Annotated in this window: 53 protein-coding genes, 1 tRNA gene, 2 other RNA genes and 1 riboswitch (2 of these 57 cut by a window edge); of the genes, 24 read left to right on the forward strand and 32 right to left on the reverse strand. The window is 57.8% G+C overall.

The genetic code is table 11. The features are described 5' to 3' along the window. The 10 genes from dppD to C1N84_RS18130 all read right to left on the reverse strand — a co-directional run. A protein-coding gene (dppD, locus tag C1N84_RS18085; RefSeq protein WP_021507019.1) for a dipeptide ABC transporter ATP-binding protein crosses the window boundary here: on the reverse strand, positions 1-842 show its 5' portion. 145 nt of this gene lie to the left of the window's left edge; 842 of the gene's 987 nt are visible here — the first part of the coding sequence; the start codon lies at positions 840-842; the stop codon falls past the left edge of the window. 12 nt (positions 843-854) lie between these two features. Further along, complete coding sequence (gene dppC, locus C1N84_RS18090; protein ID WP_021507020.1) at positions 855-1,757, reverse strand: dipeptide ABC transporter permease DppC; 903 nt, start codon at positions 1,755-1,757, stop codon at positions 855-857. A 9-nt stretch (positions 1,758-1,766) separates the two neighbouring features. Beyond that, positions 1,767-2,786: a dipeptide ABC transporter permease DppB gene (dppB, locus tag C1N84_RS18095; RefSeq protein ID WP_021507021.1), complete on the reverse strand. Its 1,020-nt coding sequence runs from the start codon at positions 2,784-2,786 to the stop codon at positions 1,767-1,769. Positions 2,787-3,031: 245 nt separating this feature from the next. Then, a complete protein-coding gene (gene dppA, locus C1N84_RS18100) occupies positions 3,032-4,642 on the reverse strand; it encodes a dipeptide ABC transporter periplasmic-binding protein DppA (protein ID WP_058758078.1) in 1,611 nt (536 codons plus the stop codon). 1,050 nt (positions 4,643-5,692) lie between these two features. Continuing rightward, a non-coding RNA gene (locus tag C1N84_RS18105) (RtT sRNA) lies at positions 5,693-5,822 on the reverse strand. A 35-nt stretch (positions 5,823-5,857) separates the two neighbouring features. Next, positions 5,858-5,987: non-coding RNA, RtT sRNA (locus C1N84_RS18110), on the reverse strand. Positions 5,988-6,022: 35 nt separating this feature from the next. After that, positions 6,023-6,099 (reverse strand) — tRNA-Pro (locus tag C1N84_RS18115). A gap of 124 nt (positions 6,100-6,223) precedes the next feature. Continuing rightward, the gene (gene eptB / locus C1N84_RS18120; protein ID WP_264441801.1) at positions 6,224-7,918 is read right to left on the reverse strand and encodes a kdo(2)-lipid A phosphoethanolamine 7''-transferase; all 1,695 of its coding nucleotides are present in this window, start codon (positions 7,916-7,918) and stop codon (positions 6,224-6,226) included. Positions 7,919-8,187: 269 nt separating this feature from the next. Then, entirely contained in the window at positions 8,188-8,616 is a 429-nt protein-coding gene (locus C1N84_RS18125) for an organic hydroperoxide resistance protein (protein WP_021507024.1), read from the reverse strand. Between the two features lie 96 nt (positions 8,617-8,712). Beyond that, positions 8,713-9,177, reverse strand: a complete 465-nt coding sequence (locus C1N84_RS18130) for a MarR family winged helix-turn-helix transcriptional regulator (RefSeq protein WP_010616544.1) — start codon at positions 9,175-9,177, stop codon at positions 8,713-8,715. Positions 9,178-9,237: 60 nt separating this feature from the next. Here C1N84_RS18130 and C1N84_RS18135 point away from each other — a divergent pair, with 60 nt between their 5' ends. Further along, positions 9,238-9,831 (forward strand): HD domain-containing protein, encoded by a 594-nt coding sequence (locus C1N84_RS18135; RefSeq protein ID WP_021507025.1) that lies wholly within the window; start codon positions 9,238-9,240, stop codon positions 9,829-9,831. Between the two features lie 46 nt (positions 9,832-9,877). On the opposite strand, the gene C1N84_RS18140 is transcribed toward C1N84_RS18135, so the two are convergent. From C1N84_RS18140 to C1N84_RS18170, 7 genes are all read right to left on the reverse strand, one after another. Next, on the reverse strand, positions 9,878-10,174 hold the full coding sequence (locus C1N84_RS18140; protein WP_058781651.1) for an HTH-type transcriptional regulator: 297 nt from the start codon (positions 10,172-10,174) through the stop codon (positions 9,878-9,880). 265 nt (positions 10,175-10,439) lie between these two features. Then, positions 10,440-14,039: an urea carboxylase gene (uca, locus tag C1N84_RS18145; protein WP_264441802.1), complete on the reverse strand. Its 3,600-nt coding sequence runs from the start codon at positions 14,037-14,039 to the stop codon at positions 10,440-10,442. Positions 14,040-14,119: 80 nt separating this feature from the next. Further along, positions 14,120-14,755 (reverse strand): urea amidolyase associated protein UAAP2, encoded by a 636-nt coding sequence (locus C1N84_RS18150; protein ID WP_132466083.1) that lies wholly within the window; start codon positions 14,753-14,755, stop codon positions 14,120-14,122. Further along, positions 14,755-15,462: an urea amidolyase associated protein UAAP1 gene (locus C1N84_RS18155; RefSeq protein ID WP_264441803.1), complete on the reverse strand. Its 708-nt coding sequence runs from the start codon at positions 15,460-15,462 to the stop codon at positions 14,755-14,757. The genes C1N84_RS18150 and C1N84_RS18155 overlap by 1 nt, the downstream gene beginning before the upstream one ends. Before the next feature lie 11 nt (positions 15,463-15,473). Further along, complete coding sequence (locus C1N84_RS18160) at positions 15,474-16,235, reverse strand: ABC transporter ATP-binding protein (RefSeq protein WP_058758072.1); 762 nt, start codon at positions 16,233-16,235, stop codon at positions 15,474-15,476. 10 nt (positions 16,236-16,245) lie between these two features. Continuing rightward, entirely contained in the window at positions 16,246-17,058 is an 813-nt protein-coding gene (locus tag C1N84_RS18165) for an ABC transporter permease (protein WP_264441804.1), read from the reverse strand. Positions 17,059-17,072: 14 nt separating this feature from the next. Beyond that, entirely contained in the window at positions 17,073-18,131 is a 1,059-nt protein-coding gene (locus C1N84_RS18170) for a putative urea ABC transporter substrate-binding protein (RefSeq protein WP_058758070.1), read from the reverse strand. Between the two features lie 63 nt (positions 18,132-18,194). Beyond that, positions 18,195-18,289: riboswitch (guanidine-I (ykkC/yxkD leader) on the reverse strand. Between the two features lie 270 nt (positions 18,290-18,559). Here C1N84_RS18170 and C1N84_RS18175 point away from each other — a divergent pair. The 5 genes from C1N84_RS18175 to rraA all read left to right on the forward strand — a co-directional run bounded on the left by C1N84_RS18175 (position 18,560) and on the right by rraA (position 24,147). Continuing rightward, entirely contained in the window at positions 18,560-19,276 is a 717-nt protein-coding gene (locus tag C1N84_RS18175; RefSeq protein ID WP_264441805.1) for a DUF3053 domain-containing protein, read from the forward strand. Between the two features lie 433 nt (positions 19,277-19,709). Beyond that, positions 19,710-21,644 (forward strand): PTS mannitol transporter subunit IICBA, encoded by a 1,935-nt coding sequence (locus C1N84_RS18180; protein ID WP_058771034.1) that lies wholly within the window; start codon positions 19,710-19,712, stop codon positions 21,642-21,644. 94 nt (positions 21,645-21,738) lie between these two features. Then, positions 21,739-22,887, forward strand: a complete 1,149-nt coding sequence (mtlD, locus tag C1N84_RS18185; protein ID WP_021507035.1) for a mannitol-1-phosphate 5-dehydrogenase — start codon at positions 21,739-21,741, stop codon at positions 22,885-22,887. Positions 22,888-22,947: 60 nt separating this feature from the next. Next, positions 22,948-23,496 carry a mannitol operon repressor MtlR gene (mtlR, locus tag C1N84_RS18190; protein WP_264441806.1) on the forward strand — a complete coding sequence of 183 codons (549 nt, stop codon included), beginning with the start codon at positions 22,948-22,950 and terminating at the stop codon, positions 23,494-23,496. A 165-nt stretch (positions 23,497-23,661) separates the two neighbouring features. Next, positions 23,662-24,147 carry a ribonuclease E activity regulator RraA gene (gene rraA, locus C1N84_RS18195; protein ID WP_021507037.1) on the forward strand — a complete coding sequence of 162 codons (486 nt, stop codon included), beginning with the start codon at positions 23,662-23,664 and terminating at the stop codon, positions 24,145-24,147. Positions 24,148-24,198: 51 nt separating this feature from the next. Here rraA and zapB read toward each other — a convergent pair whose 3' ends face one another. Then, positions 24,199-24,438: a cell division protein ZapB gene (gene zapB, locus C1N84_RS18200; RefSeq protein ID WP_021507038.1), complete on the reverse strand. Its 240-nt coding sequence runs from the start codon at positions 24,436-24,438 to the stop codon at positions 24,199-24,201. 416 nt (positions 24,439-24,854) lie between these two features. On the opposite strand from zapB, the gene C1N84_RS18205 reads away from it, so the two are divergent. The 3 genes from C1N84_RS18205 to glpX all read left to right on the forward strand — a co-directional run bounded on the left by C1N84_RS18205 (position 24,855) and on the right by glpX (position 28,350). Further along, positions 24,855-25,703, forward strand: a complete 849-nt coding sequence (locus C1N84_RS18205) for an MIP/aquaporin family protein (RefSeq protein ID WP_021507039.1) — start codon at positions 24,855-24,857, stop codon at positions 25,701-25,703. Positions 25,704-25,732: 29 nt separating this feature from the next. Further along, positions 25,733-27,244 carry a glycerol kinase GlpK gene (gene glpK / locus C1N84_RS18210; protein ID WP_021507040.1) on the forward strand — a complete coding sequence of 504 codons (1,512 nt, stop codon included), beginning with the start codon at positions 25,733-25,735 and terminating at the stop codon, positions 27,242-27,244. Positions 27,245-27,339: 95 nt separating this feature from the next. Next, on the forward strand, positions 27,340-28,350 hold the full coding sequence (glpX, locus tag C1N84_RS18215) for a class II fructose-bisphosphatase (protein ID WP_264441807.1): 1,011 nt from the start codon (positions 27,340-27,342) through the stop codon (positions 28,348-28,350). On the opposite strand, the gene emrD is transcribed toward glpX, so the two are convergent. Next, entirely contained in the window at positions 28,340-29,533 is a 1,194-nt protein-coding gene (emrD, locus tag C1N84_RS18220; protein WP_276557015.1) for a multidrug efflux MFS transporter EmrD, read from the reverse strand. The two genes, glpX and emrD, sit on opposite strands and share 11 nt — an antisense overlap. A gap of 291 nt (positions 29,534-29,824) precedes the next feature. On the opposite strand from emrD, the gene fpr reads away from it, so the two are divergent. The 3 genes from fpr (at position 29,825) to tpiA (ending at position 32,156) form a co-directional block, all read left to right on the forward strand. Next, the gene (gene fpr / locus C1N84_RS18225) at positions 29,825-30,571 is read left to right on the forward strand and encodes a ferredoxin--NADP(+) reductase (protein ID WP_136546184.1); all 747 of its coding nucleotides are present in this window, start codon (positions 29,825-29,827) and stop codon (positions 30,569-30,571) included. A 105-nt stretch (positions 30,572-30,676) separates the two neighbouring features. After that, positions 30,677-31,267 (forward strand): YiiQ family protein, encoded by a 591-nt coding sequence (locus C1N84_RS18230; RefSeq protein ID WP_058771031.1) that lies wholly within the window; start codon positions 30,677-30,679, stop codon positions 31,265-31,267. A gap of 121 nt (positions 31,268-31,388) precedes the next feature. Continuing rightward, the gene (tpiA, locus tag C1N84_RS18235; RefSeq protein WP_031279624.1) at positions 31,389-32,156 is read left to right on the forward strand and encodes a triose-phosphate isomerase; all 768 of its coding nucleotides are present in this window, start codon (positions 31,389-31,391) and stop codon (positions 32,154-32,156) included. Positions 32,157-32,223: 67 nt separating this feature from the next. Here the strand turns inward: tpiA and C1N84_RS18240 are convergent, their stop codons facing one another. The 5 genes from C1N84_RS18240 to cpxP form a co-directional block, all read right to left on the reverse strand. Further along, positions 32,224-32,979 carry a CDP-diacylglycerol diphosphatase gene (locus tag C1N84_RS18240; RefSeq protein WP_058775486.1) on the reverse strand — a complete coding sequence of 252 codons (756 nt, stop codon included), beginning with the start codon at positions 32,977-32,979 and terminating at the stop codon, positions 32,224-32,226. Between the two features lie 127 nt (positions 32,980-33,106). Continuing rightward, positions 33,107-34,096: a sulfate ABC transporter substrate-binding protein gene (locus tag C1N84_RS18245; protein ID WP_264441808.1), complete on the reverse strand. Its 990-nt coding sequence runs from the start codon at positions 34,094-34,096 to the stop codon at positions 33,107-33,109. Between the two features lie 147 nt (positions 34,097-34,243). Further along, positions 34,244-35,206 carry a 6-phosphofructokinase gene (pfkA, locus tag C1N84_RS18250; RefSeq protein ID WP_021507047.1) on the reverse strand — a complete coding sequence of 321 codons (963 nt, stop codon included), beginning with the start codon at positions 35,204-35,206 and terminating at the stop codon, positions 34,244-34,246. 207 nt (positions 35,207-35,413) lie between these two features. Then, a complete protein-coding gene (gene fieF / locus C1N84_RS18255; RefSeq protein ID WP_058775485.1) occupies positions 35,414-36,316 on the reverse strand; it encodes a CDF family cation-efflux transporter FieF in 903 nt (300 codons plus the stop codon). A gap of 194 nt (positions 36,317-36,510) precedes the next feature. Further along, the gene (gene cpxP, locus C1N84_RS18260; protein WP_021507049.1) at positions 36,511-37,023 is read right to left on the reverse strand and encodes a cell-envelope stress modulator CpxP; all 513 of its coding nucleotides are present in this window, start codon (positions 37,021-37,023) and stop codon (positions 36,511-36,513) included. Between the two features lie 150 nt (positions 37,024-37,173). On the opposite strand from cpxP, the gene cpxR reads away from it, so the two are divergent. The 3 genes from cpxR to trmL are packed head-to-tail and all read left to right on the forward strand — an operon-like array spanning position 37,174 to position 39,754. Further along, a complete protein-coding gene (gene cpxR, locus C1N84_RS18265) occupies positions 37,174-37,872 on the forward strand; it encodes an envelope stress response regulator transcription factor CpxR (RefSeq protein ID WP_007885339.1) in 699 nt (232 codons plus the stop codon). Then, positions 37,869-39,245 (forward strand): envelope stress sensor histidine kinase CpxA, encoded by a 1,377-nt coding sequence (gene cpxA / locus C1N84_RS18270; protein ID WP_031279625.1) that lies wholly within the window; start codon positions 37,869-37,871, stop codon positions 39,243-39,245. The genes cpxR and cpxA overlap by 4 nt, the downstream gene beginning before the upstream one ends. Positions 39,246-39,280: 35 nt before the next feature. Then, a complete protein-coding gene (gene trmL / locus C1N84_RS18275) occupies positions 39,281-39,754 on the forward strand; it encodes a tRNA (uridine(34)/cytosine(34)/5-carboxymethylaminomethyluridine(34)-2'-O)-methyltransferase TrmL (RefSeq protein WP_021507051.1) in 474 nt (157 codons plus the stop codon). Here trmL and cysE read toward each other — a convergent pair. The 5 genes from cysE to C1N84_RS18300 all read right to left on the reverse strand — a co-directional run bounded on the left by cysE (position 39,751) and on the right by C1N84_RS18300 (position 42,864). Beyond that, complete coding sequence (cysE, locus tag C1N84_RS18280) at positions 39,751-40,566, reverse strand: serine O-acetyltransferase (RefSeq protein ID WP_021507052.1); 816 nt, start codon at positions 40,564-40,566, stop codon at positions 39,751-39,753. The genes trmL and cysE overlap by 4 nt on opposite strands. Before the next feature lie 68 nt (positions 40,567-40,634). After that, positions 40,635-41,654 (reverse strand): NAD(P)H-dependent glycerol-3-phosphate dehydrogenase, encoded by a 1,020-nt coding sequence (gene gpsA / locus C1N84_RS18285; protein ID WP_264441809.1) that lies wholly within the window; start codon positions 41,652-41,654, stop codon positions 40,635-40,637. Next, positions 41,654-42,118, reverse strand: coding sequence for a protein-export chaperone SecB (gene secB / locus C1N84_RS18290; RefSeq protein WP_021507054.1), 465 nt, complete (start codon positions 42,116-42,118; stop codon positions 41,654-41,656). Before secB ends, gpsA begins: the two co-directional genes overlap by 1 nt. A 40-nt stretch (positions 42,119-42,158) precedes the next feature. After that, positions 42,159-42,413, reverse strand: a complete 255-nt coding sequence (gene grxC / locus C1N84_RS18295; protein WP_010616518.1) for a glutaredoxin 3 — start codon at positions 42,411-42,413, stop codon at positions 42,159-42,161. Between the two features lie 19 nt (positions 42,414-42,432). Continuing rightward, entirely contained in the window at positions 42,433-42,864 is a 432-nt protein-coding gene (locus C1N84_RS18300) for a rhodanese-like domain-containing protein (RefSeq protein ID WP_058759412.1), read from the reverse strand. A gap of 249 nt (positions 42,865-43,113) precedes the next feature. Here C1N84_RS18300 and envC point away from each other — a divergent pair, with 249 nt between their 5' ends. The 4 genes from envC (at position 43,114) to C1N84_RS18320 (ending at position 47,525) form a co-directional block, all read left to right on the forward strand. Beyond that, complete coding sequence (gene envC / locus C1N84_RS18305) at positions 43,114-44,415, forward strand: murein hydrolase activator EnvC (RefSeq protein ID WP_031279626.1); 1,302 nt, start codon at positions 43,114-43,116, stop codon at positions 44,413-44,415. Between the two features lie 3 nt (positions 44,416-44,418). Further along, positions 44,419-45,324, forward strand: coding sequence for a divergent polysaccharide deacetylase family protein (locus C1N84_RS18310; RefSeq protein WP_264443788.1), 906 nt, complete (start codon positions 44,419-44,421; stop codon positions 45,322-45,324). Positions 45,325-45,391: 67 nt separating this feature from the next. After that, entirely contained in the window at positions 45,392-46,621 is a 1,230-nt protein-coding gene (locus tag C1N84_RS18315) for a glycosyltransferase (protein ID WP_264441810.1), read from the forward strand. Next, on the forward strand, positions 46,614-47,525 hold the full coding sequence (locus C1N84_RS18320; protein WP_264441811.1) for a hypothetical protein: 912 nt from the start codon (positions 46,614-46,616) through the stop codon (positions 47,523-47,525). The genes C1N84_RS18315 and C1N84_RS18320 overlap by 8 nt, the downstream gene beginning before the upstream one ends. Positions 47,526-47,555: 30 nt before the next feature. Here C1N84_RS18320 and tdh read toward each other — a convergent pair whose 3' ends face one another. Both tdh and C1N84_RS18330 read right to left on the reverse strand, forming a co-directional pair. After that, the gene (gene tdh, locus C1N84_RS18325; RefSeq protein ID WP_058781667.1) at positions 47,556-48,584 is read right to left on the reverse strand and encodes an L-threonine 3-dehydrogenase; all 1,029 of its coding nucleotides are present in this window, start codon (positions 48,582-48,584) and stop codon (positions 47,556-47,558) included. Beyond that, positions 48,581-49,792, reverse strand: coding sequence for a glycine C-acetyltransferase (locus tag C1N84_RS18330; protein ID WP_058771026.1), 1,212 nt, complete (start codon positions 49,790-49,792; stop codon positions 48,581-48,583). Before C1N84_RS18330 ends, tdh begins: the two co-directional genes overlap by 4 nt. 231 nt (positions 49,793-50,023) lie before the next feature. On the opposite strand from C1N84_RS18330, the gene rfaD reads away from it, so the two are divergent. From rfaD to rfaC, 3 genes are read left to right on the forward strand one after another with little or no spacing between them, the layout of a single operon-like run. Continuing rightward, complete coding sequence (rfaD, locus tag C1N84_RS18335) at positions 50,024-50,956, forward strand: ADP-glyceromanno-heptose 6-epimerase (protein WP_021507062.1); 933 nt, start codon at positions 50,024-50,026, stop codon at positions 50,954-50,956. A gap of 17 nt (positions 50,957-50,973) precedes the next feature. Then, positions 50,974-52,017, forward strand: coding sequence for an ADP-heptose--LPS heptosyltransferase RfaF (rfaF, locus tag C1N84_RS18340; protein ID WP_264441812.1), 1,044 nt, complete (start codon positions 50,974-50,976; stop codon positions 52,015-52,017). Positions 52,018-52,019: 2 nt separating this feature from the next. Further along, on the forward strand, positions 52,020-52,991 hold the full coding sequence (gene rfaC, locus C1N84_RS18345) for a lipopolysaccharide heptosyltransferase RfaC (RefSeq protein ID WP_059010944.1): 972 nt from the start codon (positions 52,020-52,022) through the stop codon (positions 52,989-52,991). A 14-nt stretch (positions 52,992-53,005) separates the two neighbouring features. Here the strand turns inward: rfaC and C1N84_RS18350 are convergent, their stop codons facing one another. Then, entirely contained in the window at positions 53,006-53,971 is a 966-nt protein-coding gene (locus C1N84_RS18350) for a polysaccharide deacetylase family protein (RefSeq protein WP_127833500.1), read from the reverse strand. 314 nt (positions 53,972-54,285) lie between these two features. Here C1N84_RS18350 and C1N84_RS18355 point away from each other — a divergent pair, with 314 nt between their 5' ends. Beyond that, positions 54,286-55,410 (forward strand): glycosyltransferase, encoded by a 1,125-nt coding sequence (locus C1N84_RS18355; protein ID WP_021507066.1) that lies wholly within the window; start codon positions 54,286-54,288, stop codon positions 55,408-55,410. A 43-nt stretch (positions 55,411-55,453) separates the two neighbouring features. Further along, positions 55,454-56,212 carry the 5' portion of a glycosyltransferase family 9 protein gene (locus tag C1N84_RS18360; RefSeq protein WP_059010939.1) on the forward strand. Its footprint extends 363 nt past the window's final position, so only the first 759 of its 1,122 coding nucleotides appear in the window; its start codon is at positions 55,454-55,456; the stop codon falls past the right edge of the window.

Genomic DNA, 56,212 nt, shown 5'->3' on the forward strand with positions numbered 1-56,212 from the left:
GGGCGGTCATACTTGCCCGGCACCACGCCCGGCAGCGACGCCAGCCGCGCTTTGTCGGCGGCAAACTCCGGCAGCGCACGCAGCAGCGCCTGCGTATACGGGTGACGCGGCGCTTTGAAGATATCCACCGCTTTGCCGCTCTCCACCACCTGACCGGCGTACATCACGATGATGTGCTGCGCCGCTTCGGCCACCAGCGCCAGATCGTGCGTAATCAGGATCAGCGCCATGTTTTCCTGCTTCTGTAACTCCAGCAGCAGTTCGATGATTTGCGCCTGAATAGTTACGTCGAGCGCCGTGGTCGGCTCATCGGCAATCAGCAGCTTCGGCTTACAGGCGATGGCCATGGCGATCATCACGCGCTGGCTCATGCCGCCAGACAGCTGATGCGGATAGACATCAAGCCGCGACGCCGGATCGGGAATGCCCACCTGCTCCAGCAGGTCGATGGCACGCTGACGCCGCGTGCGCTTGCTGCCGCCCTGATGCACCTTCAGCGCTTCCATGATCTGGTAGCCCACGGTGTAACACGGGTTGAGGCTGGTCATCGGGTCCTGGAAGATCATCGCCACTTCTGCGCCCACCAGCTGGCGGCGCTCTTTTTCGGAGATGCGCTGCAGGTCGCGCTGATTGAACTCCAGCTTCTCCGCTTTCACGCGGCCGGGATAGTCAATCAGCCCCATGATCGCCAGCGAGCTGACCGATTTACCGGAGCCGGACTCGCCGACAATCCCGACGACCTGGCCCTGTTCTACCTGGTAGCTGATGCGGTCAACCGCACGGAACGGTGCCTTTTCGTCGCCGAAATGCACCGACAATTTTTCTACATTTAATAACGCCATCTCGGTGCCTCTTTACTGCTTGAGTTTCGGGTCGAGTGCATCACGCAAACCATCGCCCATGAGGTTAAAGGCCAGAACCGTCAGCAGGATGACCACTCCGGGGAAGGTCACGACCCACCAGGCACTCTGCGCATACTGCAACACGTCGGAGAGCATGGTGCCCCACTCCGGCGTCGGCGGCTGCGCCCCCATACCGAGAAAGCCCAACGCGGCCATATCCAGGATGGCGTTGGAGAAACCTAACGACGCCTGCACGATCAGCGGTGCCAGGCAGTTAGGCAGAATATTGATGAACATCTGGCGCAGCGTACCGGCACCGGCCACGCTGGAGGCGGTTACGTAGTCGCGATTGACTTCCACCAGCACCGCTGCGCGCGTCAGGCGAATGTAGTGCGGCAGCGCGACGAAGGTAATCGCCAGCGAGGCGTTGACAATCGACGGGCCAAAGATGGCCACCAGCACCAGCGCCAGCAGCAGGCTTGGCAGCGCCAGCATGATATCGACGAGGCGCATGATCACTGCATCCACCACGCCGCCGAGATAACCGGCCATCAGACCGAAAATCACCCCCAGAATCAGCGACAGCACCACCACCATGCAGCCCACCAGCAGCGACAGGCGCGCACCAAACATCAGGCGCGACAGGATGTCACGGCCGACGTCATCGGTGCCCAGAATAAACTTCCAGCTACCGCCCTCCTGCCACACCGGCGGGTGCAACAGCGCATCGCGGAACTGCTCAGCCGGAGCATGCGGCGCCAGCACATCGGCGAAGATGGCGATTAGCAGCATCAGAATGATGTAAACCAGGCCGATAACCGCGCCTTTGTTACGTTTAAAATAGTGCCAGAATTCCTGAATCGGGGTCATCGGCTTCGGTGCAGCGGTGACGCTTGCGGGATCAACAGCAGACATGATTCCCCCTTATTTCTTATGACGGATGCGCGGATTCACCACGCCGTACAACAGATCAACCAGCAGGTTGACCAGAATGATCAGGATTGCCACCAGCAGCACGCCGCCCTGCACCACCGGATAATCACGGCGCTGCAGTGCTTCGATCAGCCAGCGGCCGAGTCCCGGCCAGGAGAAGATGGTTTCGGTGAGGATGGCGCCCGCCAGCAGCGTGCCTACCTGTAGACCGATCACCGTGACCACCGGCAGCATGGCGTTACGCAGCGCATGCACCACGATCACGCGCATGCGCGTCAGGCCTTTGGCGCGTGCGGTGCGGATGTAATCTTCACCCAGCACTTCCAGCATCGAGGAGCGCGTCATACGCACAATCACCGCCAGCGGAATGGTGCCCAGCACGATGGCCGGCAGGATCATGTGCATCACCGCATCTTTGAAGTCGCCCTCTTCGCCCCACAGCAGCGTATCAATCAGCATAAAGCCGGTGAGCGGATGGCTGTCGTCAAGGAAGATGGTGTCGCTGACGCGACCGGAGACCGGCGTCAGGTTGAGCTGCACCGACACCAGCATGATCAGCATGATGCCCCACCAGAAGATCGGCATTGAGTAGCCGGTCAGCGAGATGCCCACGGCGGTGTGATCGAAAATTGAGCCGCGTTTCACCGCCGCCAGCACGCCGACCGGAATACCCACGGCAACGGCGAAGATCATGGCGCAAATGCCCAGCTCAAGCGTGGCTTTAAAGCGCGGCACGAACTCATCCCACACCGGGATGCGGCTTTTCAGCGAGATGCCGAGGTCGCCATGCAGCACGCCGTTGATGTAAGTGATGTACTGTTTCCACATCGGCTGATCGAGACCAAACTGGGCCATCAGCTGCGCATGACGTTCGGGGGAGATACCGCGTTCACCGGCCATGATCAGCACCGGGTCGCCGGGGATCAGGTGAACGAAGGCAAAGGTCAATAATGTAATACCGATGAACGTCGGGATGACAAGGCCCAGACGTCGGAGTATGAATTGCAGCATAAGCCGGATTCTCAGTCATTTTCCGTGGCGCTAACGCCATGGACTACATTGCTCACAATCCGCAGCCGGCATAGCCGGACGCGACGCAAGAAGCGCTTCAAAATCCCCGTCATACTTCACGCTGCATCAGCGCAAGGTATTGAGGGTTTATAAGAAATTAGCCGGAAATAAAGTGCGGAGCACGGGCGGCGAAGGTGCCGCCCGAGGGCCAGCCATGCTGGCCCTGACCGCGATAATCCGAAAGGTTATTCCTGGATGTCGACGTTTTCGAAGTGATGTTTACCTAATGGATCAACCACATAGCCACTCACTTTCTTGCTCACTGGCTCGTACACGGTTGAGTGCGCGATGATCAGTGCTGGCGCCTGGTCGTGCATCACCACCTGCGCCTGCTTGTAGAGCTCAATACGTTTGTTGTGATCGGCTTCAGCACGCGCTGGCTGAATCAGATCTTCAAACGGCTTGTAGCACCAGCGTGAGTAGTTAGAACCGTCTTTCGCTGCCGCGCAGCTGAACAGGGTGGCGAAGAAGTTATCCGGATCCCCGTTATCACCGGTCCAGCCCATCATCACGGTCTGGTGTTCACCGGCTTTAGCACGCTTCAGGTACTCGCCCCACTCGAAGGTAACGATTTTGGCTTTCACGCCGATTTTCGCCCAGTCAGCCTGAACCATTTCCGCCATACGACGGGCGTTCGGGTTGTACGGACGCTGTACCGGCATCGCCCACAGGTCAATGCTGAAGCCATCCGGCATGCCCGCTTCTTTCAGCAGCTCTTTGGCTTTGGCCGGATCGTAAGCGTAGTCTTTGACGTCATTGTTGTAGCCCCACATGGTTGGTGGGATCAGGTTTTTCGCTGCCTGACCGGCGCCCTGATAGACCGCATCAATGATCGCTTGCTTGTTCACCGCCATGGTCAGAGCCTGACGCACTTTGACGTTATCCAGCGGTTTTTTCTCGGTGTTGAAAGACAGGTAACCGACGTTCAGCCCTGGCTGTTCCATCAGGTTGATTTTGGTGTCTTTCTTCATGCTGGCGATATCAGCCGGGTTGGGATACGGCATCACCTGACACTCGCCTTTCTGCAGTTTGGCGTAGCGCACTGAAGCATCTGGCGTGATGGAGAACACCAGGCGATCGATTTTTGGCTTGGTGCCCCAGAAGTCCGGGTTGGCTTTGTACAGAATACGTGAGTCTTTCTGGTACTGCTGCAGCACGAACGGACCGGTACCCACCGGGTTAAGGTCCAGTTTTTCTGGCGTGCCGGCTTTCAGCATGTTGTCGGCGTACTCTTTCGACAGGATTGACGCGAAGTCCATGCCAAGGTCGGCGAGGAACGGCGCTTCCGGACGGGTCAGCGTGAAGCGTACGGTGTAGTCATCCACTTTTTCGATTTTGGCGATCAGCTTCGGCATGTCCATGCCTTCGAAGTATTCGTAGCTGCCGCCGGAGACACCGTGGTACTTGTTGTTTTTATCGAGCTGGCGCTCGAAGGAGAACACGACGTCATCAGCGTTGAAGGTGCGGGTCGGCTTGAAGTCTTTGGTGGTTTGCCACTTCACGCCCTGACGCAGATGGAAGGTATAGGTTTTACCATCTTCGCTGACGTCCCATTTTTCTGCCAGGCCCGGCTGCAGCTCAGTGGTACCGGTTTTGAACTCAACCAGACGGTTGTAGATCGGTACTGAGCTGGCATCGTAAGTGGTGCCGGATGTGAACAGCTGCGGGTTGAAGCCTTCCGGCGAACCTTCTGAACAGTAAACGAGGGTTTTCGCCTGAACGCCCGCGGCCACGGTCATAGCAATCAGGCTAAGACCGACCTTCAGCATCCTGGATTTGGCCAGGGAGTTGATCATGTTTTGCTCCATTGTGATGTGATGTTGTGTGCGTCGCCCGACCTCTGATTTTTTTATGCGGTTCGGGCAGGTCAGTTATGTAATGACCAAAATGCGAGCGGTTATTGTTGTAGCGCTGACGCCGTGGAACCTGCCAGCGCTGGCCGTCTCTGCATCTTATTGACGCATCAATTTGTCAACAGTTGCAATGAACGTCAATACAACGTGGGGTTATTTACACAGAGTGTGAGTAAGTGCAAGCAACGATAAAAAACAGTGTTTGCACGCTAAGCCAAAATTTAAAAAGGTGATAAAGCGCGCAATGCCGTGTGATTCTCTGGCAATAGCGCCTGATAACAGTGATTATCACCGTTAAAAAACGTCTTAAAGTTGTCGGTAAATGTTGAATATCTGAACGATTCCCCGTGCGTTATGACGTTCAGGCAGCGAAATATGCTGGCGTAATGGCATAAGAAATCAGCAAAAAGCAAAAGCCGGTCATAAGCAGAATGTGTCGCGAATTAAGAGAGGTGCTTTGATGCAGCAAGGGATGAAGAGCGGTGTTGAAGGATAATACGGTTTATCCCGGTGATGATTAATGGAACGCGTAAATTGATGACTTTGCTTGATCGCTGCCGGGATGTGAGTCTGGTTCAGGGAAGGTCATCAGATCGCCATGGATGATCGGCGTTTGTTCCGGCGCGGCCGTCCGGTCGCCATGAATGGTGCCCCTAAAGGGAATGTGCTGCTGAATGATGGACGTAAATTCCGGCGCGGCCGTCCGGTCGCCATGAATGGCGACCCTACAGGATTATGCACTTTTGTAGGATGCGTATTTATACGCACCTGGGGATGTGCACGGCAGCCAGTAAACCTTCAGCCATCGCCGAAGCCGGATAAAGGGTGGAAGGCGGGGCCGTGGAGTAAAGCGTCACACGCCATGGATGGCGTGTGCCGAGCGATCAGGGACGAGACAGCGTCTTTACGGAGCGGTCCCGTATTTCACCCTGAAACTGCAAAAACGACAGACGAAAAAAAACCTGCTTTTTGCAAAGCAGGTTTCTTAAATGATGGTCGGCGAGAGAGGATTACGCTTCTCTGCGAGAAGCGCCCTGCGGGCCGTTGCTGACGCAACGTTGTCTCGCTGCGCTCGGCTCAAACCTCCTTCGGAGGTTCTCATCCTCTTTTGCTACGAACGAAAAAAGCCCGCTTTTTGCAAAGCGGGCTTTTCGAATATGGTCGGCGAGAGAGGATTACGCTTCTCTGCGAGAAGCGCCCTGCGGGCCGTTGCTGACGCAACGTTGTCTCGCTGCGCTCGGCTCAAACCTCCTTCGGAGGTTCTCATCCTCTTTTGCTACGAACGAAAAAAGCCCGCTTTTTGCAAAGCGGGCTTTTCGAATATGGTCGGCGAGAGAGGATTCGAACCTCCGACCCACTGGTCCCAAACCAGTTGCGCTACCAAGCTGCGCTACTCGCCGATGGGGGCGAATATTACTGCCGTGACTTTAGAGCGTCAATCCCTTTTCCCGAAAATCCGCCTGATTGCCTGGAAAGCAAGCAGTGCCTTAAACACCTGCCTGCTCAATAAGATCCAGGCACGAATTACAGCGCTTTCGCACTGCTGGCAGTGGCAGGTGCCTGGCACCAGTTATTCGCTGCTTTAATACCGCCATCCGGCGAGGTATAGCCCAGACACCCTAAAATGGTGTCGAACAGCTCAACGTGACGATGGGTTTTGCCGACGCGCTGCTGCGCCTGTAAGCGCTCAAAGTTGCTGCGGTTAGTCGGGTCCTGCAAATACTTATCAGACGCCCAGACAATCATCGGCACGCGGAACTGCTCGGGCGGTGCCATTTCGCGCGGCGTACCGTGCAGGTGCATATTTTCGCTGATCGACTCACCGTGGTCCGCGGCATAGAACACAATCGCCTTCTTATCACGCAGCTGATCCAGCACGCTGTCCAGCATGGTATCAACATACAGAATCGAGTTGTCGTAGGCGTTAATCAGCTGGGCTTTACTGCACTTATCGTCCACGCCAATACACTCAGGCTGATAACGGGCAAACTCGCGCGGATAACGCTGTGAATAAAGATAGTGCGAACCTTTCGTGTGCAACACCACCAGATGCTTACCTTTCGGGAAGCGCTGCAGCGAAGCCTGCAGCTCCGGCACCAGCAGCATATCGTCCACCGCTTTGCCCTGATTGCGCTTCTCAGAACCAATCTGCTCGCGGAACGAGAAGTTATTCACATCGGCGTTGTCGTAGAACCACACTTCGCTCTGCATGGCGAACAGCTCGGAGGTGAAGCCCAGCTCTTTCATCACCGCAAAAATGTTCTGCTCTTTCAGCGTACGGCCAGGGTTATCCATGGTGCCGCCCTCGCGCACAAACATGCAGCGCAGCGACAGCTTGGTGGCGGTATCACAGGATTCACCGCGGAATGCCACCAGATTCTTCTCTTTCGACAGCTTCGGCGTGGTATCGCGGTTGTAGCCCAGCATGCCCATGTGATCCCAGCGCGTGGTCTCGCCAATCACAAACACCACATAGGTATCGTCAATGCCAGGCGGCGCTACATAGGTAAACTTCTTCGCCGGATCGAGCAACTCCTGGCTGTCCAGCTTCTCGTCCACCTTGGTCCAGGCGAACAGGCCCAGCGCCGCGATCCAGTTCGAAGGCAGATAAGAGTGCGCCACTACGCCGCCATAGCTTGGCAGGTCGATATTGGTGAGCTCTTCATTGGCTTTTTGCAGCTTGTCGAAGTAGCGAATCGGTAGCCATACCAGTGCCACGCTCAGCAGCAGGATCACTGTAGGTTTCAGACGCTGACCGGGGGTCTTCAGCTGTTCAATCAGCGTCAGGCTCAGGTTATTGCGCCAGATCAGCAGCAGCGGCAGTGCGCTCACCAGCAACATCCACAATACAAAGTGCAGCCCGATAACCTCTTTAGAAAGATCGACATCGGTTGTCATGACCGACGCCACGATGCCGTAACCGATCACCACGTTAAAGAACGCCATGTAATACGCGGCGGCCACCGAAATCACCACCAGCAGGCTGGCGATCACGCGATAAAACCATTTGCCACCCAGCGACAGCAGTCGCATCAGGAAGAAGGTCAGCAGTACGGCCGCGGTCACTTCCGCCGCGGCGGATAACCAGTTGGTGACGGTGGATTTCGTTAAGAAGCCGTCAAAACGGCGATAAAAGATTGGCAAATTCAATAAGATGCCAAGATAGAGCGCCAGCAAAAGCGACAACTTTTGCTGCGTTAAACTTTTAATGTAATTCATATAAATTTCTGTTCCCGACCTGGTGTCGATGCTTCAACCGTAAATGTGACTGTGCAAAGAGCGTAAGGTTCGCTTGCGTAGCAGAAAAGCGTGACCTGGCGAGTAGGATCGGGACGAATCTGAACCCAAATAATTACGATGATGCACGGAGCGCAGCAGTAGAACATTTAACCAATGGTAAGACCAGAAAATTCTTTAGTTCGATGGGATGCGGGATGGTGTTCGTGATAAAAAAGGCTCCCGCAGGAGCCTTTTATGCATGCATCAACTTAGTTGATGATATTCAGCGTCACGTCGATGTTGCCGCGCGTCGCGTTTGAGTACGGACAAACAATGTGTGCCGCATCAACCAGCTTCTGCGCTTCCGCCGCGTCCATCTCTGGCAGATGGATATTCAGTTTTGCTTCAATGCCAAAACCGGTTGGGATAGGACCAATCCCCACTTCGCCCTCAATCCACGCGTCTTTTGGCATGGCGATTTTGTCGCGGCCGGCGACAAATTTCATCGCGCCGAGGAAGCAGGCAGAGTAGCCGGCAGCAAACAGCTGCTCCGGGTTCGTCACCTCGCCGCCCGCGCCGCCCATCTCTTTTGGCACGCCCAGCTTCACGTCCAGCACGTTATCAGACGAGGTGGCGCGGCCATCGCGGCCACCGGTTGCTTTGGCTTTGGCGGTGTAAATCACTTTTTCTAAAGACATCATAACCTCACTATTCGCTATATAATCGCGTGCTATTTATAAGGCACAGGGGAAAACTTCACTCTCAGGATGCCGCCGCAGCGACATCCCTGATGCTCAGGTGGCGCGATTCAGGTTGCCGCGCAGATCGTCCAGCTGCTGTTTCAGCGCCGCCATGGTGTCGGTATCGCAGGCGGTCGCGCACTGGACCGCTTCCGGAATGCTGGCGGCTTTTTCCTGCAGCGCGCGTCCCTGGTCGGTCAGCGTAACCACGACCTGGCGCTCATCCTGACGCGAACGCTGGCGGCGCAGCAGACCAGCGCTCTCCAGTCGTTTCAGCAGTGGCGTCAGGGTGGCCGAATCGAGAAACAGCTTTTCACCAATCTCCGATACCGTCAGATCATCCTGATGCCACAGCACCAGCATCACCAGATATTGCGGATAGGTGATCTCCAGCGCCGCCAGTAGCTGGCGATAGACTTTATGCATCGCCAGGTTCGCCGAATAGAGCGCGAAACACAGATGCTGATCAAGCTGGAGTGGCGCAGGCTTCACTTTTTTGTCATCTTGATTACTGTTCATGCGACTCAATATAGATAGCGCGCTAGATAATTGCAAGCAACTTTTTCCTGGAGTGTGAAGATGCGTGATTCACTGGAAGAGCAGGCGCGCCGTTATGCCACGCAGGCACATGCCGATGCGGGCCAGCGTCGCAAATACACCGACGAACCCTATATTGTGCATCCGGCTGCCGTCGCGGAGCTGGTGCGCAGCGTAAGCGATGACGAAGCGATGATCGCTGCCGCCTGGCTGCACGACACGGTGGAGGACACCGCCAGTACCTTACAGGATATTGAAGAACACTTTGGTGCGCGCGTTGCACACCTGGTGGACATGCTTACCGACAGCGCCCAGCCGCAGGCGAAAAATCGTACCGCCCGGAAGCTGGCACACTTTCGCCACACTGCCGAAGCCTCGCCCGAGGCGCAAACCATCAAGCTGGCCGATATCATCGATAACACCCGTGCCATCGTGCAGTTCGACCCCAACTTTGCCCGGGTTTACCTGGTTGAGAAACAGATTCAGATTCAGCTGTTACAGCAGGGCGATCGGCGTTTGTGGCAGCAGGCGAATCACATCATTGAACAGGGCATCGCGCAGCTGGCAAAACCGCCGTACAGCGTGCCGGAGAGCTGGTTTGTCAAACAGGCGGCGAAATACGGTGGTTTAAGCTGAAAAAAACCCGCCGTGCAGGCGGGTCACAGAGAACCGATAGTCGGCGTTATTCCAGCAGCTGTCGGCCCAGATACGGATTGGCCTGCAGCAGTTTCATCAGTTTGCGAGCCGTGGCGGATGGGCGCGTACGTTGCGCTTCCCAGCTTTTTACTGACGAGACGCTCACCCCCATCACGCGGGCGAATTCATCCACCTGCATGCCGGTCATCTCGCGTAAACGCTGCGGTTCGGGAACGGAAACGGTATTGAGTGCAATTTCTGATACGGGAGTCTTTGCATCACGTGTCAAAACAATTTGCTCAAGACTGCTGAGTAATTCGACCATTGGATCTTTTATTTCCATAGAGAACTCCTTAAAACTCACTATGAAGCACGTGAAAGTAGAGAGGTAAGCGCCACCAGGCGCTGAAACCGGCCTTATCAGGCTGTATCCCGAAACAGTTTTCCCTTATCAGGGCGAAAATAGTGTTTTAATGAAACCGTTACGGGACACAGCCTGTTGCACACTGCGAAAAGATGTCAGAGCAATGCAACATTGAACCGGGTCTCTAAGTATGGGTCAGATCCCCGGCTTTGCTGCCTGTTTCCTGATTATTTTTTCTTCTTTCTTATACTGCAAACGGATCGATCACCATAAGTAACTGACCCGCCTGCACTTGCTGCCCGGCCTGGCGTTGCAGGCTGTGGATTTTGCCACTGACCGGCGCCACGATCGGGATTTCCATCTTCATGGATTCGAGAATGCCTACCGTGGCACCCGCGGTCACATCACTGCCTTCCGCCACCAGCCATTGCCACACGCTACCCGCCACCTGGCTCTCGACGCTGTGACAGCCCGCCGGCACCACCACTTCCTCGCTGCTCTGCGCCTGCAGCTGGCTGTCGAAGGTGAACTGGCCATCGGCGCGCCAGCGTGCCAGCTCGGCGTCAAACGCCTGCTGACGCTGCTGCTGGAACGCGTCGATCTCCGTCGCCTGGGCAGTCAGCAGCGCCTGATACTCGGCGAGCCGGAACTCACCGGCTTCCACGCGCAGCGGATAATCGCCCCACGGGAAACGTTCGCGGATTTGCAGCAGTTCGTCGGCACTGACCGGATAAAAACGGATTTGGTCGAAGAAACGCAGCAGCCACGGCTGGGTAAAGGCGCTGGTGCGGCGATCGCGATTCCACATCTGCAGCGTACGTCCGACGAACTGATAGCCGCCCGGCCCTTCCATGCCATAAACACACAGATACGCGCCGCCGATGCCCACCGAGTTTTCCGCCGTCCAGGTGCGCGCCGGATTGTATTTGGTGGTCACCAGGCGGTGACGCGGATCGAGTGGCGTCGCCACCGGTGCGCCGAGATAGACATCGCCCAGCCCCATCACCAGATACGAGGCGCTGAACACAATCTGTTTCACCGCCTCCACGCTATCGAGCCCGTTAATACGCCGGATAAACTCAATGTTGCTCGGGCACCAGGGCGCATTCGGACGCACCGACTGGCTATAGCGTGTTACGGCTTCGCGGCAGGCGGCATCATCCCAGCTGAGCGGCAGCCACACGGTGCGCGACGGCACAGCCGCGTCGGCAAGGTCGCCCAGCAGATTATCAGCGTGCAAAATTTGCGCCAACAGCTCACTTCTTGCGCACTGCTGCGCATCATAATGCACCTGTAACGAGCGGATGCCGGGCGTCAGCTCCCGCTGACCCGCCAGCGGATGCGCCTCCAGCCACTGCATGAGGGCGTGGACGCGGAAACGTAGCGCAATGTCCAGCGTCAGCGCGCCATACTCCACCAGCAGAAAACGGTCACCCGCGGCGCGCACGCACAGTGCAGGCCGCCCTGCGGTTGCTGCATGCTGGTGCAAGATCGGATCGATCAGCGGCAGTGCTGGCGTCACGCGCACCGCTTCCGCTTGCAGATGCGCGATCTCACGACGCTGCGCCTGCGCCAGACGATCGGCATCAGCAAGGGCGATCGGCACAAAGCGCAGCCGATCGCCCGCTTTGAGCTGACCCAGCTTCCACAGATCGGCGTCGATCACCGTCGCCGGACAGACAAAGCCGCCCAGCGAAGGGCCGTCCGGACCAAGAATCACCGGCATATCACCGGTAAAATCCACCGTGCCAAAGGCATAGGCGTTGTCGTGAATATTGGACGGATGCATGCCCGCCTCGCCGCCGTCGCTGCGCGCCCAGTCAGGTTTCGGGCCGATCAGCCGAATCCCGGTGCGGCTGGAGTTGTAGTGCACCTGCCACTCGGCAGCGAAAAATTCGCTTATATCGTCATCGGTAAAGAAGGCGGGTGCGCCGTGCGGACCATAAACAACGCGCAGCTGCCATTCACCGTTAAGGGGCGGCAGCAGCGTCTCGGGCAGGCGCGCCGCCGCAGCCTGACGCGGCGCGGCCAGCTGCAGCACGTCGCCGGCGCGCAGCGCCCGCCCGGCGTGACCGCCAAACTTACCCAGCGTAAAGGTACTGCGGCTGCCCAGATAGCGCGGCGTATCCAGCCCGCCCGCCAGCAGCAGATAGCTGCGGCAGCCGTCGCGCACGTCGCCCAGCGTCAGGGTTTGCCCGGCCTGCGCATGCAGCACCTGATGCATCGCCAGCGGCTGGCTGTCGAGGTTGGCTGCCAGCGGCGCGCCGCTCAGTACAAAGCTGCATGCCTGATTAAAGCGCAGCGTCGGACCGCGCAGCGTGATTTCCAGCCCGGCCGCCTGGGCCTCGTTACCCAGCAGGCGATTGCCGAGCTGGAAGGCGCGGCTGTCGAACGGCCCGGAAGGCGGTACGCCGACGTGCCAGTAGCCGACGCGGCCCGGCGCATCCTGCACCGTGGTGAGGGTACCGCCGCTGAGGATATCCAGCGTTGGCGGCTGCCACGCCACGCTGCCGAGCGTGGCGGTAATGATGCGTCCCTGCTGCACGTCCGGCAGCGCACAGAGCTGACGCAGCCAGCGCAGGTTGGTCTCGATGCCATACAGCTCACTCTGCGCCAGCGCCGCGATCATGCCGTCGAGCGCGCGCTGGCGATCGGCCGCGTGCACGAGGATCTTCGCCAGCATCGGATCGTAAAACGGTGAAACCTCCATGCCGCTCTCTACGCTGCTGTCGATGCGCAGCGTGGCGTGATCGAGCGCCGTCGGGAACTGCACGTGGCTGAGCAGTCCGGCGCTCGGCTGAAACTGCTTCGCCGGATCCTCAGCGTACAGCCGTACCTGAATAGCATGGCCCTGCGCCACCGGTTGCAGCGTCGCCAGCGGCGGCAGGCGCTGCTGCGCCAGTTCGACCATCCAGCGCACCAGATCCACGCCGTACACCAGTTCAGTGACGCCATGCTCGACCTGCAGGCGGGTATTCACTTCGAGGAACCAGAATTGCTGGCTGACCTCATCGTAGACATACTCCACCGTGCCGGCGCTGCGATAGTTAACCGCGCGCGCCAGCCGTACGGCGGTGGCCTGCAACTGCGCGCGCACCGCATCGCTGAGCCGCGGCGCGGGGGTCTCCTCCAGCACCTTCTGATTACGGCGCTGCGCCGAGCAGTCGCGTTCGCCCAGCGCAATCACGTTGCCGTGGCCATCGCCAAAAATCTGTACCTCGATATGACGCGCCCGGGCGATAAATTTCTCTAAAAACACGCCATCGTCGGCGAAATTGTTGCCTGCCAGCCGCTTCACGCGGGTAAAGGCTTCCTCCAGCTCGTCCGCGCTGTTGCAGCGCTGCATCCCGATGCCGCCCCCGCCGGCGGTGCTTTTCAGCATCACCGGATAGCCAATCTGTTGCGCGGCGGCCTGTGCCTGCTGCAGGGAGGTCAGCAGGCCGCTGCCCGGCAGCAGTGGCACCGCGTTCTGCTCAGCCAGTTCGCGCGCGCGATGTTTCAGGCCAAACGCCCGCATCTGCGCCGCATCCGGCCCGAGAAAATGCAGGCCCGCCGCTTCGCAGCGCGTGACGAACTCCGGTTTTTCACTGAGAAAGCCATAGCCCGGATGCAGCGCCTGCGCGCCGCTCTGAGCGGCAATCGCCAGCAGTTTGTCCTGGTTGAGATAGGTGTCGCGCACCTGGCCCTCGCCCAGCGACCAGGCTTCATCGGCCAGTCGCACGTGGCGCGCATGGCGATCGGCTTCGGCATAGACGGCAATCGCCCGGATATTCATGGCCTGCAGGGTACGGATGATACGCACGGCAATCGCGCCACGGTTGGCAATCAATACGCGATCAATCATGACTGAATACTCTTATTGCGGCAGGTCGTCCTGCACCAGCTGTGACGGCGTAAAACGGGTCGTCCCGTTGCGTCAGAGAATCACCACACGCTGACGGCAATCGGCGTCGGGTTGTAACCGTTACAGGGATTGTTGAGCTGCGGACAGTTGGAGATCAGCACCAGAATGTTCATCTGCGCCACCATCTCAACATACTTACCCGGCGCGGAGATGCCATCGGCAAATGTCAGGCCGCCGTCGTGGGTCACCGGCACATTCATGAAGAAGTTAATGTTGTGCGTGATATCGCGGCGCGTCAGGCCAGACTCCGGATGCGCGGCGACCGCCAGCATCCAGCTGTCACGGCAAGAGTGCATGTGGCGCTTTTCGAGGTCATAACGCACCGTATTACTCTCGCACGAGCAGGCGCCGCCGAGCGTATCGTGACGGCCACAGGTATCGGCGGTGATGGTCAGCATCGGCCGATCAAGATTAGAACGCAGCACGCTGCCGGCCGTGAGAAACACGTTGTGCTGGCCGCGCAGCGTCTCGCTCATGCTGTAGCGCTCGGCGGTATCGTCGGCGTTGAAAAACAGCGTATCCGCCGCCTGATTGCCTTCCAGATCGGTAATGCGCAGCGTTTCTCCGGCGGCAATGCGCTGCAGCCAGTAATCACCGGCGTCGATCTGCTGCTGCAGACGCGCCTGCGCCGGGTTTCGTTCACTCGCTTTGATCATCACACTTCTTCCTGCAGTTGATATAGGGCGTTATTGCGCAGGCCGCGCTGGTTTTCCGCGCGCTGCAGACAGATTTCCGGCAGCGGCGCGCGCTGCGCATCCAGCATCAGCTGCAGCGGCTGGCGCGGATAATCGCTCGCCGGGCTGAGCGGGTGCGGACAGGTGTGCAGCAGCACCAGCGTGTCCATGGCGAAACGCAGCCGAACCTGCGTGCCGGCTTCGCCCTGCCGCTCCAGCGTTAAGCGTCCGCTGTCATCGGCGCGTACCTGGGCAAACAGGTTGAGGCAGGCCGCCATGTCGCGCTGGCCAAGGCCATATTTCGCCAGCTCGACGAGGAAGCTGTCGTAGCCGTTTTGATGGCGCAGGTTGCGCGCCTGCTGATAGTCGCTGACTCCATAGCGCGCGGCCGTTTGTGCCGCGTTCAGCGTGCCGCACACACTCTCGTGCCAGCCGAAACTGTCGTGTTCAATGCCGCAGAAAATGCGCCCCATGTCCGAGTAGAGACAGTGGCCGGCGGTGAGCCGGAAAGTGTGCTGGCATTTGAGCGTATCCGGCGCGTTGTAGCGCTCCAGCAGGTTTTCCGGGTTATAAAACAGCAGGCCGGCGCTGGCGCCGCCCTCCACATCAGTCAGCGTCAGCGCGCTGCCGCTGCGCATGACAAAAGACCAGTGCGCCCCGGCGGGCAGCAGGGTTTGGTATGGCTGCATCGTGCTCTCCTTTAAGCCACCTGCGTTGCGGACAGCACTTCAGCGGCGGGCTGAGTGCGATCCAGCGGCAGGTCGTAAGTGATAGTGGCGCCCCAGGCTTGCGGCGCGTGCGGATCGTGGCGCAGTTTGTCGAACACCAGCAGGCGTGACGCGAGGCTGAAGCCCTCTTTCAGATCGTGGGTGATCATGAAAATGGTCAGCTGATGCTGCTGCCACAGCTGGGTGATCAGCTGATGCATCTCGCTGCGAATACCGGGATCGAGCGCGCCAAAAGGTTCATCCAGCAGCAGAATGCGCGGCTGTTTCATCAGCGCCTGCGCCAGGGCCAGACGTTGCTGCATGCCGCCCGACAGCTGATGCGGATATTTGCTCTGCGCCTGTTCCAGTCCGACCTGCGCCAGCATTGCCTGCGCGCGCTGGCGAATCGCCTGACGTTTGCGTCCCCAGACGCGTCCCAGCCAGCGTGCGCTGCTGAACTCGTCAGCCAGCATCACGTTGCCGAGCACCGTCAGATGCGGAAACACCGAGTAGCGCTGAAACACCACGCCGCGATGGGCATCCGGCTCGTCGGGAATCGGTGCGCCATCCAGCAGCAGCTCGCCTTTGGTCGGCGCTTCGGTGCCGAGCAGCATATTCAGAAACGTGGTTTTGCCGCAGCCGGAGGCGCCGACAATCGCCACGAATTCGCCGCGCTCGACCTGCATATTCAGCCGCTCCAGCACCACCTGATCGCCGTAGTGTTTTTCCAGATTTTTCAGTTGCAGTAAGGGCATCGCGCGCTCCTTATTTGGCGTGATACCACGGCCAGCAGCGTCGGCTGACGAGCCGCAGCAGCAGGTCGAGGGCAAAGGCCAGCAGGGTGATCCACGCCACGTACGGCAGAATCACATCCATGGCCAGATAGCGGCGCATCAGGAAGATGCGGTAACCGAGGCCTTCCGTGGCCGCAATCGCTTCGGCAGCAATCAGGAACAGCCACGCCGAACAGAGCGACAGCCGCACCGCATCGCACAGGCGCGGCATCAGCTGCGGCAGAATCACCCGCCACAGAATCTGTGCGCTATGCGCACCGAGCGTCTGCGCTTTGACCAGCTGCTCCTGCGGGATTTTCTGCACCTGCAGCTGCAGATCGCGGGCGATCAGCGGCGTGATGCCGATAACGATCAGCACCACTTTGGAGACTTCGCCAAGGCCAAAGCAGATAAACAGAATGGGCAGAATCGCCAGCGGCGGCACCAGCGCAAACAGCGTCACCAGCGGTGCCAGCACCGCGCGCGCCACCGGCAGCGCGCCGGTGAACAGGCCGATTGCCAGCGCCAGCAGCGCGCTGATAGCAACGCCACTCAGCAAACGCAGCAGGCTGGCGGCGGTATCGCTCCACAGCAGATATTCGCCGGTGCGCGGGCTGGGCTGAAACGCCATCCGGCTGATGCCCTCGCCCATGGCGTTGAATCCCGGCAGCAGCTTGTCTGCCGCGTTCAGGCTGAGACGCGCATCCGACGCGAACAGATAGACCAGCAGCACCGCCAGCAGCGGCAGAATGCCAAGCAGCAGGCGGCCGAGCGGCAGCGGTTGGTAGTTGATCAATTTACGCATCGGCAGCGCCTCGCTTACAGCTGACCGGCGGCGGCCAGTTTGGTGAAGGTGTCGGTAAAGCGCAGTTTGATGTTGCCGGCATCGCCCCAGTTACCGGCCGGGGTAGCGACCCCTACCGCATCGGCCCCCGGCGCGCCTTCGCCCAGGAGGCCGTGTTTAAAGGAGAATTCAGCCACCAGCTGCATGGTGGCTTTCAGCTGCGGGCTGTCGACAAAATCCAGCGTGGTTTTGGCATCGCTGAACAGGTGTGTCGCGGCAAGCTGCTGATCAAAACCGGCCAGATCGGTACCGGATGCCTGCGCCATCTGCGTGCGCGCCGCTTTGGCACTGTCGCTCTGCCCGGCCATGCTGTGCAGCGTCTCGTACCAGGCACCGGTAAGCGCTTTGCCGAGCTGAGGATATTTGTTGAGCGTGGCGGTGTTGACTACCAGCAGGTCAAGGATTTCGCCCGGGATCTGCGCCGAGGAGAACACCAGATGGCTGTCCGGCTGCTTCTCTGCTTCCGCCAGCAGCGGATTCCACGTGACGATGGCGTTAACGTCAGCAGTACCAAATGCCGCCACCAGATCGGCATCGGCGGTATTAACCACCCTGACGTCTTTCTCGCTCATGCCGGATTTCTCCAGCGCGCGCGCCAGCAGATAGTGTGAGACCGAGAGTTCGACGAGGTTGATGGGTTTGCCTTTCAGCGCGCTGACGCTGTCCGCGCCTTTAAGCAGAATGCCATCGTTGCCGTTAGAGTAGTCGCCGACAATCAGCGCGGTGCTGTCGACGCCGCCAGTGGCCGGAATGGTCAGCGCATCCATATTGGTCATGGTGCAGCCGTCAAAGCCACCTGCGGTGTACTGATTGACCGACTCGATATAGTCGTTAACCTGCACAAACTGAATATCGATGCCGTACTTATCGGCCCACTTTTTCACGATGCCGCTTTGCTGGGCGTAATCCCACGGCATCCAGCCAGCGTAGATGGACCAGCAAAGCTTAAAGGAAGGTTTAGCGGCGGCCAGCGACGGAACGCTGAACAGGGCGACGCTGCAAATCAGCAGCAGGCGCAGACAGGCTTTAATCATGATGATTCCTCTGGCGTTAACGGACGAAAATCAGGCAGGAGGCGGCGAGCAACGTTCTCGCTTTCCTCCCGGGCTTTTTTCCCGCCGTGTAACCGTCAGAGGACGGTCGGTCACTCTCGGACCAGCATCTCGCGATCGGAACCCTAGTGACCCATTGCAAATTGTGTGGCGACGTCGGTTGCCCGCGATCGCTCCTGCATCTGCCAGAAAGCAGGCAATATCAATGCCAGGTTGCTATCAGCCTGAATTACATGCGTTATTGCACAGCGCTGCGCTCGCAGGCAGGCTGCGCTGCACAGTTGTGCAGCAGGCACGCACCAGCGTGAAGCACTGCAGACCAGCCGTTGTACAGCCGGGGCCATTGCACTATTCTTTAGGACCTTTCCCAGCGAATCGAATTTAGCCATCGTCACAACAGGAGTTGAATTATGGCGTCAGGAATTTCCCGCATCTGGATGCGTAGCGGCATGCTGCTGGCCGGCGTGCTACTTGTGCTGCAGCTTACCGCCTGCGGCGATAAAGAGGGCGATCAGCGCAAAGCCTTTACTGATTTTCTGCAAAACACCGTGATGCGCAGCGGTGAACATCTGCCCAGCCTGAGCGAAAACCAGAAGCAAACCTTCGGTAACTACGCCAGTGATTACGCCATCCTGTATGGCTTCTCGCAGCAGGTGAATCAGGCGGTGGATCAGGGCATGCGCCCGGTGGTTGATGAGCTGGCGGCCATCCGCGTGCCGCAGGATTATCTGACACGCCGCGACAGCCTGCGCCAGGCAAGCGGCAATCTGAGCGTGCTGACGCAGCAGATTCAGAGCGCCAAAATGCAGGCCGACAGCAGCAAAGCCACGCTGAAGCAGCCAGACGATTTGAAGAAAGTGTACGACAGCGTGTACGCCAAAGTGGTGACGCAGCCAGCCAGCACGCTGATCCCGCTGCTGCCGCAGCTGCAGGCGCTGAGCCAGTCGGCAGTTCAGGCCGGCGATTATCTGCAGTCGCAGGGCGCGCGCGTCAGCTTCAATGACGGCGGCGTTCAGTTCCCGACGCAGGAGCAGGCCACGCAGTACAACACGCTGATGAGCAATCTCGCCAGCAACACGCAGGCGCTGACCCAGGCACAAAATGCCGTACAGGGCGGTTTGCAGTAAGCCGCTCAGCGGGCAGTTCTCCCCTGCCCGCTTTTTCAGATTTTCGTCACTTCCTTACATCGCCTTTTTCTGTCAGCACAGAGTGTGATCTGGCGCATTTTCAACCAAAAATAGTTTGTGATCTCAATCACATTTGTGAAACAAACCGGCCCAGGTGAAAGGTGATTTTTGTCACATTCCTACCGCTGTTGCGCGCATTTTTTCGCCAGCGTTGCTTTCTTACAGGGTATTTTTGTGATCAAAGTCACCTTTAATCCCCCTGCCCACCCCAATTTAGCGTGATATACATCACACTTTTTCCTGACGCTACGCAGTGTAATCAACTAGTGCTAGAGTCCGCGTGCATACAGTAATGCCACGGCCCCCGCCGTAACGTCTTAACAAAAACAAACGCGCTCTCTTATTGCAGCGCGTCTCAATAAGGGGTGGGTTTATGTCCTCATCAGTCAAGGTCAAGGTTCAGAGCTTTGGTCGCTTTCTGAGTAATATGGTGATGCCAAACATCGGTGCGTTTATCGCCTGGGGTATCATCACAGCACTGTTCATTCCAACCGGATGGATTCCTAACGAAACGCTGGCCAAACTGGTCGGCCCGATGATTACCTACCTGCTGCCGTTGCTCATCGGCTTCACCGGTGGTCGTCTGGTGGGTGGCGATCGCGGCGGCGTGGTCGGTGCCATCACCACCATGGGCGTGATCGTCGGTGCCGATATGCCGATGTTCCTTGGCTCGATGATTGCCGGTCCGCTGGGCGGCTGGGCGATTAAGTCGTTTGACCGCGCGGTTGACGGCAAAATCAAAAGCGGCTTCGAGATGCTGGTCAACAACTTCTCGGCCGGTATTATCGGTATGCTGCTGGCGCTGCTGGCCTTCCTCGCTATCGGTCCGCTGGTAGAAGGTCTGTCACACATTCTCGCCGCCGGCGTAAACCTGATGGTGCAGAACAACCTGCTGCCGCTGACCTCAATCTTTGTTGAACCGGCGAAAATCCTGTTCCTCAATAACGCCATCAACCACGGTATCTTCTCGCCGCTGGGTATCCAGCAGGCCAGCGAAGCGGGCAAATCGATCTTCTTCCTGATTGAAGCGAACCCGGGTCCGGGTATGGGCGTGCTGGTTGCTTATATGATCTTCGGCCGCGGCAGCGCCAAGCAGTCGGCGGGCGGTGCAGCGATCATCCACTTCCTTGGCGGTATCCACGAAATCTACTTCCCGTACGTGCTGATGGCGCCGCGCCTGCTGCTGGCAGTGATCCTCGGCGGTATGACCGGCGTGTTCACCCTGACGCTGCTGAACGGCGGTCTGGTATCACCGGCCTCACCAGGTTCGATTCTGGCCGTGCTGGCGATGACGCCAAAAGGCGCTTACTTCGCTAACATCGCGGCTATCGTTGCGGCTTTCGCCGTCTCCTTCGTGGTCTCCTCGATTCTGCTGAAAACCAGCAAAGTAAAAGAAGAAGACGATATCGAAGCGGCGACCCAGCGCATGAAAGACATGAAAGCGCAGTCAAAAGGCCAGGCCGTTGCCGGTTCACCGGTGGTAGCCGATGCCAGCAGCGTTGACGTCAGCCACGTGCGCAAAATCATCGTCGCCTGTGATGCCGGTATGGGCTCCAGCGCGATGGGTGCAGGCGTGCTGCGCAAGAAGGTGCAGGATGCGGGCCTGAGCAATATCTCTGTGACCAACAGCGCGATTAACTCGCTGCCGGGCGATGTTGATCTGGTGATTACTCACCGCGATCTGACCGAACGTGCGATGCGTCAGGCGCCACAGGCGCAGCACATCTCGCTGAACAACTTCCTCGACAGCGCGCTGTACACCAACCTGACTGAGCGTCTGGTGGCGGCGAACCGCAGCGAAGCCCACCGTGAAACGGTACAGACCGCGCTGGCAGACAGCTATGACGACGGCAGCGCGCACCTGTTCAAACTGGGCGCTGACAACGTGTTCCTCGGCCTGAGCGCCAGCAATAAAGAGCAGGCGATTCGCTTCGCCGGCGAGCAGCTGGTGAAAGGTGGCTACGTGCAGCCGGAATACGTTGAAGCGATGCTGGCGCGCGAGCAGCTGACGCCAACTTACCTCGGTGAATCCATCGCCGTGCCGCACGGCACCGTCGAAGCCAAAGACCGCGTGCTGAAAACCGGCGTTGTATTCTGCCAGTATCCGGCTGGCGTGCAGTTTGGCGATGAGCCGGACGAAGTCGCGCGACTGGTGATTGGTATTGCCGCACGCAATAACGAACACATTCAGGTGATCACCAGCCTGACCAATGCGCTCGATGACGACAGCGTAATCGAGAAGCTGGCGAACACCACCAGCGTGCAGGACGTGCTGGATCTGCTGTCTGGCAGCACTGCCAACGCGTAATTCGCGGTTTTAACTTCCCTGGGGCGGGCAAGCCCGTCCCCACTTTCCGGGGCGGACATGCCCGCCCTTTCGTCATTTGATATGGGTCAAATTTATGAAAGCGTTACATTTTGGAGCAGGTAACATCGGCCGTGGATTTATCGGTAAGCTGCTGGCGGATGCCGGTATCGAACTGGTGTTTGCTGATGTGAATCAGGTGGTGCTTGATGCCCTTAACGCCCGTCATGAGTATCCGGTTCACGTGGTGGGCGAGCAGGCGCAGGTTGAAATCGTTACCGGCGTCAGCGCGGTGAACAGCACCAGCGACGACATCGTCACGCTGATCGCTGAGGTTGATATCGTTACCACGGCGGTTGGTCCGCAGATCCTTGAGCGCATCGCAGGCAGCGTGGCGCAGGGTCTGGCCAAACGCAGTGACAACGGTAATGTCCGTCCGCTGAATATCATCGCCTGTGAAAACATGGTGCGCGGCACCAGCCAGCTGAAGCAGCACGTACTGAAAGCGCTGCCGCAGCAATATCATGCGTGGGTTGAAGAGCACGTTGGCTTTGTTGATTCGGCAGTTGACCGCATCGTGCCGCCATCTGAAGCCGGCAGCACCGATCCGCTGGAAGTCACGGTAGAAACCTTCAGCGAGTGGATCGTCGACAAAACCCAATTCAAAGGCGCATTGCCGGACATTCCTGGCATGGAGCTGACCGATAACCTGATGGCATTCGTCGAGCGCAAGCTGTTTACCCTTAACACCGGCCACGCCATTACCGCTTATCTTGGCCAGCTGGCCGGTCACGCCACCATTCGCGAAGCCATTCTTGACCAGAAAGTACGTGCCGTGGTGCAGGGCGCGATGCAGGAGAGCGGCGCGGTGCTGATCAAGCGTTATGGTTTCGATGCGGAGAAACATGCCGCGTACATCCAGAAAATCCTCACGCGTTTCGAAAACCCGTACCTGAAAGATGACGTCGAGCGCGTGGGCCGTCAGCCGCTGCGCAAGCTGAGCGCCGGCGATCGCCTGATCAAGCCGACGCTGGGCACGCTGGAGTATCAGCTGCCGCACGCCAGCCTGGTGCAGGGCATTGCCGCCGCGATGCACTATCGCAGCGAAGCCGATCCGCAGGCGCAGGAGCTGGCGTCACTGATCGCGCAGAAAGGCCCACAGGCGGCGCTGGCGGAGATTTCTGGCCTTGATGCCAATAGCGAAGTGGTGAGCTCAGTGGTGAGCGCTTACCACGCTATGGCATAATGCGCGCCCTTTAGTGGTCAATTCGGGCACGGCAGCCGCGTGCCCGTCGACGGTAGCTGAATGATGCAGGCAATAATGGAAGAGAAGCAGGCTTTTGAAAACCGGGTGCTTGAGCGGCTGAACGCCGGTCGTTCGGTGAGAAGCTTCCTGATCGCCGCTGTCGAACTGCTGGCGGAAGCAGTCAATCTGCTGGTGCTGCAGGTCTTTCGCAAAGACGACTACGCGGTGAAATATGCGGTGGAACCGCTGCTGCTGGGCGACGGCCCGCTGGGCGAGCTGTCGGTACGCCTGAAGCTCATCTACGGCCTGGGGGTGATCAATCGCCACGAATACGAAGACTGCGAGCTGCTGCTGGCGCTGCGTGAGGAGCTGAATCACGACACCAGCGACTACCGCTTTACCGACGATGAAATACTCGGCCCGTTCGGCGAACTGCACTGCGTGCTGGCCTGGCCGCCGCAACCCGATTTCACCCGCGACGACGCCGCGCTGCGCGCCATGCAGCAGCAGCGCTACCTGCAGATGGTGCGATCCACCATGGTGCTGTCGCTGACCGAGCTGATTTCCCGTATCTCGCACAAACAGGCCTTCAAGAAGCCCGCCTTGTAACGCTTCCCCTGCGGCGCTGTCGCCACGCGCCGCTGTTCTCTCCGCCGCAGACAAAATATTACGCAGGATATTGATGCAGCGCTTTTTTTGGCGGTTGATGATTTTGCCAACAATCGTCAGATAGCGATATACTTACCGCTCCTGTGGCAAACAGACGACATCCCTATGAAATACGATACATCTGAACTCTGCGACATCTACCATGAAGAAGTGAACGTTGTTGAACCGCTTTTTTCGAACTTTGGTGGGCGCACCTCATTCGGAGGTCAAATTACCACAGTGAAATGTTTCGAAGACAACGGCCTGCTGTATGACCTGCTCGAAGAGAACGGTCGCGGTCGCGTGCTGCTGGTCGATGGCGGCGGCTCAGTGCGGCGCGCGCTGGTTGACGCACAGTTAGCAAGACTGGCGGCGCAAAACGAGTGGGAAGGCATCGTGGTGTACGGCTCGGTTCGCCAGGTCGATGAGCTGGAAGAGCTGGAGATCGGCATTCAGGCGATTGCGGCCATTCCGGCTGGCGCCGCAGGCGAAGGCATCGGCGAGAGCGACGTGCGGGTTAACTTCGGCGGCGTCACCTTCTTCTCCGGCGATCATCTCTACGCCGACAACACCGGCATGATCCTGTCTGAAGACGCACTCGACATCGAGTAAGCGACAAACAAAAACGGGTGCCGCGGCACCCGTTGGTTTAAGCGCTGAGGCTTAAACTTCTTCCATTTTTCCCAGCAGTGCACGCAGGCGCTCCTGCCATACATGCTGCTCTTCTTTCAGGTGCTGATTTTCACGCGCCAGCGCTTCGTGATTGCCGGATGCCTGGCTCATTTCGTTTTTCAGGTTATTGTTCTGCTCTTTCAGCTCTTCAATTTCCATCTGCAGCAGGGTGATGGTATCAATCGCCTGCTGTACTTTCGCTTCCAGTTTCTCGAATACTTCAAATGACATCTTTCTGACCTCTCCTAAATCGTGCAAGGCGTTGATAGACCGGGCGTGCCTTAAAATAGTGCGTCCAGCCACGATGTCCCGATTGTATGTAGCCACACCCGGCAAGTCCAGCAGCACAAGGCCTGCGAGGGAAGTCTGTAACACTTTTCAGTTTATACCTGGAAAACGCGCAACTTCGCGCATTTTGCGCGCGGTCACACGCGCAGGGTGCAGCGCAGCGGGGGTTTTTGGCCCTAAACACAGGCAAAAGACGCGAAAACGCGCATTTTTATGACACGGCACACAAAATTCGATTTCGCTATTTCTCGTTTATGCTCGTTAACGATAAATTCACATCAACCCTACATTAGAGCTGGGCGACTCAAGGATTGAGAACAAAAACTGATAAAATTTAACCTCGCTTCAGGAATTCCATTATGAGTCAGACAACGAACACACTCAAAGGTCAGTGCATCGCCGAGTTTCTCGGTACCGGTTTGATCATCTTTTTTGGTGCCGGCTGTGTGGCGGCGCTGAAGCTGGCCGGTGCCGCATTCGGCCAGTGGGAAATTTGTATCATCTGGGGTCTTGCTGTCTCCATGGCGGTTTATCTGAGCGCAGGCGTATCCGGCGCTCACCTCAATCCGGCAGTCACGGTTGCCCTGTGCCTGTTCGCCAACTTCGAAGGCCGCAAAGTTTTACCTTATATTGTGTCGCAAATCGCTGGCGCGTTCTGTGCGGCGGCGCTGGTCTACGGTCTTTACTACAATCTGTTCTTTGATTACGAAGCCAGCCACCAGATGGTACGCGGCAGCGTGCAGAGCCTCGATCTGGCCGGTATCTTCTCCACCTATCCGAACCCGCACATCACCGTGGCGCAGGCGTTCCTGGTGGAAATGGTGATTACTGCCGTGCTGATGGCGGTGATCATGGCGCTGACCGACGACGGCAACGGCGTACCGCGTGGCCCGCTGGCGCCGCTGCTGATTGGTCTGCTGGTGGCGGTGATTGGCGGTTCCATGGGTCCGCTGACCGGCTTCGCCCTCAACCCGGCGCGTGACTTCGGTCCGAAGCTGTTCGCCTTCTTCGCGGGCTGGGGTAACGTGGCGTTCACCGGTGGTAAAGATATTCCTTACTTCCTGGTGCCAATTTTTGGCCCGCTGGTCGGAGCCTGCCTCGGTGCCTTTGGTTATCGTGCGCTGATTGGCCGTCACCTGCCGGGCAACCTTGCAGAAACCAGTAAAACAGAAAAACCGGTCGCGCGCGCTGAGCAGCGTAAAGCGTAAGTTTCATCGTTAATCATCAGGAAACCATAATGACTACGACTGATAAAAAATATATTGTCGCGCTCGATCAGGGCACAACCAGCTCACGTGCCGTGGTGCTCGATCATGACGCCAACATCGTCGCCGTCTCACAGCGCGAATTCACCCAGATCTACCCTAAAGCCGGCTGGGTTGAGCACGATCCGATGGACATCTGGGCCTCACAGAGCTCCACGCTGGTGGAAGTGCTGGCGCACGCTGATATCCGTTCTGACCAGATCGCCGCCATCGGTATCACCAACCAGCGTGAAACCGCGATTGTCTGGGACAAAGAGACCGGCAAACCAATTTACAACGCCATCGTCTGGCAGGATCCACGTACCGCCGACTACTGTAACAAGCTGAAGAAAGAGGGTCTGGAAGAGTACATCCAGCACACCACCGGCCTGGTGATTAACCCGTACTTCTCCGGCACCAAGGTGAAGTGGATTCTCGACCATGTGGAAGGCGCGCGCGAGCGGGCGAAACGCGGCGAACTGCTGTTCGGCACCGTCGACACCTGGCTGGTGTGGAAAATGACCCAGGGCCGCGTGCACATCACCGATCACACCAACGCATCACGTACCATGATGTACAACATCCACAAGCTGGAGTGGGATGCACGCATGCTGGAGATTCTGGACATTCCGCGTGAAATGCTGCCGGAAGTGAAAGGATCGTCCGAAATCTACGGCCAGACTAACATTGGTGGTAAGGGCGGTACGCGTATTCCTATCGCCGGTATCGCCGGTGACCAGCAGGCTGCGCTGTATGGTCAGCTGTGTGTGCAGCCTGGCATGGCGAAAAACACCTACGGCACCGGCTGCTTTATGCTGATGAACACCGGTACCGAAGCGGTTACCTCGACTCACGGTCTGCTGACTACCATCGCCTGCGGTCCACGCGGCGAGGTGAACTACGCGCTGGAAGGTGCCGTGTTCATCGGTGGTGCGTCCATTCAGTGGCTGCGCGATGAGATGAAGCTGATCAGCGATGCGGGCGACTCCGAATACTTCGCGATGAAAGTCAAAGACACCAACGGTGTGTACATGGTGCCGGCCTTTACCGGTCTTGGCGCACCGTACTGGGACCCGTATGCGCGCGGCGCAATCTTCGGTCTGACCCGTGGTGCCAACGCCAACCACATCATTCGCGCCACGCTGGAGTCCATCGCTTACCAGACGCGTGACGTGCTGGAAGCGATGCAGAACGATGCCGATACCCGCCTGCAGTCGCTGCGCGTGGATGGCGGTGCGGTGGCCAACAACTTCCTGATGCAGTTCCAGTCCGATATTCTCGGGACGCGCGTGGAGCGTCCGGAAGTGCGCGAAGTGACCGCGCTGGGTGCGGCGTACCTTGCCGGTCTGGCGGTCGGCTTCTGGAACGATCTGGAAGAAGTTCGTGCTAAAGCCGTGGTGGAACGCGAATTCCGTCCAAGCATTGAAACCACCGAACGCAACGTACGCTATGCCGGCTGGAAAAAAGCCGTGGCACGCGCCCAGGCGTGGGAAGAAGAAGAGTAACACTGTGCTGACCCGCGGCGCCCTGCCGCGGGTTTTTCCCGTCCCCCTGCCCCGCTGTGCTACACTGCCCGCCTGTTTTTTGTCAGGTGCAGACCATGAAACGAGAACTCGCGATTGAATTTTCCCGTGTGACCGAAGCCGCTGCGTTAGCGGGCTATCACTGGTTAGGACGCGGCGACAAGAATGCCGCTGACGGCGCCGCCGTCAACGCTATGCGCATTATGCTCAACACCATCAATATCGACGGCCAGATCGTGATTGGCGAGGGCGAAATCGACGAAGCACCGATGCTCTACATTGGTGAAAAAGTCGGTACCGGCCACGGCGATGCGGTGGACATTGCAGTTGATCCTATCGAAGGCACGCGTATGACTGCGATGGGCCAGGCCAACGCGCTGGCGGTGCTGGCGGTGGGCGATAAAGGCAGCTTCCTGCACGCACCTGATATGTATATGGAAAAGCTGATTGTCGGTCCGGGCGCGCGCGGCACTATCGATCTCAACCAGCCGCTCGCCACCAATCTGCAGGCGATTGCGCAGGCGCTCAATAAACCGCTCAGCCAGCTGACGGTGTCGATTCTCGCCAAACCGCGTCACGATGCGGTCATCGCGCAGCTACAGCAGCTGGGCGTGCGCGTGTTTGCTTTTCCGGACGGCGATGTCGCGGCCTCGATTCTTACCTGCATGCCGGACAGCGAAGTGGACGTGCTGTATGGCATCGGCGGTGCGCCGGAAGGCGTGGTGTCAGCGGCGGTGATCCGCGCCATGGATGGCGACATGCAGGCGCGCCTGCTGGCTCGTCATCAGGTCAAAGGAGATTCGGCCGACAACCGCCGTCTGGGTGAGCAGGAGCTGGCGCGCTGTGCCGAAATGGGTATCAACGCCGGGGAAGTGCTGACGCTGCAACAGATGGCGCGTAACGATAACGTGATTTTCGCGGCGACCGGCATCACCACGGGCGATCTGCTAAAGGGCATCACGCGCCAGGGCAATATCGCCACCAGCGAAACGCTGCTGGTGCGCGGTAAATCGCGCACCATTCGCCGCATTCAGTCGATCCACTATCTGGACCGCAAAGACGCGGCGCTGCACCCTTTTATCCTGTAACCGTCTGTTTGCCGCTCTCCGGATGACGCGAGAGCGGCCACCAGCACAGCAGCATCACCAGCGACGTCACAAACATCAGCATGCCGAGGCTCGACTGATCGTGCTGCGGCAGCAGTGCTGAGAGCCACGCCACCACGCCGGAACCCAGATTCTGCAGACCGCCAATCAGCGCACCGGCACTGCCGGCCAGCCACGCGTAGGGCTCCATCGCGCCAGAAGTTGCCAGCGGAAACAGCATGCCCGCGCCGAAGAAGAACAGCGCGGCCGGCACCAGCAGCGTCCAGATATTCATCACGCCAAACCACGCCGGCAGCCACATCAGCAGGCCCGCCAGCAGGCAGCTGTTCACGCCGTACCACATCAGCGTATGCCAGGATTTCTGCTCGCGGCCGGCAAACCAGGCACCGAAAAAGGCCGCCGGAATCGGCAGGATGAACAAAATACTCACCGTCAGCCCGTCGAGCCCCAGCACGCCCGCCATCAGTACGCCACAGCTGGCTTCAAATACCGCAATGCCTGCCAGCGCGCCGATCAGCAGTAGCAGATAACGCACAAAGTTGCCGTCGCTGAGCAGCGTGATGTAGCGGCGCAGAAACGGTGTCGCGGGCGCATCCACCGGACGGGTCTCCAGGAGCCAGCGGGCCATCGCCGCCGTTACGCCAACACACAGCAGCAGCAGGAAAGCAAAGCAGGCGTGCCAGCCAAACAGATGGGTCAGCAGCGCGCCGATTACCGGCGCCAGCAGCGGACTGACCAGAATGCCCATATTGAGCAGGCTGTTGGCCTGGCGCAGCGCAATGCCGGAGTAAAGATCGCGCGGCATGGTGCGCGCCATCACGCCAGCCACGCCGGTGCCCAGTCCCTGCACCGCACTGCCCAGTACCAGCACACTCAGCGACGGCGCAAACAGGGCGATCAGCGCGCCCGCCGCGAAGATCGTCATCCCCGCTAGAATCACCGGACGCCGGCCAATGCTGTCCGACAGCGGGCCGTAGATCAGCTGCGATCCGCCGTAGGTCATCAGATAGGCCGCCATCACCTGCTGCATGGCGCCGCTGCGTACGTTAAGCGCCTCTGCCATGTTCGCCATGGCGGGCACATAGATGGTCTGCGCCATCTGCCCGACCGCCACCAGCACAATCAGCATGAACAGCAGGAAGCGGTTTTGCGTATTACTCATCATCATGGAACAAAATGTCTGCCTGAGAAACAAAGTAATGACAGCACTAAACAGGGCTGCCGGAGAGTTATGGCGGCAAAAATATCAGGAATTGCACACAAAGCGAGAGGCGGACGTAAAGCGGCAGCCCAGCCACCGTCAAGCTTCTGTACCAGGCTGTAACGTGGCCGCTACAGTTGCTGATGTGTGCGGACGATTTGTCGCAGAGAGCCCTTTACCGGCTGCGGGGCTGGAAATCTGGTGCCGGGCTGACGAAGATAGAAAGAGACCAATTATCAATCATCAGGAGCGAACATGGCAGAGTGGGTCAATGCAGAAGTTAAAGAAGTGAAAAACTGGACCGATGCACTGTTCAGCCTGCGCGTCACGGCGCCCATCGACCCTTTTACCGCCGGCCAGTTTGCCAAGCTGGCGCTGGAAGTCGACGGCGAGCGCGTGCAGCGCGCCTACTCCTACGTCAACGCGCCGCACGATCCGCTGCTGGAGTTCTATCTGGTAACGGTGCCGGAAGGGAAGCTCAGCCCGCGTTTGCAGGCGCTGCAGCCTGGCGATCAGGTGATGGTGACCAAAGAGGCGGCTGGTTTCTTTGTGCTGGATGAGATCCCCGACTGCCAGACGCTGTGGATGCTGGCGACCGGCACGGCGATCGGCCCGTATCTGTCGATTTTGCAACAGGGCGAAGGGCTGGAGCGCTTCGACAACATTGTGCTGGTGCACGCTGCGCGCTATGCCGCCGACCTGAGTTTTCTGCCGCTGATGCAGCAGCTACAGCAGCGTTATCAGGGCAAGCTGCACATTCAGACGGTGGTTAGCCGCGAGCAGATGCCCGGTTCACTGCATGGCCGCGTACCGCAGCTGATCGAGAGCGGAGAACTGGAAAACGCCGTGGGCCTGCCGATGCTCGCCGATACCAGCCACGTGATGCTGTGCGGTAACCCGCAAATGGTGCGCGATACCCAGCAATTGCTGAAAGATAGCCGCGATATGCGTAAGCATTTCAAACGTAAACCCGGCCACATGACCAGCGAGCATTACTGGTAATCGTGCCGGCAGCAAAATGTCAGATTTTTCCCGGCGCGGGTTTTGACTTTCAGCGGTAAAAACCGTTCTAATCGTGGGCTAAGTGAATGATTTAGGGCCGAAGCAATGAAGAATCTGCCAGTCGCGCTGCTGCTCAGCGTCGCACTGACATTTCCCGCCTGGGCGGAGGACGCGCCCGCGCAGGATCGCAACGATCACCTGCCTGCGGCGCCGTATCTGCTGGCGGGTGCGCCCACCTTTGATATGACCATCGCGCAGTTCCGCGAAAAGTACAACGCCGCCAATCCTGACCTGCCGCTGCAGGAGTATCGCGCCATCGATAACCGCGATGACAAGAGTCACCTGACACGAGCCGCCAGCAAAATCAGCGAAACGCTGTATGCCTCTACCGCGCTGGAACAGGGCACCGGCAAGATTAAAACGCTGCAGATTACCTGGCTGCCGGTGCCGGGCCCGGATATGAAAGCGGCACAGACACGCGCCATGGATTACATGACTGCACTACTGCGCTTTTTTGTGCCCGGTTTGTCAGCGGAGGAGGGGCACAAGAAGCTTGATGGCCTGCTCAGCGCTGGCAAGGGCGCACGCTATTTTTCCCGCACCGAAGGTGCACTGCGCTTCGTGGTCGCAGACAACGGCGACAAAGGGCTGACCTTCGCCGTTGAGCCCATCAAACTGGCGCTCGCTAGCCCCTGATCTCCCCGGCAAAAATGACGAAAAGCAAAGCCAGCGCCCCATTTGATCTCTATACTGTCTGGCAGACATCGCTGCCCCGATGGCAGCGCTATTTCATGAATCGCGTTATGCGGAGGAAAGAATGCGACATCCACTGGTTATGGGTAACTGGAAACTGAATGGCAGCAAGCACATGGCGGGCGAGCTGATTGAAGGCCTGCGCAAAGAGCTGTCAGGTGTGGAAGGCTGCGGTGTGGCGATTGCTCCGCCGGCGATCTATCTGGATCAGGCCAAACACGCCATTTCCGGCAGCCACATTGCGCTGGGTGCGCAGAACGTGGACGTGAACCTGTCTGGCGCTTTCACCGGTGAAACCTCTGCCGAGATGCTGAAAGACATCGGCGCGAAATACATCATCATCGGCCACTCTGAGCGCCGCACCTACCATAAAGAGAGCGACGAGTTCATCGCGAAGAAATTCGCCGTGCTGAAGGCCGCAGGCCTGGTACCAGTGCTGTGCATCGGTGAGACCGAAGCCGAGAACGAAGCCGGCAAAACTGAAGAAGTGTGCGCACGTCAGATCGACGCCGTGCTGGAAACCCAGGGTGCAGCGGCCTTCGAAGGCGCGGTTATCGCCTATGAGCCAGTCTGGGCCATCGGTACCGGTAAATCAGCGACCCCTGCGCAGGCGCAGGCAGTACACAAATTCATTCGTGATCACATCGCGAAGAAAGATGCCGCTATCGCTGAGCAGGTAATCATTCAGTACGGCGGTTCGGTTAACGACAAAAACGCCGCAGAACTGTTCACTCAGCCAGACATCGATGGCGCGCTGGTGGGCGGTGCGTCGCTGAAAGCCGACGCTTTCGCGGTGATCGTCAAAGCCGCTGCAGCAGCGAAAAACGCGTAAGTTTCTCACGCAGAGAAAGGCGGCTGATGAGCCGCCTTTTTTATTGCCTGATCGGTCGCGACGCGACTTACTCCAGCAAACGGCACTGGTGATCCTGCAGTTCTTCCGCCGAACCGCGATTCAGCTTCAGCCAGTTGCGCTCCAGCGCCAGCAGCGCCAGGCGTCCATCCGGAAGCTGGGCCAGCGCCAGCCCGTATTTGCCCATCTCACCGCGCGCATGCGGCACCTCCTCTGCCAGCCGGATAAACACGCTCTGCTGCGCCAGCTCGGCGGTGCTCAGCGTGCGAATCAGCCAGGTATGCCGCAGCAGCGTTGCCGTCTGCCACTGCGCATTCAGCTTCGGTGCCAGCGTATCCAGCTGCTGGCGCACATCCGGTCGCAGGCAGGAGATATGAATGTGCAGCTGATTCTGCGTACGACCATACTGCGCGTTGATGGCCAGCGACAGCACACGGTCGTCGACAGGCGCACCGTGCTTCTGCGCCAGCAGGCGGCGCTGCTGCCAGGCGGCAGCAAACAGGTTCGGCGTGGTGGGTTCGAGGAGGATTGGGCTCTCCATGCCGGTGATTTTTGCTATCGGCATCAGCAGATATTGCAGCGGGCCATTCAGATCTTTGAGCGTAACGTAACCCTGCGCCAGATTGACCTGCTGACAGGGAGCAGGATTACCGCGTTGCGTCATGTCCGGTACGCACTTTTCGCTGACAATCTGCCACAGCGCATCGGCGTTTTTATGTAAATGCACCGCACCGGCGATCAGCCCGGCAATCAGAAGGATGAACGCGATAATCAGCAACGTAACACTACGGCGGCGCGCCTGCATGGCCAGATCCTCAGTGATGAGCTGTCAGCATCCTCACCTGTCGCCAGCGGAAAGTCACGGCTTTTTCCGCGCCGTAAAGCAAAACGGCCAGCGCAGGGCTGACCGTTTCGTCATGATGAAAACGCGGTTACGGTTTCATGACCTGATCGTAGCTGCCGCCGTCGGCAAAGTGTGCTTTCTGCGCTTTGCTCCAGCCGCCAAACTTGTCATCGATGGTGAACAGCTTAACCGGCGCGAAGCTGCTGGCAAACTTCTTCGCCACCTCAGGATCGCGCGGGCGATAGAAGTTTTGCGCCGCGATGGTCTGGCCTTCCGGTGAGTAGAGATATTTCAGGTACTCTTCCGCCACCTTACGCGTGCCCTGCTCATCCACCACTTTATCGACTACCGAGACCGTTGGTTCGGCGAGGATTGATTCGCTCGGCGTAACGATTTCAAACTTATCTTTGCCCAGCTTATCGACCGCCAGATAAGCTTCGTTTTCCCATGCAATCAGCACATCGCCGATACCGCGCTCAACGAAGGTATTGGTCGCGCCGCGTGCGCCGGAATCCTGCACTTCAACGTTTTTAAACAGCGCTTTGACGTAGGCCAGCGCTTTCGCCTGGTCACCGTGGTTTTGATCCAGCGCCCAGCCCCAGGCCGCCAGATAGTTCCAGCGTGCACCGCCGGAGGTTTTCGGGTTTGGCGTGATCACGGAAACGCCTGGCTTAATCAGATCCGGCCAGTCATGAATGGCTTTAGGATTGCCTTTGCGCACCAGGAACACGATGGTGGAAGTATAAGGTGCCGAGTTGTCTGGCAGACGTTTGATCCAGTTTTTATCAATACGACCGCGGTCAGCAATAGCATCGACGTCGGACTGCAGCGCCAGCGTAACCACATCCGCGCGAATGCCATTGATCACGGACGTCGCCTGCTTACCGGAACCGCCGTGCGACTGGCGAATCACCACATTATCGCCGGTTTCCTGCTTGTAGTGCGCGCTAAACGCTTTGTTGTACTGCTCGTACAGCTCACGGGTTGGATCGTAAGAGACGTTTAACAGCTGAATATCCTTTGCCAGAACACTGGTTGAAGCCAGTAACAGGGTGACACCAATACTCCACTTGTTCATTGCTTGCTCTCCCGAGGTCGTTATAGAACAAGACTGACACAAAGCAATCCATGGATTAAAGAATTAAAAATAAGCTGTTATAACTATGGAGAATATAGCAAGACATAAAAAAGGGCGCGAAAGCGATCGCGCCCGATTTATCGTTGATTAGTAGAGTTTTTTCGCGGTATCCAGCCAGTCGCGCTTGAACGGACGCTTCATGTTTTCGATAGCGTCGATGATGTCATGATGTACCATCTTCTCGTTCTGAATACCTACGCAGCGACCGCCGTAGCCCTGCAGCAGCAGCTCAATTGAATAAGCGCCCATGCGTGATGCCAGAATGCGGTCGTAAGCGCATGGCGCACCGCCGCGCTGGATGTGGCCGAGCACGGTGGCACGGGTTTCACGCTTGGTTTCCGCTTCAATAAAGTGCGCCAGATCGTCGATGTCACAGATGTGTTCGGTGATCGCCACGATGGCGTGTTTTTTACCTTTCGCAATGCCAGCCTGGATTTCTGCCACCAGCTCTTCGCGCGTGTAAGGGATTTCAGGCAGCACGATGAACTCACAGCCACCGGCGATGGCCGCCGCTAAGGTCAGGTCACCGCAGTAGCGGCCCATCACTTCTACGATGGAGATACGCTGATGCGAAGAAGAGGTGTCGCGCAGACGGTCAATCGCTTCAACTACGGTTTCCAGCGCGGTGAAATAACCGATGGTGTAATCGGTACCGGCGACGTCGTTATCAATGGTGCCCGGCAGGCCAATGCACGGGAAGCCCATTTCGGTCAGGCGTTTGGCACCCATGTAAGAACCGTCACCGCCGATTACCACCAGCGCATCAATGCCGCGCTTTTTCATGTTTTCGATCGCGACCTGACGCACTTCTTCGTTGCGGAACTCCGGGAAACGCGCCGAGCCGAGGAAGGTGCCGCCGCGGTTAATCATGTCCGACACGCTGTAGCGGTCGAGGTTGATCATGCGGTCTTCGTACAAACCCAGATAGCCGTCATAGATACCAAAAACTTCAAGGCCTTCACTCAGCGCGGAACGGACAACTCCGCGAATGGCTGCGTTCATGCCTGGGGCGTCGCCGCCGCTGGTCAGTACTCCGATTTTTTTGATCATGACAACCTCTGGATTGTTCAAAACTAAGGATTATTCCTGCCTGTCGACCGGTGTGGACCAGCTCGCGATCGCACGGCTTAATAGTTGCAGATAGTATATCAAAGGCTTGATGCTGAATTGATTCAGGTCAGACAAGTTTTCGCTAATTTTTTACAGAGTTGTTAGCGTTACGTCATTTTTTTCACGCAATACTATGTTTTATAACGGCTAAAACTGAAAAAAACCCTGCTGATTTTGCGGCACGACAGAACAGGGGTCCTGATGAATGATCACATCTGAGCCGGGAAATTTTTGCCGTAATGCCTGCTCAATTTGATCGGCCACCTGATGCGCCTGCACCAGCGGGAGATGATCGTCCATCTCCAGATGAAGCTGAATAAACCGCGTCGGGCCAGACTGCCGCGTACGTAACGCATGGGCACCGCGCACGCCGGGCCAGTGGCTTACCAGCGCGATAATCGCCTGTTTTTCCTGCTCCGGCAGCGCACGATCCAGCAGCGACTGCACCGCTTCATAGCCCATGCGCAGCGCGTTATAGAGGATATATACGCCGATGCCGAGCGCAAACAGCGCATCCGCACGCTTAAAACCATAACTGCTTAAGCCCAGCGCCACCAGAATCGCACCGTTCATCACCACATCCGACTGATAATGCAGCATGTCCGCGCGTATCGCCTGGCTGCGGGTACGCCGCACCACCCAGCGCTGAAAAGCGACCAGTACCAGCGTGGAGCTGAGGGCGATCAGCGTCACAACTACGCCAACCAGCGGCGCGCGCAGCGTTTCCGGCGTGGCCAGATGCTGCAGCCCGGTAAGAAACAGAAACAGCGCCGATCCGGAGATAAACATGCTTTGCGCCAGTGCCGCCAGCGATTCCGCTTTACCGTGACCAAAGGTGTGATCGTCATCGGCAGGCTGCAATGAATAGCGCACCACCAGCAGATTGGTCAGTGACGCGGCGATATCGACCAGCGAATCCACCAGCGCCGCCAGCACGCTGACCGAACCGGTGTACCACCAGGCGAAAATTTTCACGATCAGCAACAGCGTTGCCAGCGTGGTTGCCGCCAGCGCCGCGCGGTTTACCAGTTTTGCGTAGGAAGGTTCCATGCCTTGCCTCGTCAGGCGCTGCAGCACGCCATGCAGTGGAAAATGGCTCAAGTTTATCACCGTCCCGTGCAGACTGCGTGACAGGATAGCGAAACGGATGCAGTTTGCCCGCGAATTCAGGGCAAAAAAAACCCCGCCATCATGGCGGGGAAGACAGGGATGGTGTCTATGGCAAGGAAAACAGGGATACTATGTTACTGGTTACTGCTGGTACTACTCACTGCTTGCAGCGGTGATGATGGCTGCAATCCGGAGAGCCGACGCGCTTCGTTCAGGCGCCGCTCAAAATTCTTCTGCAATGTCGCTTGCTGTGCAGGCGTTAGCAGGTGATACATCTGATTACGAACCCGGGCCATCTCGATTTGCAGTTCTACCTGCTCGCGGGCCTGTTTCTCTGCCTGCTGGCGGATAGCCGATTCGTTAAATTTGTCTGCAATGACAAGGTCATGCATAGTTTCTATGTCCTGAACGCTTAACACCGGGCGTTCATGGCGCGCTTGCTGCATCAGGTCGCGCATCTGTTGCCGCTGTTGTTCAGTCAGCTCAATGCCATCGAACATGTGGCTTTGCGGATTTTGCGTCATACTGCCTGTCGTCAATCCGCCGTTATGATGCATCTCGTCAATCGTCGTCGTGTCTGCTGCTTCTGCGCTGGCGTGACTGAGAACCATCGCTGAGGCAAAGACGACGGCGGTTAAGTAGCGCATCGTTTACTCCCGGTTCGTTCCGTTTTGCGATTCAACGAAAGCTAGTGTACGGCGACAGCTGCAAACATCCGTCAGGGGGTGTAAAACTACGTAAAGCGTTGGATTGCCACTATAGGAACACGGTATTTTGCCTGCGGAGGGCAACAAAAAATGAATAAAATCCTGTTGGTTGATGACGACCGCGAATTGACTTCGCTGCTTAAAGAACTGCTTGAAATGGAAGGTTTTGAGGTGATTGTCGCCAGCGATGGCGAGCAGGCGCTCAATCTGCTGGACAACACCGTCGACCTGCTTTTGCTCGATGTCATGATGCCGAAGAAGAACGGTATCGACACGTTAAAAGAGCTACGCCAGCAACATCAAACCCCTGTCATCATGCTGACCGCCCGCGGTAGCGAGCTGGACCGCGTTCTGGGCCTGGAACTGGGCGCGGATGACTATCTGCCAAAGCCGTTCAACGATCGCGAACTGGTGGCGCGTATCCGTGCGATTCTGCGTCGTTCCAACTGGAGCGAACAGCAGCAACAGCACGATAACAGCTCACCGACGCTGGAAGTGGATTGCCTGCGCCTGAATCCGGGCCGTCAGGAAGCCAGCTTCGACAGCGAAACGCTGGATCTCACCGGCACCGAGTTCACCCTGCTCTACTTACTGGCGCAGCATCTTGGCCAGGTGGTGTCACGCGAGCATCTCAGCCAGGAAGTGCTGGGCAAGCGCCTGACACCGTTTGACCGCGCCATCGATATGCACATCTCTAACCTGCGTCGTAAGCTGCCGGAACGTCGTGATGGTCATCCGTGGTTCAAAACTCTGCGCGGACGCGGCTATCTGATGGTTTCGGCATCATGATTGGAAGTTTGACCACCCGCATCTTCGCCATCTTCTGGCTCACCCTGGCGCTGGTGTTGATGCTGGTGCTGATGGTGCCCAAACTCGATTCGCGCCAGATGACCTCGCTGATGGAGAGCGAACAGCGCCAGGGCACCATGATTGAGCAACACGTTGAGGCGGAGCTGTCACAGGATCCGCCCAACGACCTGATGTGGTGGCGCCGGCTGTTTCGCGCCATCGACAAATGGGCACCGCCCGGTCAGCGCCTGCTGCTGGTGACCAGCGAAGGACGGGTGATCGGTGCGCAGCACAATGAAATGCAGGTGATCCGCAACTTTATCGGCCAGTCCGATAATGCCGATCATCCGCAGAAGAAAAAGTATGGCCGCGTCGAGATGGTCGGCCCCTTCGCGGTGCGCGACGGCGAAGACAATTACCAGCTGTATCTGATCCGTCCCGCCACCAGTTCCCAGCTCGATTTCGTCAACCTGCTGTTTGACCGTCCTCTGCTGCTGCTCATCGTCACGATGTTAATCAGCTCACCGCTGCTGCTGTGGCTGGCGTGGAGCCTGGCGCGTCCGGCACGCAAACTAAAACATGCCGCGGATGAAGTGGCGAGCGGAAATTTGCGTCAGCATCCGGAACTGGAATCGGGCCCGCAGGAATTTCTCGCAGCCGGCTCCAGTTTCAACCAGATGGTGAGCGCGCTCGAACGCATGATGACGGCACAGCAGCGACTGCTGTCGGATATCAGCCATGAATTACGCACGCCGCTGACGCGTCTACAGCTGGCGACTGCGCTACTGCGCCGGCGTCATGGCGAAGGCAAAGAGCTGGAGCGTATTGAGACCGAAGCGCAGCGTCTGGACGGCATGATCAACGACTTGCTGGTACTTTCGCGCACCCAGCACAAGAACGCGCTGGTGAGCGAAGCGATGAAGGCCAACCAGCTGTGGAATGGCGTGCTGGAAGATGCCAAATTCGAAGCGGAGCAGATGGGTAAAACCATGGACGTACCGTATCCGCCCGGTCCGTGGCCGCTGTACGGTAACCCGCACGCGCTGGAAAGCGCGCTGGAGAACATTGTGCGCAACGCGCTGCGCTATTCGCACACGCACATCAGCGTTAGCTTTGCGGTGGATATTCAGGGCATTACCGTGCACGTCGACGACGACGGTCCCGGCGTCAGCCCGGAAGATCGCGAGCAGATTTTCCGTCCGTTCTACCGCACCGATGAAGCGCGTGACCGTGAATCCGGCGGCACCGGGCTCGGGCTGGCGATTGTCGAAACCGCCGTGCAACAGCACCGCGGCTGGGTGAAAGCCGATGACAGCCCGTTAGGCGGTCTGCGCCTGACGCTGTGGCTGCCGCTGTACTCCGCCCGGCAATAATTTGCTATGCTGCGGCCCTCGTTTCCGGGGGCCTTATGCTAAACATCGTCTTATTTGAACCTGAAATCCCGCCAAATACCGGCAACATCATCCGCCTGTGCGCCAATACCGGCTTTCAGCTGCACCTGATTGAGCCGTTAGGCTTCGCCTGGGATGATAAACGCCTGCGCCGCGCCGGACTGGATTACCATGAATATACCGCGCTGAAAAAGCACGCCAGCTACGCCGCTTTTCTGGCGGCGGAAGCGCCACAGCGCTTATTCGCGTTGACCACCAAAGGCACACCGGCGCACAGCGCCGTCAGCTATCAGCCGGGCGACTATCTGCTGTTTGGCCCGGAGAGCCGTGGCTTACCGCCAGAAATTCTTAATGCGTTACCGGCAGAACAGAAGATCCGCATTCCGATGCGCGCGGAGAGCCGCAGCATGAACCTGTCGAATGCGGTTTCAGTGGTGGTGTATGAGGCGTGGCGCCAGCTGGATTATGCGGGCGCGCTGATCAAAGGCTAGATGCCGTCGCCGTACTCAAACCCGGCGCCGGTGAAGTGCTGATCCATATCCATCGACGGTTTGTCGCTGGCTGGTTTACCGACAATGCGCGCCGGCACGCCGGCCGCCGTGGTATGGGGCGGCACCGGCTGCAAGACCACCGAACCGGCACCGATTTTGGCACCGCGCCCGACTTCAATATTGCCAAGGATTTTGGCCCCTGCGCCAATCATCACCCCTTCACGGATCTTCGGATGGCGATCGCCGCTGGTTTTACCGGTACCGCCCAGCGTGACCGATTGCAGAATAGAGACGTCATTTTCCACCACAGCCGTTTCACCAATCACGATGCCGGTGGCGTGATCCAGCATGATGCCGCGCCCGATGCGCGCCGCCGGATGAATATCCACGGCGAATGAGACCGAGATTTCGTTTTGCAGATACACCGCCAGCGCGCGCCGTCCCTCTTTCCACAGCCAGTGGCCAATACGGTACGCCTGCAGCGCGTGGAAGCCTTTCAGATAGAGTAACGGCGTGGAATATTTGTCGACCGCCGGATCGCGCTGACGCACCGCCTGAATATCGTACGCGGCCGAGACAATCATCTCAGGATCCTGACGATAGGCTTCTTCAACAATTTCGCGTATGGCGATAGCGGGCATGATCGGGTTAGCGAGCTTGTTAGCCAGCATGTAGCTGAGCGCGCTGCCAAGATTTTCGTGCTTGAGCAAGGTCGCATGGTAAAAACTGGCCAGCATCGGTTCACAATCGGCCAGCGCTCTGGCTTCGGCTTTGATATGGTTCCAGACCAGTTCTAACTCTTCAGACGACATTGCTGTTTGCTCCCGATAAAAAAGCGCCCGATTAGGCGCTACAGGTGATAATGCTTAAGCGTCCTGCTTTAGCTTTGGCTGTTCTCGTCCTTCCTTGTACGACCAAGCAGGCTCAATGCTGCCTCTCGCGCCGATTTTTCGCAATATAATACCTGATAAATTTGCTCGGTTATTGGCATTTCCACGCCCACACGCGCAGCTAACGCTTTGACTTCTTTGGTGTTTCTGTAGCCTTCTACAACTTGTCCGATAATGCGTTGCGCCTCATCCACGCTTTCGCCCTGCCCCAGCATCATGCCGAAACGGCGGTTGCGAGACTGATTATCGGTACAGGTCAGCACCAGATCGCCAAGACCCGCCATGCCCATAAAGGTCGTCGGATCGGCACCCAGCGCAGCACCGAGACGGCTCATCTCCGCCAGACCGCGGGTGATGAGTGCCGTACGCGCGTTGGCGCCAAAGCCAATGCCGTCGGAGATCCCGGCACCAATCGCAATGACGTTTTTCACTGCGCCGCCCAGCTGCACGCCGATGAAGTCCGGATTGTTGTAAACGCGAAAGCTTTTGCCGCAGTGCAGCTTTTGCTGCAGATCGTCGGCAAACTGCGCGTCAGTGGCCGCCAGCGCAATCGCCGTCGGCAAACCGGCCGCCAGCTCTTTGGCAAAGGTCGGGCCGGAAATCACCGCCAGCGGAATGCTGTCGCCGAGGATTTCGCGCGCCACATCCTGCAGCAGCCGTCCGGTCTCTTTTTCCAGTCCTTTGGTCGCCCAGACAATGCGTGAGTCGGCACGCAGCAGCGGTTTGAGCTGCAGCAGCACGTCGCCGAACACATGGCTTGGCACTACCACCAGCAGATCGCGGCTGGCGCTGACGACGCAGGCCAGATCGGCTTCAGGAACGAGATTATCGGGGAAAGGAACATCAGGCAGGAAAGCGGTATTGCATCGGTCAACCTGCAGCTGCGCCACGTTTTGCGGATTGTGGCCCCACAGCAGCACCGGATGGCCATTACGGGCCAGCGTAATGGCCAGTGCGGTGCCGTACGAGCCGGCACCGATGACGCTAATCGAAGCGTTGAGTGTAGTCATCAGGCATCCTGACGTGGCGCTTCGCCTTCACCCTGCTGCTGCAGATAATTCATGAACAGCGCATCAAAGTTGACCGGCGCCAGATTGAGCTGAGGGAAGGTACCGCGTGACACCAGGCTGGTGACACATTCACGCGCATACGGGAACAGAATGTTCGGGCAGTAAGCGCCGAGGCAATGTGCCATCTGCGTGCCTTCGATACCGCTGATGGTGAAGATACCGGCCTGCTGTACTTCGCACAGGAACGCGGTGTCTTCGCCCACGGTGGCGGTGACAGTAACGCGCAGCACGACTTCATACACTTCATCCGCCAGCTGAGAAGAGGCGGTGTCCAGATCCAGCTTCACTTCCGGTTCCCACTCTTTCTGGAAAACCTGAGGTGCGTTTGGCGCTTCAAATGAGACGTCTTTGGTGTAAACGCGTTGAATCTGGAACTGCATTTCGTTGCTGCTATGCTCTGACATGTTACTGAATCCTTTAAGTGAAAATTGTCGGTCGAAAATGTTATGCGCGGAGCAAGGGATCGAGTCCCTGACGCCCGTCCAGCGCGTAGAGATCGTCACAGCCGCCAATGTGCTGCGCGTCAATAAAGATCTGTGGCACCGTGGTGCGGCCGCTGCGTTTGATCATCTCTTCGCGCTTTACCGCGTCCCCATCAATGGGAATCTCCTGGTATGACACGCCTTTTTGATCCAGCAACGCCTTCGCCCGGTGGCAGTAAGGACACGTCACTTTGGTGTAAATCTCAACATTAGCCATGCGGTGATACCTCAGGAAGTTATTTACCGCGAACCAGCGGCAGGTTTTCGCCACTCCAGCCGCTCACACCATCTTTCAGCACGGTCACTTTGTCAAAACCCGCTGCGCTAAGGGTGGCTGCCGGTTCTGCGGCGCTCTGGCCGGTGGCACATACCACAATTATGGGCTGCGACTTGTGCTTTTCCAGCTCGCCGAAGCTGCCTTTTTTGATATCGGCTGCGGCGATGTTAATAGCCCCTGAAATGTGTCCTTTGCGATAGTCGTCGCGTGAACGAACGTCTACCACCACCGCGTCCTCTTTGTTGATCAGGTGGGTTGCTTCACCACGGCTGATGGTTTTTACCTTAGAGAACATACCTTTAACGGTGGTTACAATCACCAGAATAAGTAAAGCGACCCATGCCAGACTAAGGATGGGGTGATTGCTTGCAAACTGCATAATTTCTTGCATGAGGGGTAACGACTCCAGACCGGGGCTAATAAGCTAAAACAAGGGTTCTGAGTATACCTGCGCCACTTCGCATGTACAGTCGCGAAGCGGGCAGAGTTACGATTTGTGCGTCATTTTCCAAAAAAAGTGTTCTAATCGCAAAATTGAGACAATCTTTATCCCGGTAAGCTGTGGCCGACATCTTTCGTAAAGCAAAACCCGGCCGGGATAACTGGTAAGCGGCTGTTCATCGTGGAATAATTATCGACTATGAAGGGAAAAGCGACCGTTACACACACAAGGACCCGTTACAACGACCCGGCATCTCCGTTGTCATTTCGCTGGTCCGATATCTCCCTCAGCCTGCTTTGTGCGGGTGCGTTGCTGTTGCCCGTCGCCGCGCATAGCGCCGATGACAGCAAAACGCAGCTAAAGTCCATTCAGCAGGACATCGCCGAAAAAGAGAAAAGCGTTAAAGCGCAGAAGCTGCAGCGCAGTAAGCTGCTGGATCAGCTGCAGAGTCAGGAAAAAGTGATTGCCCAGGCCAGTCGCCAGCTGCGTGAAACCCGCAACAGCCTGAGCGCGCTGAACGGCGAAATCGCCCAAACCACCGCCGCCATTGCCCGGCTGGAAAAGCAGCAGGCGCAGCAGGAAAAACTGCTGGCGCAGCAGCTGGATGCCGCGTTTCGTCAGGGCCAGCACAACGGCGTGCAGCTGCTGCTCGGCGGTGAAGAAGCACAGCGCAGCGAACGCATTCTGGCCTATTTTGGCTACCTCAATGCCGCCCGGCAGAAAAATATCGACGAGCTTAAGCAGACTCAGCAGGAGCTGGCGCAGCAGCGTCAGGCGCTGCAGGGCAAGCAGGAGCAGCAAAAGTCGCTATTAGCGCAGCAGCAGACGCAACAGAACAAACTGGAAACCGCCAGCGCCGCGCGTAAGAAAACGCTGTCCGCACTGGAGAGCGCGCTGGAGAAAGACCAGGCCGATCTGGTCGAGATGCGTCAGAACGAAAGCCGCCTGCAGGACAAAATCGCCAAAGCCGAACGTGAGGCGCGCGAACGGGCGCAACGCGAAGCGCGCGAGGCGGAAAAAGTGCGCCAGCGTCAGGCCCAGGCAAAAGCCAAAGGCTCCAGCTATTCCCCTACGCAAAGCGAGCGCGAGCTGATGGCGCGCACCGGCGGCCTTGGCCGGCCGGGCGGACAGGCTATCTGGCCAGTGCGCGGTCGCATTGAACATCGCTTTGGTGAAGCAATGCAGGGCGAACTGCGCTGGAAAGGTCTGGTGATTGATGCGCCGGAAGGCACTGAAGTCAAAGCCATTGCTGATGGTCGCGTGCTGATGGCCGACTGGCTGCAAGGCTACGGCCTGGTTGTGGTCGTCGAACACGGTAAAGGCGATATGAGCCTTTATGGCTACAATCAGAGCGCGTTGGTGAGCGTCGGTGCGCAGGTGAAGGCAGGACAGCCTATCGCCCTCGTGGGCACCAGCGGCGGCCGCGGCACGCCCTCGCTCTACTTTGAAATTCGTCGTCAGGGACAGGCCGTCAACCCACTGCCGTGGTTAGGAAGATAAGTGTTGTTTCAGTCCCAAAAGCTTAGCGCCGCCCTGTGCGGGCTGTTTTTCACCTTTGCCGCCCATGCGGGAAAACTGGCTATCGTCATTGACGACTTCGGCTACCGCCCGGCTGAAGAGAATAAAGTGCTGCAGATGCCCGCCGCGATTTCTGTGGCGGTGCTGCCCAATGCGCCTCATGCGCGTGATATGGCAACCAAAGCGCATCAGGGCGGTCATGAGGTGCTGATTCACCTGCCGATGGCACCGCTGAGCAAGCAGCCGCTGGAAAAGGACACGCTGACGCCGGAGATGAGCAGCGAAGAGATCGCGCGCATCGTGCGTGACGCCAGCAACAAAGTGCCGTATGCGGTTGGCCTGAACAACCATATGGGCAGCAAAATGACCTCCAGCCTGCCCGGCATGCAGAAAGTGATGCAGGTGCTCAATCACTACAACTACTACTTTCTCGATAGCATGACCATTGGCAACAGCCAGTCGGTCCCGGCCGCACAGGGCACGCAGGTTAAGGTGCTGAAGCGGCGCGTATTCCTCGACGACAGCCAGAATGAAGCGGCGATTCGCACCCAGTTCACGCGCGCAGTGAAGCTGGCACAGCGTGATGGCTATGCCATCGCTATTGGCCATCCGCATCCCACCACGGTACGGGTGTTGCAGCAGATGTTGCCAACGCTACCGGGCGATATCACCCTCGTCCGCCCCAGCCAGTTGCTCAACGAACCGCTGCGCCAGGGCGCTACGCCGTCGGCCAGCACGCCGGTGAAACCGCGCACCCCGGTGTTCCGTGCGCCTGGCGTGTGTAAGCCGGGCCAGCCGCTGCCTGCCGTACCGCAGAGTCGTGCGGTGGAGGTGGTGACAGAGAGCATTACCGGCAGTCCACTCGTGCAGTCGCTTAAACAGCTATTCTGATTATCAGGCGCAGCGTGCTGCGCCTTATTTAACGCCACACCTTTTCCGCGCAAGGATATCGGAACAGATGACGTCAACCAGAAAGAAAATTCTGCTGCTGGATACCGGGCGCGAATGGGGCGGCGGCACCAACAGCATGCTGGAATTACTCAAGCGCATCGATCGCCAGCGTTTCGCTATCACCTGCTGTTTTTATCAGAATTATGCGCGTGGCAATCAGGAGACCATTGCCTCGGTATTAGACGCGATCGGCATTCCGGTGATATTTATTGCGCAGCGTCGCCAGCCGCTATGGGCAAAAATCACCAAAGAGTTGCTGCGCACCCTGCTGTTTTTTAACCGCGCGGTGAAAAAAAACGCCATCGACCGCATCGATCGCCAGTGGCGCATGCAGCCTAACGCCCGCCAAATCGCAACAATGTTACGCGACGGTGGCTATGATGCGCTGTACATGAATAATCAGCCCAGCACCAACGTTGAAGGCTATCTCGCCGCTGAGCAGACTCACGTGGCGTTAATTCAGCACTGCCGCATTGACCCGTTGCTCAATAATGCGCTGGTCAACATGATTAATCGGCATTGTGATGCGGTGATTGCCGTGTCACAGGGCGTACACCGCACCTTAAGCGAAAGCGGTGTTGATGCGCAGCGCTGCTTTACCGTATCCAACGCTATCGATATACATCAGCCGCTGCCGGAGCGTGAGGCGGTGCGTCAGCGCTTTGATTATCCTGCGGATACCTTTATTTTCGGCTCCATCGGTTCCCTGATCGCGCGTAAATCCAACCATCATATTTTGCAGGCGCTAGGTGCATTCAGCCGCGCGCATCCTGCCGCTAAATGGAAAATGGTGATCGTCGGTGCCGGCCCGGAGCAGCAGCACTTACAGCAGCTGGCACAAAAAGAGGGGATTGCCGCGCAGGTTATTTTTACCGGCTTTCAAAATAACGCGCTGGATTATCTGGCGGCATTCGATACGTTTATTCTCGCCTCAGCCAGTGAAGGGCTGCCGCGCGTGGTGCTGGAAGCGATGCTGGTGAATACGGCGGTGATAGGTTCGAATGTCGTCGGTACGTCGGAATTAATTCAACACGGCGAGACCGGTTTACTGTTTGACTATGGCAATACGCAACAGCTTAGCCAGCATCTTAGCGCGCTGTGGCAGGATACTGCGCTGCGCCAGCGTTTAATCGCCGCCGCCGCCGCCCGGGTGCGCGAGCGCTATAGCATTGAACATTACGTATCGGGCGTGGAAAACATTCTGGAAAACGTCATGGAGAGAAAAAAGCATGTTTGATTTTTTAAATAAACACCGTCGCTATATTCTCTCGCGCCACAACATTCCCGCCACGCAGGCGGATGCGCAGGGCACCATTGCCGTCAGTTCCGTGGTCATTCCCTGTACCGGCGCTGATTACATTGAAGAAGCGGTGCTCAGCGCTTATTTTGCCAGCCGCTGCGCCGACACCATCAGCGAAATTGTCATCGTCAGCGATCAGCCTTCCAGCGCTTTTCCGCCGCTGCCGGCACGCGTGCGCGTGGTGACGCTGGAAGTGCCGTTTCGTGAAGAAAACTACCGTTATAAACAGATCTACCGCAGCCGCCTGATTAAACTTCAGGCCCCCTTGCAGGCGACCGGTGAAGGTATATTGATGATCGATTCCGATCTCAATTTATTAAAAACGCCGGATATTGCGATGCGTGAGCATCATCTGTATAGCAGCTTCCGTCAGGGCAAAATGATCGCCAAACTGGCCGGCGCACCAAAAGAACATATTCCGGCCTATTACCATCACACCGTTCGCCCTTATTTGCAGGATCACGTGAATGGCGCCTATCTGGCGGCCTCCCGTCGCACATGGCAGCGTATTTGTCCGCTGTGGCTGACGTTATTTAATGATACCTGGGAATTGATGAACGACGACGAGCCGCCAACCGATCAGCTACCGCTCGCTGCCCTGCTCGACCTGCTGGATCTCCGCACGGTCAATCTGGGCGAATGGGCTAACTGGCCGGTGTCGAAACGCATTGGTGGTCAGTCGGCCGTGATTCCACCGCAGGTGATTGGCGCGCATGGCGGCTTTCCCTTAAGTGAATGGCAAAAATATTTGCAGGATCCGCACCAGCCGCTGAGCTTTAAAGGCCAGGACTACACGCGAAAGGTGCGTTACCTGACCGATGCGGAAAAACAGCAATCCTGAGCGTCACCGGCCCGCAGGCCGGTGTGTCGTTTAATCCCAGCTCAGCACCACTTTGCCTGAACGCCCGGAACGCATCTCGTCGAAGCCCTGCTGGAAGTCGTCGATGTGATAGCGATGCGTGATGATCGGCGTCAGATCGAGGCCGGACTGAATCAGCGCGGCCATTTTGTACCAGGTTTCAAACATCTCACGGCCGTAAATCCCCTTGATAAACAGCCCCTTGAAAATGACCTGATTCCAGTCAATCGACATCTCACCCGGCGGAATGCCCAGCAGTGCAATGCGTCCGCCGTGATTCATGGTCTCCAGCATGGTACGAAACGCCGGCGGCGCGCCGGACATCTCCAGTCCGACATCAAAGCCTTCGGTCATCCCCAGTTCCGTCATCACCTCGCGCAGATTCTGCTGCGCCACGTTGACCGCACGCGTCACGCCCATTTCACGCGCCAGCCCGAGGCGATATTCATTGATATCAGTGATCACCACGTTTCGTGCGCCGACGTGCTTACACACCGCTGCCGCCATAATGCCAATCGGTCCGGCACCGGAAATCAGCACATCTTCTCCCACCAGATCAAACGAGAGCGCGGTATGCACCGCGTTACCGAATGGATCGAAAATCGCCGCCAGCTCGTCGGAAATATTGTCGGGAATTTTGAAGGCGTTAAACGCCGGGATCACCAGATATTCAGCGAAGCAGCCCTGACGATTGACCCCGACACCCACGGTATTACGGCATAAATGGGTACGGCCAGCGCGACAGTTGCGGCAGTGGCCACAGGTGATGTGACCTTCGCCCGATACGCGATCGCCAATGGCGAAACCCTTCACTTCCTGACCGATACCGACCACTTCGCCCACGTATTCGTGGCCGGTGATCATCGGCACCGGAATGGTTTTGCGCGACCAGTCGTCCCAGTTATAGATGTGCACATCGGTGCCACAAATGGCGGTTTTGCGGATTTTAATCAGCAGATCGTTATGACCGGGCTCCGGCACCGGTGCGTCGTGCACCATCCAGATCCCCTCTTCCGCTTTCAGTTTAGCCAGTGCTTTCATCCGTTGGCTCCTGCAGTGATAACCCCTAACTGTTGTCCGATGCGCGTGAAGGCCGCCACCGCGTGCTCCAGTTGCGCCTGAGTGTGGCCGGCAGAAATCTGCGTGCGAATGCGCGCCTGGCCCTGCGGCACCACCGGATAGAAGAAGCCGGTAACGTAGATGCCCTCCTGCTGGAGCAGGCTGGCAAATTGCTGCGCCACTTTGGCATCGCCCAGCATCACCGGAATGATGGCGTGATCGGCACCGGCCAGCGTAAAGCCAGCAGCGGTCATTTTTTCCCGGAAGAAGCGGGCGTTTTCCCACAGCCGCTGCCGCAGGCCATCGCCTTCGTTCAGCAGATCCAGCACGCGCAGCGACGCGGCCACAATCGCCGGTGCCAGCGAGTTAGAGAACAGATAAGGGCGCGAGCGCTGACGCAGCCATTCAACCACCTCGCGTTTTGCCGCCACGTAACCGCCGGACGCGCCACCCAGCGCTTTACCCAGCGTGCCGGTCAGAATATCCACGCGATCCATCACGCCGCAGTATTCATGCGTGCCGCGTCCGCTTGCGCCGACAAAGCCCACCGCGTGCGAGTCATCCACCATCACCAGCGCATTAAACTCATCGGCCAGGTCGCAAATGCCCTGCAGGTTAGCGATCACGCCATCCATGGAGAACACGCCGTCGGTGGCAATCAGCAGGTGGCGCGCCCCCTTGTCACGGGCCTCCTGCAGGCGCGCGCGCAGCTCAGCCATATCATTGTTGGCGTAACGATAGCGCTGAGCTTTGCACAGGCGGATGCCGTCGATGATCGACGCATGGTTGAGCGCATCCGAGATAATCGCATCTTCCGCGCCCAGCAGGGTCTCAAACAGGCCGCCGTTGGCGTCGAAGCAGGAGGAGAACAGGATAGCCTCTTCCATGCCGAGGAACTCCGCCAGCCGGCGCTCCAGCAGCTGATGGCTGTCCTGCGTGCCGCAGATAAAACGCACCGACGCCATGCCAAAACCATGCGTATCCATACCGTCTTTGGCGGCCTGAATCAGCGCCGGATGGTTCGCAAGGCCGAGATAGTTATTGGCGCAGAAGTTAATCACCGGCGGGCTATTGGCGACGTTGATTTCCGCCTGCTGCGCCGAGGTCAGGGTGCGCTCCTGTTTGAACAATCCATCCTGCCGCGTTGTCTCAAGCTGTTGCCGGATTTGTGAATAGAACTGATCGGACATGATTCTGCTCCTCAGATAGCAAAATTTTGGCACATATTACTGATCGAAAAGCGAATGGACGACAATTCAGCCAGGGAAATCTCCGTTTTGCAGCATAGTTCACGCGGCGCGCAGGATTTGTGCAGCGCGATCGGCGTCATCTGGCTGTCCGCATCGGGCTGAAATGTTATGATGTTAGGTATTCGTGCGTGAAACCTCCTGTTTCACCCCAACTGTTTAAAGGCAAAGCATATGATTATCGTAACCGGCGGCGCGGGCATGATTGGCAGCAACATTGTGAAAGCGCTCAACGATCGCGGTCATACCGATATCCTGGTGGTGGATAATCTGAAAGATGGCACCAAATTCGTGAATCTCGCGGATCTGGACATCGCGGATTACATGGATAAAGAGGAGTTCCTCACCTACATCATGTCGGGTGAAGATCTGGGTCCGATTGAAGCGGTGTTCCATGAAGGTGCCTGTTCAGCCACCACCGAGTGGGACGGTAAGTACATGATGGACAACAACTATCAGTACTCAAAAGATCTGCTGCACTTCTGCCTCGAACGTGAAATTCCGTTCCTGTATGCCTCATCGGCCGCCACCTACGGCGGGCGTAACGAGAACTTCATTGAAGAGCGCCAGTACGAGCAGCCGCTTAACGTGTACGGCTACTCAAAAATGCTGTTCGACCACTATGTCCGCCAGATTCTGCCGGAAGCAGATTCGCCAGTGTGCGGCTTCCGCTATTTCAACGTGTACGGGCCGCGTGAAGGCCATAAAGGCAGCATGGCGAGCGTCGCGTTCCACCTCAATACGCAGATCAGCAACGGTGAAAATCCTAAGCTGTTCGAGGGCAGTGACAGCTTCCGTCGTGACTTCATCCACGTTGATGATGTAGTGGCAGTAAATCTGTGGTGCTGGGAAAACGGCGTATCCGGCATCTATAACTGTGGTACCGGCCGCGCCGAATCTTTCCAGGAAGTGGCGGATGCGGTGCTGAAGTTCCACCAGCAAGGCCAGATCGAATACATCCCGTTCCCGGACAAACTGAAAGGGCGCTACCAGGCCTTTACGCAGGCGGATCTCAGCAAACTGCGCGCCGCGGGCTATGACAAACCGTTTAAAACCGTTGCGCAGGGCGTGGGCGAATATATGGCCTGGCTGAACCGTCACGCATAAGGAAACCGGCACCGGCGATGAAAATTCTGGTTATTGGCCCCTCCTGGGTCGGCGATATGATGATGTCGCAAAGTCTCTATCGCACGCTGAAACAGGCGCACCCTGAGGCGGTAATTGATGTGATGGCGCCGGCCTGGTGCCGGCCGCTGCTGTCACGCATGCCGGAAGTGAATCAGGCGCTGGCGATGCCGCTTGGCCACGGTGCGCTGGCGCTGGGTGAGCGCCGTCGCCTGGGCAAAGCGCTGCGGGCCAGCGGTTACGATCGCGCCTATGTGCTGCCAAACTCGTTTAAATCGGCGCTGGTGCCGTTTTTTGCCGGCATTAAACGCCGCATCGGCTGGCGCGGTGAAATGCGCTATGGCGTGCTGAATGACGTGCGGGTGCTGGACAAAGCCGCGTTTCCCTTAATGGTGGAGCGCTATGTGGCGCTGGGCTATGACCAGCCGGTTGCGGCGGCAGCACAGTTGCCGCAGCCGCTGTTGTGGCCGCAGCTGCGCGTCGACGACGATGAAAAACGCATGACCGCGGCGCAGTTTGCGCTGTCGGCCGATCGCCCGGCCATCGGCTTCTGCCCCGGTGCCGAATTTGGTCCCGCGAAGCGCTGGCCACACTATCACTACGCCGCGCTGGCGGCACAGCTGATTGCTGAAGGCTATCAGGTGCTGCTGTTCGGCTCGGCTAAAGATCGGGAAACCGGCGAGGCGATCCTGCAGGCGCTGCCGGACACGGCACGCGCGCACTGCCGCAATCTGGCGGGCGAAACGCAGCTGGAGCAGGCGGTGATTCTGATCGCCCACTGTGCTGCGGTCGTCAGCAATGATTCCGGACTGATGCACATTGCCGCCGCGCTCAACCGGCCGCTGGTGGCGCTGTATGGCCCGAGCAGCCCGGATTTCACGCCGCCGCTGTCCCATCAGGCGCACATCATTCGCCTGATTACCGGCTACCACAAAGTGCGCAAAGGCGATGCCGCAGAGGGCTATCACCAGAGCCTGATTGATATTCAACCGGCACGCGTGCATCAGGAACTCAATGAGTTACTGTATCCGGTGCAGGAGTAACCATGCACGTTTTGATTGTTAAAACCTCGTCGATGGGTGATGTGCTGCACACGTTGCCGGCGCTGACCGATGCGATGCAGGCGATTCCCGGCATTCGCTTCGACTGGGTGGTGGAAGAGAATTTTGCGCAAATTCCTGGCTGGCATCCGGCCGTCGACAAAGTCCTGCCGGTGGCGATTCGTCGCTGGCGCAAACACTGGTTTGGCAGCCAGCAGCGCGAAGAGCGCGTGCAATTCAAACGCGAGCTGCAGTCACGTCAGTACGACGTGGTGATTGATGCCCAGGGGCTGATTAAAAGCGCCGCGCTGGTGACGCGCCTCGCCAAAGGCATCAAACATGGCCAGGACAGCCGCAGCGCACGCGAACCGTTCGCCAGCTGGTGGTATGACAAGCGTCATGAGATTGGCAAGCAGCAGCACGCCGTGGAACGCACGCGCGAACTGTTCGCGAAAAGTCTGGGCTATGAAAAACCGGCCACGCAGGGCGACTATGCCATTGCCGGTCATTTTCTCGCGGCACAACCGCAGGATAGCCAACCGTACCTGGTGTTTCTGCACGCCACAACGCGCGACAACAAACACTGGCCGGAAGATCACTGGCGCCAGCTCATCGCGCGGGTTCAGCCCACTGGCCTGCGCGTCAGGCTGCCGTGGGGCGCCGAACACGAGCACCAGCGCGCGCAGCGGCTGGCAGCAGGGTTTGATCATGCAGAGGTGTTGCCGAAGCTGACGCTGGAGCAGGTGGCGCAGCAGCTGGCGGGCGCCCGTGCGGTGGTCTCGGTGGATACCGGTTTGAGCCATCTGACCGCCGCGCTGAATCGCCCCAACATCACCCTGTTCGGCCCGACTGACCCGGGACTGATTGGTGGCTATGGCAGGAATCAGCATGCGTTACGGCCCGCGCAGGGCAGCAGCAGCATGGCAGACATTCAGCCTGACGACGTGATGGCCATGCTGGCTGAGATCGCGCTGTAACGCGATTGGGCTGTTTAGCGCTGCTGGTGCTTCAGCTGCGCAAATTCAGTGAGCGTCATGCCCTGCGTCCGGGTCGCCAGCCAGCTGAACAGGCCTTCCAGATCGTCATACAGGCGTTCAATATCAGCCTCCGTTTTAAACGTGGGGCTGCCATCTGGCATAAACTCGGATGAATGCAGCATGAACTCGACGTAGTCATTACCCTGACTGAGCGTCTGTTCTGCCACCTGCTTCATCTGGGCCAGATTGCCGCCCACCGGCCGCAGCCAGTTCACTGACGGTCCGCGCTGCCTGCCGCGGATGCCATTCCACATTTTTTTAAGCTGATTGGTCAGCGTGCCATAGCGATACTGAATGCTCATCGGCAGTTCCAGCAGCGGGCTGTCGCCCGGCCTGGAAATATCCTGTTCATCAAGGAAATAAGCGCGATCGGGGAAATGGCTGTAATCCGTTCCGCCCTGTCCCTGCGGTGCACCCTGCGCATTACGCCAGCTCACGCGCGGCGTAACCGAGCAGTCAACCAGATAGCCCTGATCGATCAGGGCGCGGGCGTACACTTCATTAAATGCCCAGCGGCCGGCGCGGTGGCTGGTCATTTTACGCTGAAAAGCGTTCTCCAGCAGATCGGTCATAAAGGCGACTTTATCGCGCAGGACGTTTTCCGGATATTCGATCAGATAAGGTTGGTAACGCCACTCATCGTCGGTCAGCGCATATTCAGGTGGACTGTACCAGGCATGTAAATGCATACCGATTTCGCCCTGACCGCGCGCCAGCAGATCGCGCCCGAACTCGACATAAGCCGGGTCACTGGCCATCTCATAGTTGGTCAGCCAGGTCGGTTTAAAAGCGTATTTCTCACACAGCGCCTGGAAGCGCGGTAAAAACCGGACGTTATGGGTAGTGACCTTGCCGCTGCGATTGCGCCACAGGTTATCCCCTTCGGTATCAAGGGTAATTAAAAAGGCAGGTTTTTCCATAACTTATCCGGTGAATTACAGTGTTATAATCGCTATGGTACGCAACGCTCCTGACGGGCGCAAACTTTTCCCATGCGGGTTCGAGGGGAAGTCGATAGCGGTATAAGATTAGTTAAACTAGAATAATTTAAACTCTTCACTGGCCTGAATTTTATCAATTAACCGAGCGCACGTTCGTGTAAAATTACCTGGCCATAAAAATAATTAATTGAATTTTCTTATATTAAGTCCTGATAGCACCGGGAATGATAGCAGCTAAGTCTTTACAGCAGACTGGCATGTAGGGGTAAAAAATTTTGTCGAAACGCATTTTAATGGTGATTGATGGCCTGCCGGGCGGCGGCGCCGAAAAAGTCGTACTGACTCTGGCGGGGGGCTTCCTCAGTCAGGGACACCAGGTTTCGATCTTCTCATTGCGGAAGGTATGTGATTACCCTATTCCGGCTGGCGTGGATTACCAGGTGATTCTTGATCGCTGTAACCACCCGTGGCGCAAGCTGACAGAAACATGGCGCCGCGCGCGCCTGCTGGATCGTGCGGTGCGCGACAGTGAAGCGCGGCACGGCAAATTTGATCTGATCCTCTCTCATCTGCATAAAACTGACCGCATTGTCAGGCAAACGCCGGCGCTCGATGGAGACAGGACCTGGTTCTGTCTGCACGGCGTGTTTTCTGCTTCGTATCTGGCACGTAAAACCGGCTTCTCGCTGTGGCTGAAGCGGCTGAAAATCCGTCACGTTTATCAGGATCGCCAAATCGTTGGGGTTTCGCAGTACGTCATCGACGATATGGTGCAAAACATTGGCGTACAGCCCCGCCAGGCCAAAGTGATCGCCAATCCTTTTGATTTTGACAGCCTCGCCCGACTGGCGGCAGAACCCTGCCCGTTGGCCGGCACCGATTTCCTGGTGCACGTGGGACGCTTCCATGAAACCAAACGCCATGACCGCCTGCTCGAAGCCTATGCCCTGAGTGGCATCACCGCGCCGCTGGTTTTGCTGGGACAGGGAAGCGAAAAAATAACGCAAAAATTGCGTGAGCAGGCGCAGAATTCAGGCATTGCAGAGCGCGTGCGCTTCGAAGGTTTTCAGCGCAATCCTTATCCCTGGATACGGCACGCGCGCCTGCTGGTGGTCAGCTCCGACAGTGAAGGTTTTGGTAATGTGCTGGTCGAAGCCCTGAGCTGCGGCACCGCGGTGGTCAGTACGCGCTGTCCGGGCGGTCCTGTTTCGATCCTCACCGGCGAACTGTCACGCGGTCTGGCAGAGATGAATGCAACATCGCTGGCAGAAAAAATGCGAGAAATTTATACAACTCCCCCCAGGTTGCAACATCTGGACTTAAGCATTTATAGTTTGAGCGTTGTTTGCCAGCAATACCTGCAGCTTATTCAGGTGGCGGAGACGTCATTTTCAACCACGCAGCACGTTTCAGGTTAACAGGTCCCCCATGACGGTGTGACCGAATCATGGGGATGACTACTTGACGTACGTACTACTGTTTATTCTTTTTTCGCCGGTCAAATGGGTGATGAAGTTTGTTCATGGCCGCACCGGTAAAAATCTGGTGATACAGACCGCTAAAATTGGCGACTATATTAATATCACGCCGTTATTATCCCACTTGGGAAAAAGCGATGCCCTGCTGAGCTATAGTGTCGCCCCGCTGGCTGAACGTGACGCCACGCTGGAGCACATCTGGTATATCGAAGATCACCGCTCCGGTTTGATGAAAAAAATAAAACTGGTGTGGCAGCTGCTCAATCGCTACGACAATATTTATTTGCTGCATCCCACCAATCTCAATTTATTTATTGCCGCCTGCTGCAATGCCAGCAACAAACAATTTCTTTCCAGCTATCGGCGCAAAGGCTATCAGGGCCTGTTTTATTTAACGGCCAGCGGCGTGGTTTATCACGAGAAAAATACCTTAACGCTGGAAAATTACCTGAAACTGGCCGATCGCTCTTTTACCAAAGAGAGTTATCCCAAACATGCCACTCTGCCACTGTGGCAACCGGAAACCCTGCCCGCGGAAATTACGCAGGCGCCGGGCATCCGCATTGGTATTAGCGTGACGGCAGGGAATCAGGCCAAAACCATTCCGCCGTTAATCTGGTGTCGGCTTTTCGACCACCTGAACGATCTCCCCTGCACTTTTTTTGCTTTCGGCGCACCGAATGAACAATCACGCGTTCAGGAGTTGTTTAAAGTTGCCGGTCAGCGAAACAATCTGGTGAGT

This window comes from Pantoea sp. SGAir0418, assembly GCF_043529865.1.

Excerpts from the sequence above, each read along its gene's own strand:
- C1N84_RS18140 (WP_058781651.1), bottom strand. The coding sequence starts at position 10,174 with ATGGAAATAAAAGATCCAATGGTCGAATTACTCAGCAGTCTTGAGCAA.
- C1N84_RS18175 (WP_264441805.1), top strand. The coding sequence starts at position 18,560 with ATGGCGTCAGGAATTTCCCGCATCTGGATGCGTAGCGGCATGCTGCTG.
- mtlD (WP_021507035.1), top strand. The coding sequence starts at position 21,739 with ATGAAAGCGTTACATTTTGGAGCAGGTAACATCGGCCGTGGATTTATC.
- C1N84_RS18350 (WP_127833500.1), bottom strand. The coding sequence starts at position 53,971 with ATGGAAAAACCTGCCTTTTTAATTACCCTTGATACCGAAGGGGATAAC.
- C1N84_RS18240 (WP_058775486.1), bottom strand. The coding sequence starts at position 32,979 with ATGCAGGCGCGCCGCCGTAGTGTTACGTTGCTGATTATCGCGTTCATC.
- pfkA (WP_021507047.1), bottom strand. The coding sequence starts at position 35,206 with ATGATCAAAAAAATCGGAGTACTGACCAGCGGCGGCGACGCCCCAGGC.
- C1N84_RS18315 (WP_264441810.1), top strand. The coding sequence starts at position 45,392 with ATGACGTCAACCAGAAAGAAAATTCTGCTGCTGGATACCGGGCGCGAA.
- mtlR (WP_264441806.1), top strand. The coding sequence starts at position 22,948 with ATGATGCAGGCAATAATGGAAGAGAAGCAGGCTTTTGAAAACCGGGTG.
- dppA (WP_058758078.1), bottom strand. The coding sequence starts at position 4,642 with ATGATCAACTCCCTGGCCAAATCCAGGATGCTGAAGGTCGGTCTTAGC.
- emrD (WP_276557015.1), bottom strand. The coding sequence starts at position 29,533 with ATGATGAGTAATACGCAAAACCGCTTCCTGCTGTTCATGCTGATTGTG.
- C1N84_RS18300 (WP_058759412.1), bottom strand. The coding sequence starts at position 42,864 with ATGCAAGAAATTATGCAGTTTGCAAGCAATCACCCCATCCTTAGTCTG.
- C1N84_RS18330 (WP_058771026.1), bottom strand. The coding sequence starts at position 49,792 with ATGTCCGATCAGTTCTATTCACAAATCCGGCAACAGCTTGAGACAACG.
- cysE (WP_021507052.1), bottom strand. The coding sequence starts at position 40,566 with ATGTCGTCTGAAGAGTTAGAACTGGTCTGGAACCATATCAAAGCCGAA.
- glpX (WP_264441807.1), top strand. The coding sequence starts at position 27,340 with ATGAAACGAGAACTCGCGATTGAATTTTCCCGTGTGACCGAAGCCGCT.
- C1N84_RS18355 (WP_021507066.1), top strand. The coding sequence starts at position 54,286 with ATGGTGATTGATGGCCTGCCGGGCGGCGGCGCCGAAAAAGTCGTACTG.
- C1N84_RS18165 (WP_264441804.1), bottom strand. The coding sequence starts at position 17,058 with ATGCGTAAATTGATCAACTACCAACCGCTGCCGCTCGGCCGCCTGCTG.
- fpr (WP_136546184.1), top strand. The coding sequence starts at position 29,825 with ATGGCAGAGTGGGTCAATGCAGAAGTTAAAGAAGTGAAAAACTGGACC.
- rfaD (WP_021507062.1), top strand. The coding sequence starts at position 50,024 with ATGATTATCGTAACCGGCGGCGCGGGCATGATTGGCAGCAACATTGTG.
- C1N84_RS18125 (WP_021507024.1), bottom strand. The coding sequence starts at position 8,616 with ATGTCTTTAGAAAAAGTGATTTACACCGCCAAAGCCAAAGCAACCGGT.
- glpK (WP_021507040.1), top strand. The coding sequence starts at position 25,733 with ATGACTACGACTGATAAAAAATATATTGTCGCGCTCGATCAGGGCACA.
- cpxR (WP_007885339.1), top strand. The coding sequence starts at position 37,174 with ATGAATAAAATCCTGTTGGTTGATGACGACCGCGAATTGACTTCGCTG.
- uca (WP_264441802.1), bottom strand. The coding sequence starts at position 14,039 with ATGATTGATCGCGTATTGATTGCCAACCGTGGCGCGATTGCCGTGCGT.
- C1N84_RS18150 (WP_132466083.1), bottom strand. The coding sequence starts at position 14,755 with ATGATCAAAGCGAGTGAACGAAACCCGGCGCAGGCGCGTCTGCAGCAG.
- envC (WP_031279626.1), top strand. The coding sequence starts at position 43,114 with ATGAAGGGAAAAGCGACCGTTACACACACAAGGACCCGTTACAACGAC.
- C1N84_RS18155 (WP_264441803.1), bottom strand. The coding sequence starts at position 15,462 with ATGCAGCCATACCAAACCCTGCTGCCCGCCGGGGCGCACTGGTCTTTT.
- tpiA (WP_031279624.1), top strand. The coding sequence starts at position 31,389 with ATGCGACATCCACTGGTTATGGGTAACTGGAAACTGAATGGCAGCAAG.
- cpxP (WP_021507049.1), bottom strand. The coding sequence starts at position 37,023 with ATGCGCTACTTAACCGCCGTCGTCTTTGCCTCAGCGATGGTTCTCAGT.
- C1N84_RS18130 (WP_010616544.1), bottom strand. The coding sequence starts at position 9,177 with ATGAACAGTAATCAAGATGACAAAAAAGTGAAGCCTGCGCCACTCCAG.
- gpsA (WP_264441809.1), bottom strand. The coding sequence starts at position 41,654 with ATGACTACACTCAACGCTTCGATTAGCGTCATCGGTGCCGGCTCGTAC.
- C1N84_RS18245 (WP_264441808.1), bottom strand. The coding sequence starts at position 34,096 with ATGAACAAGTGGAGTATTGGTGTCACCCTGTTACTGGCTTCAACCAGT.
- rraA (WP_021507037.1), top strand. The coding sequence starts at position 23,662 with ATGAAATACGATACATCTGAACTCTGCGACATCTACCATGAAGAAGTG.
- C1N84_RS18180 (WP_058771034.1), top strand. The coding sequence starts at position 19,710 with ATGTCCTCATCAGTCAAGGTCAAGGTTCAGAGCTTTGGTCGCTTTCTG.
- eptB (WP_264441801.1), bottom strand. The coding sequence starts at position 7,918 with ATGAATTACATTAAAAGTTTAACGCAGCAAAAGTTGTCGCTTTTGCTG.
- C1N84_RS18160 (WP_058758072.1), bottom strand. The coding sequence starts at position 16,235 with ATGCCCTTACTGCAACTGAAAAATCTGGAAAAACACTACGGCGATCAG.
- dppB (WP_021507021.1), bottom strand. The coding sequence starts at position 2,786 with ATGCTGCAATTCATACTCCGACGTCTGGGCCTTGTCATCCCGACGTTC.
- C1N84_RS18230 (WP_058771031.1), top strand. The coding sequence starts at position 30,677 with ATGAAGAATCTGCCAGTCGCGCTGCTGCTCAGCGTCGCACTGACATTT.
- secB (WP_021507054.1), bottom strand. The coding sequence starts at position 42,118 with ATGTCAGAGCATAGCAGCAACGAAATGCAGTTCCAGATTCAACGCGTT.
- C1N84_RS18205 (WP_021507039.1), top strand. The coding sequence starts at position 24,855 with ATGAGTCAGACAACGAACACACTCAAAGGTCAGTGCATCGCCGAGTTT.
- trmL (WP_021507051.1), top strand. The coding sequence starts at position 39,281 with ATGCTAAACATCGTCTTATTTGAACCTGAAATCCCGCCAAATACCGGC.
- tdh (WP_058781667.1), bottom strand. The coding sequence starts at position 48,584 with ATGAAAGCACTGGCTAAACTGAAAGCGGAAGAGGGGATCTGGATGGTG.
- C1N84_RS18320 (WP_264441811.1), top strand. The coding sequence starts at position 46,614 with ATGTTTGATTTTTTAAATAAACACCGTCGCTATATTCTCTCGCGCCAC.
- zapB (WP_021507038.1), bottom strand. The coding sequence starts at position 24,438 with ATGTCATTTGAAGTATTCGAGAAACTGGAAGCGAAAGTACAGCAGGCG.
- rfaC (WP_059010944.1), top strand. The coding sequence starts at position 52,020 with ATGCACGTTTTGATTGTTAAAACCTCGTCGATGGGTGATGTGCTGCAC.
- C1N84_RS18170 (WP_058758070.1), bottom strand. The coding sequence starts at position 18,131 with ATGATTAAAGCCTGTCTGCGCCTGCTGCTGATTTGCAGCGTCGCCCTG.
- cpxA (WP_031279625.1), top strand. The coding sequence starts at position 37,869 with ATGATTGGAAGTTTGACCACCCGCATCTTCGCCATCTTCTGGCTCACC.
- C1N84_RS18135 (WP_021507025.1), top strand. The coding sequence starts at position 9,238 with ATGCGTGATTCACTGGAAGAGCAGGCGCGCCGTTATGCCACGCAGGCA.
- dppC (WP_021507020.1), bottom strand. The coding sequence starts at position 1,757 with ATGTCTGCTGTTGATCCCGCAAGCGTCACCGCTGCACCGAAGCCGATG.
- fieF (WP_058775485.1), bottom strand. The coding sequence starts at position 36,316 with ATGGAACCTTCCTACGCAAAACTGGTAAACCGCGCGGCGCTGGCGGCA.
- grxC (WP_010616518.1), bottom strand. The coding sequence starts at position 42,413 with ATGGCTAATGTTGAGATTTACACCAAAGTGACGTGTCCTTACTGCCAC.
- rfaF (WP_264441812.1), top strand. The coding sequence starts at position 50,974 with ATGAAAATTCTGGTTATTGGCCCCTCCTGGGTCGGCGATATGATGATG.